Source organism: Mycobacterium sp. NGS22, from assembly GCF_059813095.1.
On the sequence record NZ_JCALDY010000006.1, the window covers coordinates 112,491 to 168,661 of the forward strand.

The following is a 56,171-nucleotide window of genomic DNA, read 5'->3' on the forward strand; positions in this document are numbered from 1 at the left end:
GTTGATGGCGGCGGCCACTTCCCGACCGATGCATTCGGCCATCACGTTGTCCGAAGCGTTCATCATCTGACTGAGCCGCTGGATCAGCGGGGCCGACTGCACCACGGCCAGCTGGCGGGCCGCCGACGGCGCCGAGGCCAGCGACACCGCGGCCGGATCCAGGCCCAGCGCGCTGGCCAGCTCCCGGCCGGCATCCAGGGCCGGAGTCTTGGAGCGCCGCGAGTTGACCGTGGTGGGCTGGATGCGCCCGGCGTCGATCATCGCGGCTTCCATCGGGGCGACATCGCCGTTGTCGACGTCGGCGGGATCCCAGCCCGGCGCCAGGGTGGGACCGCTGAACGCCGAGATGTCCACCTGCACCGCGGTCGGCGTCACCCCGCTTCGGTGGATCTGTTCGACCAGGTCGTTGATCCGCGCCGCGCCGCGATACCAGGTATCGACGCCCGGAGGTGCGGCCGACAACGTCGGATCCCCGGCGCCTACCAACACGACCGGACCCTGCGGGCTTTGCCCGGCCGCCACCACCCGGGTGCTGATCCGGGCCTGCCGGTCCAGGGTGAGCAGGGCCGCCGCGGCGGTCAGGACCTTGTTGACCGACGCCGGGACCATCGGCACGTCGTCGAGTTGCCGCCACAATTCCTTGCTGGTGATCGCGTCGGTGACCCGGCCGCCGAGCCGGCCCAGATTGGGGTCGGCCGCAGCCGGCGCCAGCGCCGCCGCCACGCCCGTCGCGCTGGGCGTCTCGGCGTTGTCAGCCACCGCGCTGACCCCCGGTTTGACCGTCGGCGGCCGCGGCGGCGGAACGGGGGACCGGGCCCCGCTGGTGCCGTGCCCGCCCGTGGTGAACAGCACCGCGGCGGCCACCACGGCGGCGACGAACGCAACGACCGCCAACCCGACGAGCACGTGGGTGGTCTTGCGCCAGCGTCTGGGACCCATGGAAACCTGCGATCTCCTGTCTTCTCGGGTCCCATTCTGCCGAACCGGCCGCACGGCAATGCCGCCGCACCTGCTCGACTACTGTGTAGCCGTGCAATTCGACGTCACCATCGAAATACCGAAGGGCCAGCGCAACAAATACGAGGTCGATCACGAGACCGGCCGCGTGCGTCTGGACCGCTACCTCTATACCCCGATGGCCTACCCCACCGACTACGGATTCATCGAGGACACCCTGGGCGAGGATGGCGACCCGCTGGACGCGCTGGTGCTGCTGCCGCAGCCGCTGTTCCCGGGCGTGCTGGTGGAGGTCCGGCCGGTGGGAATGTTCCGGATGGTCGACGAGGCCGGCGGCGACGACAAGGTGCTGTGCGTGCCGGCCGGCGACAAGCGGTGGGATCACATCCAGGACATCGGCGACGTTCCAGAGCACGAGCTCGAGGCGATCAAGCACTTCTTCGTGCACTACAAGGACCTGGAGCCGGGCAAGTACGTCAATGCCGCCGACTGGGTGGGCCGGGCGGAGGCCGAGGCCGAGGTGCAGCGTTCGGTGGAGCGGTTCAAGACCACCGGGCACTGACGCGATCCGTGGACCGCTAGTGTCGCCACGGTGACGGACGGCGCGGGTCCCCCCGCAGTGTCGGCGGGGCCGGTCACCCGCGGCAGTGTCGCGCGGGTCGGCACCGCCACCGCGGTCACCGCGCTGTGCGGCTACGCCGTGGTGTACCTGGCGGCACGCAACCTGGCGCCGAGCGGTTTCTCGGTATTCGCGGTGTTCTGGGGCGCCTTCGGCCTGGTCACCGGCGCTGCTTCGGGTCTGTTGCAGGAAACCACCCGCGAGGTGCGGGCCATGCAATACGTGGACGTACTGCCCGAGCACCCTCGCACCCATCCGCTGCGCGTCGCCGCCCTGGTCGGCTTGAGCTCGGCAGTGCTGATCGCGGGCAGTTCCCCGTTGTGGAGCGGGCGGGTGTTCGTCGAGGCGCGCTGGTTGTCGGTCGGACTGCTCAGCGTCGGACTGGCCGGGTTCTGCCTGCATTCGACGTTGCAGGGCATGCTGGCCGGCACCAACCGGTGGGGTCACTACGGGACGCTGATGGTCACCGACGCCGTCATCCGGGTGACGGTCGCCGCGGCGACCTTCGTGCTCGGCTGGGGTCTGGTCGGGTTCCTGTGGGCGACCGTCGCCGGCTCGGTGTCCTGGCTCATCATCCTGGTTTCGTCGCCGACGGCGCGCGCGACCGCGCGGCTGCTGACACCCGGCACTATGGCTGCGTTTCTGCGCGGCACCGCGCACTCGATCACGGCCGCGGGGGCCAGCGCCATCCTGGTGATGGGCTTCCCGGTGCTGCTGAAGGTGACGTCCGCCGAACTTGGCGCGCAGGGCGGCGTCGTCATCCTGGCAGTCACGTTGACCCGCGCGCCCTTGCTGGTGCCGCTCACGGCGATGCAGGGGAACCTGATAGCGCACTTCGTCGACGAACGCGGCCACCGGTTGCGCGCGCTGATCTCGCCAGTGCTGCTGGTGGCCGGCGTCGGTGGGCTGGGGGTGCTGCTGGCCGGGTTGGTGGGGCCATGGCTGCTGCGCTCCGCGTTCGGCGCGCAGTATCAGGCCTCCAGTGCGCTGCTGGCCTGGCTGACGGCCGCCGCGGTGGCGATCGCGCTGTTGACACTCACCGGCTCCGCGACCGTGGCGGCAGCCCTGCATCGCGCGTATTCGGTGGGCTGGGTCGGCGCGACGGTGGCCGCGGCGTTGTTGTTGATGCTGCCGATAGCGCTGCAGACCCGCACCGTGGTCGCCCTGCTGTGCGGACCGTTGGTGGGTATCGGCGTCCACCTGTTCGCCCTCGGGCGTGCCGCACGCGCGGGCGACTGATCGCGACCTGCTCGGCGTGTACGTTGTGGCTTGAAATGGGCTCCGAAACACATGACGTCTGGATCGTCGTCCCGGACTTCAACGAAGGCCAGGTCATCGGCGAGGTGATCGCCGACCTGAGATCGGTTTTCGACAACGTCGTCTGCGTGGACGACGGCAGCTCCGACGGCAGCGGCGCGATAGCCCGGCAGGCCGGGGCGCACCTGGTGCGCCATCCCATCAACCTCGGGCAGGGCGCGGCGCTGCAGACCGGTATCGAGTACGCCCGCGCGCAGCCCGGGGCCGCGGTGTTCGCGACCTTCGACGCCGACGGTCAGCACCGGGTGAAGGACGTGGCCAGGATGATCGACCGGCTCCGACGCGGCGACGTCGACGTCGTGATCGGGACCAGGTTCGGCCAAGCCGTCGCCAGCCGGCCTCCGTTGCTGAAGCGGATCGTGCTGCAGACCGCGGCCCGGCTGAGCAGACGCGGCCGGCGGCTTGGTCTGACCGACACCAACAACGGTCTGCGGGTGTTCAACAAGACCGTCGCCGACGGGATGAACATCACCATGAGTGGGATGAGCCACGCCACCGAGATCGTCATGATGATCGCCGAAAACCGTTGGCGGGTGGCCGAAGAGCCCGTCGAGGTGCTCTACACCGACTACTCGAAGTCGAAGGGCCAGCCGCTGCTCAACGGCGTCAACATCATCTTCGACGGGTTTCTGCGGGGAAGGATCAGGCGATGAACTGGATCAAGGTGCTGCTGATCGGTTCGATCATCGCCCTGCTGATCTTTCTGTTGCGGTCGCGCCGCAGCGCTCGGGCACGCGCCTGGGTGAAGGTGGGCTACGTCCTGTTCGTGCTGCTCGGTATCTACGCGGTGTTGCGGCCGGACGACACCACGGTGGTCGCGCACTGGTTCGGCGTGAATCGCGGCACCGACCTGATGCTCTACGGGCTGATCATGGCGTTCAGCTTCACGACGTTGAGCACCTACATGCGGTTCAAGGACCTGGAGTTGCGCTACGCGCGGCTGGCCCGGGCCATCGCCCTGGAAGGCGCGCAACTCCCTCCGCGAGCAGACGCAGAATCGCATAATCGCTAGCGATTTTGTGCGATTCTGCGTCTGCTCGCCATCAAGTAGGTGACCACCTGCTCCCAGAGCGGTACCGATCGCACGTGCAGATCGTCGTCGCACAGGGCGGTCGCGCACAGCGTGCGGGCGAAGCAGATCAGTTGCGCATGCTCGTCGGCAAGGTCTGCGAAGGTCTCGTCGGAGTCGGTCAGTGCGGCCAGGGCGGTTGCGGCGCCCTCGTGGTCGCCCTGCGCCGCAGCCAAACCCGTGCGCAGGAACTGCGCGCGCCGGGAGTAGCGCCGGATCATGTGGGCGATCTCGGTGTGCGACATAGGCACCTGAGCCGCTGCCTCCGGCATGGTGCCGGCCAGGATGCCGCGGTAGATCGCCAACGGTTCTTCGATGCGCCGAATGCATTCGCGCACTCCGTCATTCGCGCCACGGACCAGGTAGATCTCGCCGAGCTCGGCGAACACTTCCAACAGCAGGTCGTCTCGGTCTTCCTGCTCGATCCTGGGCATCAACGACAACAACAAGTCGCGGGCCATGTCCTCCTCGGCCGCGCACGCCAGGTGACGCGCGCGCACCAGGTCGTCGCGGATCGACACGGCTGAATCATAAGTCCAGGCCGAAACGGCGGACATGCGTTGCATGCCCGCCGCCCCGAACCGCTGTTCCTAGCCGCACGTCACCTTGATGCTGAAGTCCTTGGTGATCATCCCGGCCATCGGGTTCTTCAGGTCGGCGCCCTGCGCCTGACCGGTGATGGTGTAGGTCTTGCCGTCCACCGCGACCTTGGCCGAACCGACCTTGGCGCCCATATTGTCGGCGACCGACAGGGCGTTGCCGTCGACGACCATGGCCAGCGAGTCCACCGTCGGCGGGTTGGCGTCGGTCATCACAACCGCCAGCGCCTGCTGCGGGCCGCCGGTCGAGCCGCTGCCGATGTTGATCTTTCCGGCCTGCTTGACACACGTCACCGAAGCCGGATCCAGGCCGGCGAGGTCGGTGCCGCCCACCTTGACCTCGGTCTTGCCGCCGCCGGTCGAGATGCTTGCCGGTGCGTTGGACGCCGGGCTGGCCGTGTGGCCGCCGCTGGAGCACCCCACCAGCACCGATGCGCAGCCAAGGGCGCCAATCGCAGCCGCGATAACACGTTTCATCGGACTTCCTTCCGTCATGCGCCGCCCCGTTGGCGGCGTCATGGGAGAAGTACAGATCGCCCTCGTCGCTACCGATCCCAAGTAATCGAGCGGGTTGTGGTGGAGTAGCCCTGTGATCGAGATCGAAGCTGTGGGATCGGTGCAGGTCGTGACCCTCATGTCGGGACGGGTCAACGCGCTCGACGTCGAATTCCTCGGCGAGCTGACCCAGACGGTGCGGGAGCAGGAACGTTCGGGTGGCGCCGCGTTGGTCATCACCGGCGCCGGACGGGTGTTCTCGGCCGGGGTCGACCTGAACCGGCTCGTCGAGGGCGGGGCCGCCTACACCGACCAATTGGTTCCGGCCTTGTCGGATCTGTTCGAGGCGGTGTTCAGGTATCCCGGGCCGACGGTGGCAGCGATAAACGGTGCCGCAATAGCCGGTGGGTGCGTGCTGGCCTGCGCCTGCGACTGGCGCCTGTCCGACCCTGCCGCTCAGATCGGAGCCGCCGAAGTCCGGGTCGGTGTGCCGTTCCCGGTCGCCGCGCTCGAGGTGATGCGCTATGCGTGTGGCGACCGCGCCGAGGAGGTCCTGCTCAGTGGGCGTAGCTACCGCGGCGAGGACGCCGTCGCACGGGGATTGGCCCACCGCGTGGTAGCCGAAAACCTGCTGGATGCCGCGGTCGCCGAGGCCAAGGACCTCAGCGAGATCCCAGCGGTCGCCTATCGCCACACCAAGGAGCAGCTGCGGGCACCGACTCTGGCGCGCATCGAAGCGGGCGCCGAGATCGACCGGGAGGTGCGCCGGGTGTGGGCCGCCGACCAGACCCAGCAAGGTGTCGCCGACTACGTCGAGCGGCTGCGGCGCCGCTGAGGCCTAAGCACGGGTGACGACCCGCTTCGCCCGGCTACGCCGCGCTCGCGATCGTCACGGGTCTTGCTGGTGACGACCCGCTTCGCCCGGCTACGCCGCGCTTGCGATCGTCGCGGGTCTTGCTGGTGACGACCCGCTTCGCCCGGCTACGCCGCGCTTGCGATCGTCGCGGGTCTTGCTGGTGACGACCCGCTTTGCCCGGCTACGCCGCGCTCGCGATCGTCACTGGTCCTCGACCGCGACCCCACCCCGGGTGCGGCGACGGCGATGCGAGGTCTTGCCCGTCGGGCGGCGGTTGCGCAGTCGCGGCTGTGCGGTTTCGGGGACCGGCGCTTCGATGGTCTCGTCGGCCGCGTCGTCCTCGACCTCAGAGACCTTGGAGAACTTGGAGCCCTCAGAGGCCGCGGGGACCTCAGAGGCCGCGGGGACCTCGTCCTTAACCTCGTCGGCCTCGGTCGCTGCCGGCTCGTCCTTGTCCAGGCTGATTTTGGCGGGTGCCTCGACCGTCGGGGCTTCGGCTGTCGCCGCCTGGACCGTCTCGGCGTCGGCTTCGACGTCCTCGGTCTCGTCGACCTCGTCCTCGTCCTCGTCCTCGGTCTCTTCGTCGATGTCCTCGTCGACGTCGTCCTCGGCGGCCTGCTTCCCGCGGGTGCGACGCTTCTTTTCCTTCTTAGGCTTGATCGGCTTCGGCGGTGGCGGCGGCAGTTCCGCGGCAAACGACAGATAGAACGCGAAGAAGCCCAGCACCCCGATCGCGGCGGCGGCCCCGTAGATCGCGAACAACCACTGGCCCGCTTTGTCGAGGTTGAACCAGATCTCGCTGATCGCGGTGCCGATGATCAGCACCCCGGACAGCACATGAGCCACGATCGACCAGGTCCGGATGGACAGTGCCAGCTGCGGAGTGGCGAGTTCGGGCTTGCGGGTGCGCAACAGGGTGAAGACCACCGGCAGAGCGGCCAGGCCGATCAGCGCACCGGTCACGATCCGAAGCGTCGTCCCCAGCCCGTGTGACGTGTCGCCGACGAGTTCGTGCCACCGGGGCAGTACGAAGTAGAAGAAGAGGACGCCGGCGCCGATCGAGAACGACGCGTGCCAAAGCAAGGCGACTTTGCGCCCCATACCCCTCCTCAAGCAATCAACTCGCGCTGCCGACGGGTGACCAGGATGTTGTCCGCCCTGGTCACTCGGCAGACCATACAGCGGAGGATGCGGGATTTGAACCCGCGAGGGCTGTTAACCCAACCCGCGTTCCAGGCGAGCGCCATAGGCCACTAGGCGAATCCTCCGTGGTCATGGTAGCCGCTGAAACGAGCCCAGTGTCCTGCGACCGCCGCCGAGTCGGCAAAAGCGGGTCCGGGGCCGGGTATTACACTCGCCGGTGGACCCCGCGCGGCGTCTATCCTGTGAACTCCCCCAGGGCCGGAAGGCAGCAAGGGTCAATGGGCTCTGTCGGGTGCGCGGGGTCCCCTCATGTCACGACGGCGAAAGGGCCGCATGGTGTCGCTGGATTCCCTCAGCCCTGAAGACCTGTCCGGCGTGCACGCCCAACACCAGCAGGACTACGCGGCGCTGCAAGCCAAGAAGCTCTCCCTGGACCTCACCCGGGGCAAACCGTCCCCGGAGCAGCTCGACCTGTCCAACCAGCTGTTGAGCTTGCCCGGCGACGTCTTCAAGGACCCAGAGGGCACCGACACCCGTAACTACGGTGGACTGCACGGCCTGCCCGGGCTGCGGGGAATTTTCGCCGAACTGCTCGGCGTGCCGGTGCAGAACCTGATCGCCGGTAACAACGCCAGCCTGGAGTTCATGCACGACGTCGTCGCGTTCTCGATGCTGCACGGCGGCGTGGACTCGCCGCAGCCGTGGATCAAGGAACCGGCCGTCAAGTTCCTGTGCCCGGTGCCCGGTTACGACCGTCACTTCGCGATCACCGAGGCGTTGGGCATCGAGATGATCCCGATCCCGATGCTCGAAGACGGCCCGGATGTCGACCTGATCGAAGAGCTGGTCGCCGTTGACCCGGCGGTCAAGGGGATGTGGACGGTTCCGGTGTTCGGCAATCCCACCGGGATCACCTACTCGTGGGAATCCGTGCGCCGACTGGTGCAGATGCAGACGGCTGCCCCCGACTTCCGGCTGTTCTGGGACAACGCCTACGCGGTGCACATCCTCACCCACGACTTCATCCGTCAAGTCGACGTTCTCGGCCTGGCCACCAAGGCCGGCAACCCCAATCGGCCTTACATCTTCGCCTCCACCTCGAAGATCACCTTCGCCGGAGCCGGGGTCAGCTTCTTCGGCGGGTCGCTGGGCAACATCGCCTGGTACCTGCAGTACGCCGCGAAGAAGTCGATCGGCCCGGACAAGGTGAACCAACTGCGGCATCTGCGCTTCTTCGGCGACGCGGACGGGGTGCGCCTGCACATGCTGCGTCACCAGCAGATCTTGGCGCCGAAATTCGCGCTGGCCGCCGAGATCCTCGAACAACGGCTCGGTGAGTCCAAGATCGCGTCCTGGTCGGATCCCAAGGGCGGCTACTTCATCAGCCTCGACGTCCTGCCCGGCACGGCCCGCCGAACTGTCGCGCTGGCCAAGGACGCCGGCATCGCGGTGACCGAGGCGGGCGCGTCCTTCCCGTACCGCAAGGATCCCGAGGACAAGAACATCCGGATCGCGCCGTCGTTCCCGTCGCTGCCGGACCTGCGGGACGCGGTCGACGGGCTGTCGACCTGCGCGTTGCTGGCGGCCAGCGAATCGCTGCTGGGAGTCAGGGCCGCCGCAGGGTGACGATGGCGACGTCGTCGTCGGTGGCCCCCGACGTCGATGCCATCGCCGACCAGATTCGCGACGCCGGTGCGTCGCCTAACCGGCCGAGGATCGCGACCAACCGATCCAGACCGTCGTCAATGGGCTCGCCCCGCCGTTCCACTAGCCCGTCGGAGTACAAGACCAGGCCCTGGCCGGGCTCGATGGTGAATGTGCTCGGTGCGTACGTCACGCCGCGCACCCCGATCGGCGGCGACAGTCGGATAGGCGCCGCGACGGCACCCGGATGGGTCAGAAAGGGAATCAGGTGACCGGCGCAGGCGGCCTCGACCTGCCCCGAGTCGAGATCGATCCGCGCGACGACGACGGTCGCGAAGGCGTGCGAGAGCATGTGCAGGCAGAAGTCGTTGAGCTGCTCCAACGCCTCCGCTGGTGCGGCGCCGGCGAACAGTTGCGCACGCAGGGCGTTGCGCAGCTGCGCCATCGTGCCGGCCGCGGCGACGCCGTGCCCGGCGACGTCACCAAGCAGCAGGATCAGCCGGCCGTCGCGCAACTCGAACGCGTCGTACCAGTCGCCGCCGACGTTGTCGCCCGCGGCTGGTTCGTAATGTGCCGACAGGTGCCAGTCCTTCAGCTTCGGGATCGACTCAGGCAGCAAACTGCGCTGCAGCGTCTCGGCCGTGCGCAGCGCCCCGCGTGCGCGGCGGTAGAGCGACTCGACCAGGTGGCGGCGCAGTGCCTCGGCGGACTCGGTCTCGCTGAGCGTCCAGGGTTCGCTGCGCTGCCGCACGACCTCGCGCCACCGGTCGAACGACTTGCGCGGGCTGAGCCGCACCCCGTCGTCCTCGGTCACCGCGATCGCCTTGTTGTGCGGGTCGCCGCCCCAGTCCACCGAGCGCAGCACCTCGCGGCGGAACCAGATGGCGTACTGCCCGTCGGGCAGGTTGAGCGCCAGCGCCCCGGCGAGCAGGCGGGGGTCGAGCTCGACCGTGATCAATTCCTGAGACAGGGCTTCGCTGCTCGCGATGTCCTCGCCCGCGCCGCGGGCCCAGGCAGCTACTGCGGACACGATCTCCGGTGGCGGAACCGTCCCGCTTGTCCGGAGGTCGCCTTGCATGTTGACAGCGACGCCGTCGGCCGGAACCAGGTCCAGCAGGTTGGGTGCAGCGAGCAGAGCGGCCGCGAGGGGTTCGCTGTCGTCCAGCGTGGCGGCGATGAGCTTGCTCAGCACCGCATTCGCGGCCAGGCGTTGATGCAGCTGATCGTCTTCGAAACGGTCGACGAGCCGCAGCGACAGAGTCGAACCCAGGAACTCCGCCGCTGCCCGGGTACCGAACGGGGGCAGGTGGGGGCCGGCGTAGTGATGGCAGGCGATAAGTCCCCACAGTCGTCCGTGTCGTAGCAGCGAGATCGACATCGATGCGTGCACGCCCATGTTCTGCAGGTACTCGATGTGGATGGGCGAAACGCTTCGCAGTGTCGCGAAGGTGAGGTCGAGTGGTAGACCGGTCGCGGGGTCGACGGCAGGGACCAGCGGCGCTGGTGTGTAGTTGACGTCCGAGATGAGCCGGATCCAGTTCTTCTCGTACAGTGCCCGCGCCTGCGTGGGGATGTCGGTGGCCGGATAGTGCAGGCCGAGAAAGGAATTGAGGTCTTCGCGCTTGGACTCGGCGACGACCTCACCGTGGTAATCCTCGTCGTAGCGGTACACCATCACCCGGTCGAAGCCGGTCAGCTCCCGGACCGCCCGCGCCGCAGTGTCGTACAACTCGGTCAGTGTGGCGGCCCGGTTCAACTCCTCGATGGAGTTGCGCACCGCCTGATAGGTGTTCGGGAACGAGAACGGCCGCTCGCCGTAGGCGATCTCGAGCTCGACCAGGAGCACCCCGCTGGGCTCGCGCCGCAGGATGGCGTCGAATGCGCGTGACTGGCCGCCGACGTCGATGTTGCATTCGAGCGGATTGCGCTGACGCAGGTCCCCGAACGCCGATGCCGTCTGCTGGACCCGGACGGCCTCGTCGGTGCCCATCAGCACCGACAGGTGCGAGCCCAGCACGTCCTCGACGGAGCGGCCGAGCAATTCGGCGACATTGGCGCTGACCTGGCGGACCTCGAAGTCGGGTTCGTGCACCACCGCCAGTACCCCCCGCGGCTGGATACTGCCCGGGATGTGGATCGGTTCGCGGGCGCAGTTCTCCAGGTCGATGGGCGTGCCGGGAGGGACAAGGTCGTCAAACGGCTCCTCGGGTGCCAACGCGTCTGACCCCCTCTCGCCGCCGCAAGTCGACGGGCATCAATAGGCGCAGGATTGACGTGCCGTCCAATTCTCAACCGTCGGTGCGCATCCTGCTCAGCCGACTCCCGTCGCGCATCGTCACCGGGCGTGGGTTGGATTGCCCGCCTCCTCAGCGCGCCCTCCGGGCGCGCATCGTCACCGGGCGTGGGCTGGATTGCCCGCCTCCTCAGCGCGCCCTCCGGGCGCGCATCGTCACCGGGCGTGAGTAGCCTGCTCCAGTGGCCCTCTACCGCAAATACCGACCGGCAACCTTCGCCGAGGTGGTGGGGCAGGAGCATGTCACCGAACCGCTTTCGGTCGCCCTGGAAGCGGGCCGGATCAACCATGCCTACCTGTTCTCCGGCCCGCGCGGATGCGGGAAGACGTCGTCGGCGCGCATCCTGGCGCGATCACTGAACTGCGCCGACGGACCCACCGCCACGCCCTGCGGTACCTGCGATTCCTGTCAGGCGCTGGCGCCGAACGCGCCGGGCAGCATCGACGTCGTCGAACTCGACGCGGCCAGCCACGGCGGCGTCGACGACACCCGCGAGCTGCGCGACCGTGCGTTCTACGCGCCCGCCCAGTCGCGCTACCGGGTGTTCATCGTCGACGAGGCGCACATGGTCACCACCGCCGGCTTCAACGCGCTGCTCAAGATCGTCGAGGAACCGCCCGAGCACCTCATCTTCATCTTCGCCACCACCGAGCCGGAGAAGGTGCTGCCCACCATCCGGTCACGCACCCATCACTACCCGTTCCGGCTGCTGCCGCCGCGCACCATGCGGGGGCTGATCGCCCGGATCTGCGAGCAGGAGAACGTCGTCGTCGACGACGCGGTATACCCGCTGGTCATCCGGGCCGGTGGGGGCTCACCCCGGGACACGCTGTCGGTGTTGGACCAGTTGGTGGCCGGCTCCGACGGCGGTCACGTCAACTACCAGCGGGCACTGGGTCTGTTGGGGGCCACCGACGTCGCGCTGATCGACGACGCCGTCGACGCCCTCGGCGCCGGGGACGCCGCGGCATTGTTCGGGGCCGTCGAGTCGGTGATCGACGCGGGTCATGACCCCCGGCGCTTCGCCACCGACCTGCTGGAGCGCTTCCGCGACCTGATCTTGCTGCAGGCGGTCCCCGACGCGGTGTCCCGCGGCGTGGTGGACGCCCCCGAGGACGTGCTGGAGCGGATGCGCGAGCAGGCGGCCCGCATCGGCCCGGCGACCCTGACCCGCTACGCCGAAGTGGTGCAAGCCGGGCTCGGCGAAATGCGTGGTGCGACGGCGCCGCGGCTGCTCTTGGAAGTGGTGTGCGCGCGGCTGCTGCTGCCCTCGGCCGCCGACGCCGAATCGGCACTGCTGCAACGTGTCGAACGCATCGAGACACGGTTGGCCATCTCCATCCCGGCCGCTGAGGCGGCACCGCCACCTGCACCCGTGTCAGCGCCGCCGGTGCGCCGTTCGGTCCAGCGCCCCGCGGCTCCGGCACCCGCACGCAAGCCTGAGCCCGCGCCTGAACCCGCCCCCGTCCCGACCCCGGCCCCCTCCGCGCCGGCCGCGGCACCTGGTGAACTCAACGCGGCCGCCGTGCGCAGCATGTGGCCGACGGTGCGCGACAAGGTTCGCGAACGCAGCCGCACCACCGCGGTCATGCTGTCCGGTGCCACGGTCCTTGCAGTGGAGAACGACACGCTGGTGCTGACCCATGAGGCGGCGCCGCTGGCCAAGCGGCTGTGCGAACAACGCAACGCCGACGTGATCGTCGAGGCGCTCAAGGACGCCCTGGGCGTCAACTGGAAGGTGCGATGTGAAACCGGCCCGCCGGCGACGGCCGACATTGCGCCGACGCCCCAGGCGGTAGCGCCCGCCGCCCCAGCCGACACCTCGGCGCGCGACGAGGAGGAAAGCATGCTCGCCGAAGCCGGCCGCAGCGACCCGTCGGAACCGCGCCGCGACCCCGAAGAAGTCGCCTTGGAGCTGCTGCAGAACGAGTTGGGCGCCCGCCGCATCGACGGTTAGGCCTGCCGAGGCCCCCTATATCGTGGTCCCGACAGCACTACGACAGAGGAGTTGCATTCGATGGGACAGGTGCGGGCAGCCAGCACGATCCTGATCAACGCCGAGCCCGAGGCCGTGCTGAATGCGGTGGCCGACTACGAGAATGTCCGCCCGCGGATCCTTCCCGCGCAGTACAGCGAGTACGAGGTGTTGCAGGGCGGTCAGGGTAAAGGCACGGTCGCCAAGTGGAGGCTGCAGGCGACCGAATCGCGGGTGCGCAACGTCCAGGTGGACGTGGACGTCGCAGGCCACACCGTCATCGAGAAGGACGCGAACTCGTCGCTGGTGACCAATTGGACGGTGGCACCGGCCGGGCCGGGATCCAGCGTCACCGTGACCACCACGTGGACCGGAGCCGGTGGCGTCAAGGGTTTCTTCGAGAAGACGTTCGCACCGTTGGGGCTGAAGAAGATCCAGTCCGAGACGCTGGACAACCTCAAGGGCGCGGTGGAAGGTCAGTCCGGCTAGCGGGCCTGACCCTGGGTGGCCAGGAAACCGGCGACGCCGCGGACCAGCGCGTCGGCGTATTTCTGCCGGCCCTCCGCTGACTCCATCAGCGCCGAGTCCGCCGGGTTCTTCATGTTGCCCAGTTCCACCAGGATCGACGGGTACTGCGCCAGGTTCAGCCCGGCCAGATCCGAGCGGCCGTACAGTCCGCCCTGGCCGATGTAGGTGGCCGGCGTCAGGCCCGAGGCTTGCAGCTGGTCGCGCATGACGCGGGCGAACTGCACCGACGGTCCGGACTGGGCGGCATTGAGCGGCGGCGACGAGTAGTTGACGTGGAAGCCGCGGCCGGACGCCGGTCCGCCGTCGGCGTGCAGGCTGACGATGGCGTTGGGGTGCAGCGAGTTGGCCATGTTGGCGCGTTCGTCGACGCAGGGCCCCAGCGCGTTGTCATTGCCGCGGGACATCGCGGTCCGCACGCCCAGGGCGTTCAGCGCGGCACGCAACCGCAGCGCGGTGTCCCAGGTGAACGTGTGCTCGGCGTAACCGCTGTTGGTGGACGTGCCGCTGGCCTGACAGTCTTTGGTGCCGCCCCGGCCGGTAGGCACCTGACGGCCGATGGACGAGTCGTTGGCGCCGTTGTGGCCAGGATCGATGAACACGACCATGCCGGCCAGGCTGCCGGGGGCCGCGGTGGCAGCCGGGATCGAAGGCATCACCGCCGTAACCACCGCTCCTACCACCAGGGCTATACCGACACGCAGGCTCAGTCGTACGTCCACTGCGCCAAGGTAACCGGGCGCGGACTACGCTGAATGTTTCGAATCGCCCGACACCCGCAGGCGAAACCAACTCGAGACCAAGATGCGAGGGGACTGTCATGCAACCCGGAGGCGATATGTCGCAGCTGCTGGCCCAAGCCCAGCAGATGCAGCAGAAACTGCTCGAAGCCCAGCAGCAGCTGGCGAACTCCGAGGTGCATGGTCAGGCTGGCGGGGGACTGGTCGAGGTCGTCGTCAAAGGCAGCGGCGAGGTCATCGGCGTCAAGATCGACCCCAAGGTCGTCGACCCCAACGACATCGAGACCCTGCAGGATCTGATCGTCGGTGCGATGGGGGACGCGTCCAAGCAGGTCACCCAGATGGCCCAGGAACGGCTGGGCGCGCTGGCCGGCGGGATGCGCCCACCCGCACCGCCCGCAGCGCCGGGGGCGCCGCCGCCCGGTGTGCCGGGCGCTCCGGGCCTCTGATTGCAGCATGTTCGAAGGGCCCGTTCAGGATCTGATCGACGAGCTCGGCAAGCTGCCGGGCATCGGACCCAAAAGCGCGCAGCGCATCGCCTTCCACCTGCTATCGGTCGAGCCGCCCGAGATCGATCGGCTGACGGCGGTGTTGGGCAAGGTCCGCGACGGGGTGCGGTTCTGCGCGGTGTGCGGCAACGTCTCCGACGACGAGCGGTGCCGGATCTGCGCCGATCCGCGTCGGGACGGCTCGTTGGTGTGCGTGGTGGAGGAACCCAAGGACATCCAGGCCGTGGAACGCACCCGCGAATTCCGCGGTCGCTACCACGTGCTGGGCGGGGCGCTGGACCCGTTGTCGGGCATCGGTCCCGAGCAGCTGCGCATCCGTGAACTGCTGACGCGCATCGGCGAGCGGGTCGACGACGTCGACATCACCGAGGTCATCATCGCCACCGACCCCAACACCGAGGGTGAGGCCACCGCCACCTACCTGGTGCGGATGCTGCGCGACATCCCCGGTCTGACCGTGACGAGGATCGCGTCCGGGCTGCCGATGGGCGGCGATCTGGAGTTCGCCGACGAGCTGACCTTGGGTCGCGCGCTGACCGGTCGCCGCTCGATGGTGTGAGGCTGTCGGCGGTTTGCGTTCGCCCCGATATCGAGATTGCATTCTGGTAGGGCGGCACTCGAATTTTCGCTGCTGGTTTTCAATTTCGATGTGGCCGCACTCATGGCCGCCGTACTCAAGATTTATCTGTAAAGGCAGACGGAGTGTAAGACTGTTACCGACGAAAAGATCTAGTTCGTGGACGAACACACGTACGATTTGAGGCCTACGGGGCTTGTGTGGCTATTGATTCAGCAGGGGTGTATCGTCGTGGTCCCGACACGCGATTGCAACCTAGACTCCCTAGGAACTTCAAATTCGCCCTCGGCCAGAGTCCGGTCGCCGCTGCCCGGGGGTGATCCAGCTGGCGGGTTGGTTCACTTTGGTCGGCCGATGCTCCATTCCACGTAGGCTTTGCCTGGCTGGCAGTCTGGGGTGACGCTGACCATCCGGAATGCGTGTTTGTTGGTATTGCGGTATTGGATGTCGTCGCCGACCATCTGGCTGCTCAGCTTTGTTCCCGTGCGTAGAACGGCGAAGCATAGGGGTGAGGCGCTCCCGTCATTTTCCCGTGCTGCGTGTTCCCTGAGCGTCTTGCCGGGGTAGTAATGCGCGACGTAGTCGCGCCATTGGTCGTTGGGCATGAGGAAGTGGACACTGTCAATTTCGTTGCCCATTTCCCCGGTGAAGTAAGTGGCAGATTTGGGGATGTCGACTTTGAGGTCGCCGACGATACCCGGGTCTTGGTCGGTCCAGCCCGGTCCGCATCCGCTGGCCACACAGGCCAGCAGGCCCGCGGCGGTGATCAGGGTGATGCGGTGTCGGTGGCGGGTCACGGCCAGGTGCTCGTGTAGGTGCTCGAGGTGCCGGTGGTGGTGAAGTTTTGTGCCCAGGCGGCGCGGTGCAGATCGTTGAGGTCGGAGGCTTGCGGCCAGGGGTGTCGGTCGGTGCTGTCGAAGTTGTAGTAGTCGTAGATGCTGGTGCGGGCGGCGATGCCATAGTGGCCCTCGCCGCTGGGGGTGGCTATTCCGCTGCTCTGGTAGCTGAACGTACCCAGGGTCGCCCACCAATCGGGATTGGAGGAACTGTCGGGGCGCGCTGGGGTGCCGTCTGGCTTGATGTTGAGGTAGCCGGTTTGAAAGGCCACGGGTCCTCTGTACCCGGCGGGCATCGCACCGACAGCGATTCCTACGGCGTCGCGGGTTTGGGCTTGGGCTGCGGCACGGAACCAGGGCATGTCATAGAGCATGTTGTCCACCGGGACCATCATGGGTGTGCCTGACCCTTGCAGGAAATGTTCCAAGGCGTCAGGTGCGAACTTGTTTCCGGCTACTCGGGCGCCTTCCACCAGTCCCTCCGCCCATAATTGGGTGCCTTGAAGCCCCATTTTTCCCAGTGTGCCCGGGTGATAGGTCCCGTATTGGTCGGGGCCGGACCCGTTGGCGTTAGCGCTTGCGATGGGGCCGGTCGGCGGTGCGGCCGCACCCGGGAAGAACCCGCGGGAGTACCACTCGGAGCCGACCAGCGCCGCTGTCGTGGCTTCGTCGTACTGCTGGGCGGATAACGCCGCCGTCGCCAGCAGCGATCGCAGCTCCGTTTCCAGACGGGCGCGAGCTATCGCCGCACGCCGCTGCTCCACCTCATCTTGGAGGGTTGCTGCATAGTCTTTGGTCAATTGCACGCTGCCGTCGTCACCGATGAGGTACATCCGGCTGTTGTCGGGGTCATCGACCCTATCCAGGATGGCGGTGCGCAGCAGTCCGAGCTGTTGGGCGGCTTGGTCGAGGACAGCGGCGGCGTTGTGCCAGCGCTCAGCTTTTCGTTGCAACATGCCGGCGGAGTCTTTGGAGCGCACCACCGCGGCGTCACGTGCTTCGCCTTGCCAGTCGGTGTCGATGCCGGCGAGCTCGTTGATCACGGTCAACCCGCCTTGGCTCATCTGCTCGGCGCCGCTGCGCAACCCGGCCGCGGTGTTGACCAACCCGTCCAATTTCCAGTCCCGAACTTGGGAGATCCGCAGCGTCATCCAGTACGCGGATTTGGTGGTGTCGAAGACAAATTGCCGTCGAGTTGTTCGAAGGCATGCACCGTGTCGCGCACCCAATCGCCGAAACCGTCGAAATGCGCCGCTAACGCCTGCACATGACCGTGTTGCTCCGCGGCATGCAGGGCCAACCCCGACACCAGCGCGCTACCCGCGCACGCCGCTGCACCCTCGCCAAGGATGACGTCCGCTCGAATGTCGCTCAGCCGGTCGGATACCCCGTACACCTCGTGGGCGAACCCGCGCACTACGTGGGGGTTCAACGTGAACCGATTGGCCAAACTTCTCACCCCCAAAGAATGCGGCTTGCCAGGATCAACTTGAGGCTACCGGCCAAGGAAATGCGCCGTACTGCATTCGCCCCTGTCGCAGGACGCACAGATGATCACGCTGCTCTCCTAGAGAAACGAGAATCGGTCGCCGACATCGGCAGAACCAACGTTCAGGTCGTGCGCGCCTGGCAAGCGTCTTTTCACGTCTCACAACCAGTGTCCAGATTGTTCAGCGGTCAGAAGTCAAAACCGCCTACAGCACCGAGGGCTACATGTACACGCAGGAACAAGCCGCGCAATCCCAGATCACACATGTCACCCACGTCTTAGAATGCTCAAACGGTCCGATCAAACCGTTGCGTTACAGAAAAGCGGTCCGTCAACGTCAGACAGAACAGACCGAAATCAGCGCGCAGCCAACCGCTCGCGGCGCAGCAGATCGACCTCGGGAAGCTCCAGCGGCGCCAGCGCACCGACGACTTTGCCCAGCAGCAGATCGGCCAGCTCCGGATTCCGCGCCAGACACGGCCCGTGCATGTAGGTCGCCACCACACTGCCCTGCACCACGCCGTCGCACCCGTCGCCGGCGCGGTTACCCGCACCCTTGACCACCGCACTCAGCGGTGCAGCTTCGGAGCCCAATTCCGTTCCGCCACGGTGGTTTTCGAATCCCGTCAGCTGCTGCGTCAATCCGGGTAGCAGCGGCTTGGCGACCAGCTCGCCGATGGTCCGCTTGTCCTGCGGTGAGGTAGTCGCATCCAGCATCCCGACGCCGTCGACCCGTTCGCCCGACGACGTCTCATACCAGTGCCCCAGCACCTGGACCGCCGCGCAGATCGCCAGCACCGGCGCGCCGCGCTCGGCCGCCCGTTGCAGGCCGGGATAGCGGATCAGGTGCCGGGTGGCCAGCCGCTGCGCGTAGTCCTCCGCGCCACCGAGGGTGTACAGGTCCAGCGAGTCCGGCACCGGGTCGCCGAGCGTGATCTCGACGATCTCGGCCGGTATGCCGCGCAACAGCAACCGTTGCCGCAGCACCACGGCGTTGCCGCCGTCGCCGTAGGTGCCCATCACATCGGGCAGCACCAGCCCGATCCGCACCGTGGACTCAGCCATTGCGGGCCAGCCTCCGGTTCAACTGCAGGAAGGCGGTGTAGTTGGCGACGACCTCGACCCGTCCGGGCGGGCAGGAGGCGATGGCCGCCATTGTGTCGTGCACCAGCGTGTGCTCGACTCCGGCGTACCCCAGTCGCACGGCCAGGTCGGTGCCGCGTTCGCCCGCCGCAACAACGCGGGTTTCTTCGAAGTGCTCGAACCGCACATCCCACAACCAGGACAGGTCCTCGCCGTCGGGCACCTGACCGTTGACCGCGATCACCACGCCGTCGGCGTGTTTGTCCACCATCGACAGCGCCTCCTGCCAGCCGGCGGGGTTCTTGGCCAACAGGATCCGAGCCTCATGCCCGCCGATCCGGACCGTCCGGTAGCGCCCGGCCACTTCGTCGACGCCAGCGACCGCCCCGACGGCCTTGGCGGGGTCGGCGCCCAACGCGACCGCGGCGGCGACGGCCTGGGCCGCGTTGCCCCGGTTCACCGCCCCCGGCAGCGCGAGGTGCATCGGCAGCGTCAGTCCGTCGGGTCCGTACAGGGTTTCGTCGTCGAACCACCACTGCGGACTCGGCCGCTTGAAGTCGGCGCCCGTGGAATACCAATGACCGGACTCCCGCACGATCACCTCGCCGCTGCGAGGGCAGCTGACCGAGTCGTTGGCCCACGAGCCGCCGGCGGCGACCCACACCACGTTCGGGCTGTCGTAGGCGGCCGAGGTCATCAGCACGTCGTCGCAGTTGGCGACGACGACCGCGTCCGGATGCCGGGCCAGCCCGGCACGCAGCGTGCGCTCGATGACGTTGATCTCACCGACCCGGTCCAGCTGATCACGCGACAGGTTCAGCAGTACGACGGCGGCCGGCTCGACGGCGTCCGACACGTGTGGCACGTGCATCTCGTCGACTTCCAGGGCGGCCAGCCCGGCCCGGCGGTCGGCGGCCAACGCGGCCACCAGCCCGGCGTCCATGTTGGCGCCCTCGGCGTTGGTGGCCACCCGCTCATTTGGGTCTAATGTGCCCAAAGCCGCCGCCGTCATCCGGGTGGTGGTGGACTTGCCGTTGGTTCCGGTGATCACGACCGTGCGCCGGCCGGTGCCGAGCTGCCGCAACACCGAGCGGTCCAGCGTCATCGCGACCAGCCCGCCGATCATGGCGCCCGCGCCGCGCCCGGTGACCCGCGACGCCCAGCGCGCGCTGGCGCCGGCGGCGAGAGCGAGGCGTGCGCGGGCGGTGATCACCCGGGAAGTTTAAAGGCGATCGCAAACGCGGCGCTTCGCGCCGGGTGCAGCGGGTCGCCGACCAAAGTTTTTTACAGGCGATCGCAAACGCGGCGCTTCGCGCCGGGTGCAGCGGGTCGCCGACCAAAGTTTCCGGGCCGGCGACACGACGCGTCAGCGACCCGGCGATGTCGGCCCGACGTGCCATCCTCGACCCATGAACCCGATGTCCTGGGGCCGCCCGGCGCGCGAGCCGGACGCGGGATGGGCCGTCATCGACGTCGAGACCTCGGGTTTTCGCCCCGGTCAGGCCCGGATCATCAGCATCGCCGCGCTGGGCCTCGACGGCGCCGGGCGGGTCGAGCAGTCGGTGGTCAGCCTGCTCAATCCCGGAGTGGACCCGGGCCCCACGCACGTGCACGGGCTCACGGCCGCGATGCTGGAGGATCAGCCTCAGTTCGCCGAGATCGTCGACGACGTCGTCGAGGTGCTGCGCGACCGCACACTGGTGGCCCACAACGTCGCGTTCGACTACTCGTTCCTGGCCGCCGAGGCCGAGATGGCCGGCGCCGAGCTGCCGGTCGATTCGGTGATGTGCACCGTGGAGTTGGCCCGGCGGCTGGAGCTCGGCGTGCCGAATCTGCGGCTGGAGACGCTGGCCGCGCACTGGGGTGTCACCCAGGAACGGCCGCATGACGCGTTCGACGACGCGATGGTGCTCACCGGAGTGCTGGCCGCCGCGCTGCAACGCGCGCGGGCCCGCGACGTCTGGCTACCGGTGCACCCGGTGACCCGGCGCAGCTGGCCGAACGGCCGGGTGACCCATGACGAGCTGCGACCGCTCAAGGTGCTGGCCGCCCGGATGCCGTGCCCGTATCTCAACCCGGGCCGTTACGTCTCGGGCCGGCCGCTGGTCCAGGGCATGCGGGTGGCGCTGGCCGCCGAGGTGGGGCGCACCCACGACGAACTAGTCGAGCGGATCCTGAATGCCGGGCTGGCCTACAGCGACGACGTCGACCGTGCCACGTCGTTGGTGGTCTGCAACGACCCCGCACCCGAGCAGGGCAAGGGCTATCACGCCCTGCAATTAGGGGTGCCGGTGGTGTCGGATGCGTTGTTCATGGACTGTGTCGGGTCCGTGGTGGGCGGCAGGAGCATGGAGGAGTTCGTCCCGGCCGCCGCCGACGACGACCAGTTCGTTTTGTTCTGACGTTTCGTCGCGGCGGGTCCGGGCTATTCAACATATGTAAGAGAGAAGCCCGAACCGTCCCGGCGGTAAGCGATTTCGATCGGGGGCTCTCCCGCCAGCTAACAAAACCGCAAACCCGGCCCGACCCGACCCCCCAGGGCCGGGTTTGCCCTCGGAACTAGCGGGACGCCCGGTTGACCGCCGACACGACGGCGCGCAGCGACGCGGTGGTGATCGACGGCGCGATACCCACACCCCACACAGTCTTGCCGGCCACCGGGCCTGATGGGTGCCGACCCGCTTCGCCCGGCGTCACCGCGCTCGCGATCGACACCGAAACCTCCACATACGCCGCGGCCTGAGCATCGTCGCCCGAGCTCATCGCGTGCTCGGAGTAGTCGAGCACCGCCACGTCGAACCCCACCCCGCCCAGCGCGTCGACGAACGCGGCCAGCGGCCCATTTCCGGCCCCGCTGATCTCGGTCTCCACGCCGTCGATCTTCACGGTCGCGGTGATGCTGGTGGTGCCGGTGTCTTCCTCGTCGGCGTCGACGCGCTGCTTGATCCGCTCCAGCGGCAGCACCGGGGCCAGGTATTCCTCGGAGAACGCCTCCCACATCTCCTTCGGCGACACCTCGCCGCCCTCGCCGTCCGCCAGCTTCTGGATGACCTGCGAGAACTCGATCTGCAGCCGTCGCGGCAACGCCAGGCCGTGGTCGGCCTTCATGATGTAGGCCACCCCGCCCTTGCCGGACTGCGAGTTGACCCGGATCACCGCCTCGTAGGTGCGCCCGACGTCCTTGGGGTCGATCGGCAGGTACGGCACCTGCCAGAGCATGTCGTCCATATCGACGTCTGCCGCATCTGCATCCAGCTTCATCGCGTCTAAGCCCTTGTTGATCGCGTCCTGGTGACTGCCCGAGAACGCGGTGTAGACCAGGTCGCCGCCGTACGGGTGGCGTTCGTGCACCGGCAGCTGGTTGCAGTACTCGACCGTGCGGCGGATCTCGTCGATGTTGGAGAAGTCGATCTGCGGGTCCACGCCGCGGGAGAACAGGTTCAGCCCCAGCGTGACCAGGCAGACGTTGCCGGTGCGCTCGCCGTTGCCGAACAGGCAGCCCTCGATCCGGTCGGCCCCGGCTTGGTAACCCAATTCGGCTGCGGCGACGGCGGTTCCGCGGTCGTTGTGCGGGTGCAGGCTCAGGATCACCGAGTCGCGGTTCGCCAAGTTGCGGCTCATCCACTCGATCGAATCGGCGTAGACGTTCGGCGTGGCCATCTCCACGGTGGCCGGCAGGTTGAAGATGATCGGGTTGTCCGGCGTCGGCCCGATGATCTCGCCGACGGCGTTGCACACGTCACGGGCGTATTCCAGCTCGGTCCCGGTGTAGGACTCCGGTGAGTATTCGAAGCGCCACCGGGTGCCGGGGTATTTCGCCGCCTCCTCGACGCACTTGCGTGCCCCGTCGGTGGCGATCGCCTGCACCGCCGCCCGGTCGGCGCGGAAGACCACCCGGCGCTGCAGGATCGACGTCGAGTTGTAGAAATGCACGATCGCCTGCGGCGCGCCGTCGCACGCTTCGAACGTCCGCTCGATCAGCTCGGGCCGGCATTGGGTCAGTACCTGGATGGTGACGTCGTCCGGGATGGCGCCGTCGTCGATGATCTCGCGGACGAAGTCGAAGTCGGTCTGGCTGGCCGACGGGAAGCCGACCTCGATCTCCTTGTAGCCCATCCGGACCAGCAGGTCGAACATGCGACGCTTGCGGGCCGGGCTCATCGGGTCGATCAGCGCCTGGTTGCCGTCGCGCAGGTCCACCGCGCACCACAGCGGCGCGTGTTCGATGACGCGGTCGGGCCAGGTTCGGTCGGCCAGGCGAATGGGCTCGACCTCGTCGGCGAACGGGCGATACCGGTTGACCGGCATCGACGAGCCACGTTGCGGATTCCAGGAAGGCTGGCCGGGCCGGGGCGGGCCGGCGGGTTTGACGACGGTCCGAGCCGATACGTAAGCGTCGGGTGAATCAGGATTGGTCACGGTTGGTGCTCCAGGGTGTGTGAGTGAGGAACCTCAGACCGGCGCATCGCGAATTCCCGCGACGGGAAGCCAGTCTGGATCAGACCCCGTCGCGGCGTCCGAGAAGGAGCACCCGCTGCACGTCCTGCACTCTACCGCTCTGGGCTTGTTCACCAAAACCGCACTTGTAGGCAGACGCACTATCCGCCGAGCCCGATGGGACTCTTCAACCACGCCCAGTCCCAGCCCACCAAACGGGCCATCCAGCCGAACACCCCCATCAGCCACAACGTCGCGACCGTCACCACGGCGGTGAAGACCGTCCCGACCGCTTGCACTGCCCAGTGCTGTCGGCGAAACCACCCCATCGCGGTGTCATAGCGATCGCGGACATAGTCCAGGAGCCGCCGGAAGACGCCGAACTCGCTGGCCAGCACGGCCAACCCCAGGAAGACGATCGCCCAACCCGGACCCGGATACGGGATCGCGACGATACCGCCGACCAGCAGAGCCGACCCGACGATGCCCACCGCAATGCGGTAGGTCACATTCGCCGTGGGCCGTTTCCGCAGTCGATCCCGCACGCGAGCCAGCCGGTGCCCGATACCGCCGGCTTCTTCCTCGGTGTCGTCGGTCACATCTGCACCGTATCGGCCGGTGCGCCGGATGCTACGCAGCTTGTCAGGACCGGTCGCGCTGGCGCATCGAGAAAATTGGAGATGCGCGGCCCCGTATCCTGTTGTGGACTAAATGGGAGAAACCCGTACCCCGAAGCCCCAGACAGGAACATTTCAGTGGCGCTCGTCGTGCAGAAATACGGCGGATCATCGGTGGCCGACGCCGACCGGATCCGCCGCGTAGCCGAGCGGATCGTGGAGACGAAGAAGCAGGGCAATGACGTGGTCGTCGTCGTCTCCGCGATGGGTGACACCACTGATGACCTGCTGGATCTGGCTCAGCAGGTCTGCCCGGTGCCGCCGCCGCGCGAACTCGACATGCTGCTGACCGCCGGTGAGCGCATCTCGAATGCGTTGGTGGCCATGGCGATCGAGTCGCTGGGCGCCCACGCCCGTTCGTTCACCGGTTCGCAGGCCGGCGTGATCACCACCGGCACGCACGGCAACGCCAAGATCATCGACGTCACGCCGGGCCGGTTGCAGGCCGCGCTCGACGAGGGCCGGATCGTCCTGGTCGCCGGGTTCCAGGGCGTCAGTCAGGACACCCGCGACGTCACCACGTTGGGTCGCGGCGGTTCGGACACCACCGCGGTCGCCCTGGCCTCGGCGCTGGGCGCCGACGTCTGCGAGATCTACACCGACGTCGACGGCATCTTCAGCGCCGACCCGCGGATCGTGCCCAATGCCCGCAAGCTCGACACCGTCACCTTCGAGGAGATGCTCGAGATGGCGGCCTGCGGCGCCAAGGTGCTGATGCTGCGCTGCGTCGAATACGCCCGCCGTTACGAACTGCCGGTGCACGTCCGGTCGTCGTACTCGGACAAACCCGGCACCGTCGTCGTCGGATCGATCAAGGACATATCCATGGAAGACCCCATCCTCACCGGTGTCGCGCACGACCGCAGCGAGGCCAAAGTGACCATCGTCGGCATCCCGGACATCCCCGGCTACGCGGCCAAGGTGTTCCGCGCCGTCGCCGACGCCGACGTGAACATCGACATGGTGCTGCAGAACGTCTCCAAGGTCGAGGACGGCAAGACCGACATCACCTTCACCTGCGCGCGCGACAGCGGACCGACCGCGGTGGCCAAGCTCGATTCGCTCAAGGACGAGATCGGCTTCACCCAGCTGCTCTACGACGACCACATCGGCAAGGTTTCGCTGATCGGTGCCGGTATGCGCAGCCATCCCGGTGTCACGGCGACGTTCTGCGAGGCGCTGGCCGCGGTGGGCGTCAACATCGAACTGATCTCCACCTCCGAGATCCGGATCTCGGTGCTCTGCCGCGACACCGAATTGGACAAGGCCGTTGTTGCACTGCACGAGGCGTTCGGGCTCGGCGGCGCGGAGGAGGCGACGGTGTACGCGGGGACGGGGCGGTAAGTGGTTGCCATAGGAGTTGTCGGCGCCACCGGTCAGGTGGGCCAGGTGATGCGCACGTTGCTGGACGAGCGTGACTTCCCGGTGACGTCGGTCCGGTTCTTCGCCTCCGCCCGCTCACAGGGCCGCAAGTTGCCGTTCCGCGGCCAGGAGATCGAGGTCGAGGACGCCGAGACCGCCGACCCGAGCGGCCTGGACATCGCGTTGTTCTCGGCCGGCGGCGCCATGTCGAAGGTGCAGGCGCCGCGATTCGCCGCGGCCGGGGTGACGGTGATCGACAACTCGTCGGCGTGGCGCAAAGACCCCGACGTGCCGCTGGTGGTGTCCGAGGTGAACTTCACCCGCGACGCGGCCAACAGGCCCAAGGGCATTATCGCCAACCCGAACTGCACCACGATGGCCGCGATGCCGGTGCTCAAAGTCCTGCACGACGAAGCCGGGCTGACTCGCTTCATCGCCTCCTCCTACCAGGCCGTCTCCGGCAGCGGGCTGGCCGGAGTGGAGGAGCTGGCGACCCAGGCGCGCGCCGTCGTCGACGGTGCGGAGGCACTGGTGCACGACGGACGTGCGGTGGACTTCCCGGCGCCCCGCAAGTACGTCGCGCCGATCGCATTCAATGTGGTGCCGCTGGCCGGTTCGTTGGTGGACGACGGCTCCGGGGAGACCGACGAGGACCAGAAGTTGCGCTTCGAGAGCCGCAAGATCCTGGGGATTCCGGACCTGCTGGTCAGCGGGACCTGTGTGCGGGTTCCGGTGTTCACCGGGCACTCGCTGTCGATCAACGCCGAGTTCGCCCGGCCCATCTCGCCGGAACGGGCCCGCCAACTGCTGGACGAGGCGCCGGGCGTGAAGCTGGTCGACGTGCCCACCCCGTTGGACGCCGCCGGCGTCGACGAGTCGTTGGTCGGCCGCATCCGGCAGGACCCCGGAGTTGCGGACGGACGCGGTCTGGCGTTGTTCATTTCGGGGGACAACCTGCGAAAAGGCGCGGCGCTGAACACCATTCAGATCGCCGAGCTATTGGCCGCACAGCTCTAGCCACCCTCTGACGCTCACAGCTGTTCCATAACTGGCGCATAGCTGTGACTACTGGTCCGGTGGGCATCATCGGTTCTATGAGCCAAATCGCTGACACCCCACCAACAACGACGACCACCGCGGTCGCGCCCCCACTCGAGCGCCGGACCCCCAAGGTATTCAAGGCGGCGGCATGGGTCGCCATCGTCGCCGGCGTCGTCTTCATCGTCTCGGTCATCTTCTTCACCGGTTTCCGGCTGGGCCTCGCCAGCGGACATGGCGGCGGGCATCACCGGCACCACAAGCACCACCCGGCGATGTATCACCACTGGAACAACAACAACAACGGCGGCGCCCCGGCGGTGAGCCCGGGATCCGGTCCCGGTGGTCCCGGCCAGGTGCCGTCCTCGGTCGCGCCGTCGACCACTGCGTCTCCGACACCCGGCCGCTGACACGACAACCCAGTAGCCCGGTGCTCACCTGAGCACCGGGTTACGTCAATTCATGACAACTTTGCAGCCGCGCCCCTTTACGGTGTCGTAGGCCTGCGCGATATTCGAAGACATGAGTGATCCAGCCGCGCCTCCGCCCCTACCGGCGTCCCCCGACACCCCGCCGCCGCCCCCGCCTCCCCACCACCACGAAAAGCCGCCACGGTTGTATCGCGTGGCGGCATGGGTGGTGATCGTCGCCGGCATCCTGTTCATCGCGTCGACGCTGTTCTTCGCCGGCGCCATGGTGCTGGGTGCCGGCAAGTGCCATCACCATCGTCATCATCACGGCTCGTTCGAGCAGGGCGGTCCCGGCGGCCCGGGTGCGGGCTGGCCCTATCGGTTCCCCGGACCGCCTCCGGGCTTCCCACCACCGGGGGTGGGCGGGCCCGGCGGCCCCGCAGGGCCGGGCCAGGCCCCGACCAGCACCGCTCCCAGCAGTCCACCGGGACGCTAGTCCGCGACTTCGCTGGGTGGATGAGGACGGCCGGATCCTGAAGTCGGCTGCGGGAAGGAAATTGGGTACCTGTCTAACTCGTGCGCTCAAACCGTGCGGGAATATGTCGGCACCATCTGGAAGATGAAGTGATGGTGGTTGCCGTTCCGCTAGCCGCGCGTCCGGCCGGTTCCGGAGGGAGCGTGAGATGACACGCAGCGCCCCGACCGCCTCCGCACCGCAAGTCGACGGAGGCGACGCGGAGCTGGGCAGCTCGGCGGCCGTCGCGCAGCAGATCGCCGACGGTTGTCTGGCGGACGGTCCGCTGCGGCGCATCGGCCTGGAGGTCGAGGCGCACTGTTTCGACCCGGCCGATCCGCTTCGCAGGCCGGCCTGGGACGAGATCCTGCGCGTCATCAAGTGGCTCAGTCCGCTACCCGGCGGCAGTGCCATCACCGTCGAACCCGGTGGCGCCGTCGAGCTTTCGGGCCCGCCGGCCGACGGGGCGCTCGCTGCGATCGATGCGATGAAACGCGACCAGGCCGAGCTCCGGTCCGCCTTTGCCGATGCGGGCCTGGGGTTGGTGTTGCTCGGCACCGATCCGTTGCGGTCACCGGCGCGGATCCACCCCGGCGCGCGCTACCGAGCGATGGAACAGTTCTTTGCCGCCAGCCATAGCGGGGCTGCCGGTGCGGCGATGATGACCTCCACGGCGTCGATCCAAGTCAACCTGGACGCCGGACCGCAGGCCGGCTGGCCCGCGCGGGTCCGGCTGGCGCACGCGCTGGGGCCGACGATGATCGCGATCGCCGCCAACTCACCGATGCTGGGCGGCGAGTTCTCCGGTTGGCAGTCCACCCGACAGCGGGTGTGGGGACAGATGGACTCCGCACGGTGCGGACCGATCCTCGGAGCCAGCGCTGACGATCCCGGCACCGACTGGGCGCGGTACGCGTTGAAGGCTCCGGTGATGTTGCTCCGAAGTGCGGACCCGCAGCAGGCGACCGCGATCACGCACTACGTGCCGTTCACCGACTGGGTGGACGGGCGGGTGCTGCTCGGGGGTCGCCGCCCCACCCAGGCCGATCTGGAATACCACCTGACCACGCTGTTCCCGCCGGTGCGGCCGCGCCAGTGGCTGGAAATCCGCTATCTGGACAGCGTGCCCGAGGCGGTCTGGCCCGCGCTGGTGTTCACGTTGGTGACCCTGCTCGACGATCCCGTCGCGGCCGACCTCGCGGCGGAGGCGGTCGAGTCGGTGGCCACCGCCTGGGACACCGCGGCCCGGCTCGGGCTGCGCGACCGGCGGCTCTACACCGCCGCCAACCGTTGCGTCGGCATTGCCGCCGAACGGGCGCCGGCCGAGCTGGCCGAACCGATGCAGCGGCTGATGCTCGACGTCGAAGTCGGACGCAGCCCGGCCGACGACTTTTCCGAGCGGGTGATCCAACACGGCATCGCCGGTGTGGTCTCCCGGTTGGCGCTGGGCGAGTCGTGATCGCACGACAACGCCTCGCCGACGATCTGGCGCGGGCACGCACACGCACATTGCGGTTGGTCGACTTCGACGACGACGAACTGCGCCGGCAGTACGACCCGCTGATGAGCCCGCTGGTCTGGGATCTGGCCCACATCGGTCAGCAGGAGGAACTCTGGCTGCTGCGGGACGGCGACCCGAACCGCCCCGGAACGCTGTCACCGCAGGTCGAGAGGCTCTACGACGCGTTCGTGCATTCCCGGGCCAGCCGAGTGGACCTGCCTCTGCTGTCGCCGACCCAGGCGCGGACCTACTGCAGCACCGTCCGCTCGGCGGCGCTGGACGTTCTCGACGCCCTTCCCGAGGATGCCGGCGACTTCCAGTTCGGGCTGGTCGTCAGCCACGAGAACCAGCACGGGGAAACCATGCTGCAGGCGCTGAACCTGCGCACCGGAGTGCCGCTATTGCGCGATACCGCCGCGTTGCCGCCCGGCCGGGACGGTGTGCGGGGCACGTCGGTGCTGGTGCCCGGCGGGCCCTTCGTGCTGGGCGTGGACGCTGCGACCGAGCCGTCCTCGCTGGATAACGAACGACCCGCGCACGTCGTGGACGTGCCGGCCTTCCGGATCGGGCGGGTGCCGGTCACCAACGGGGAATGGCAAGAATTCGTCGACGACGGCGGCTACGCCCAGCCCCGGTGGTGGTCGGATCGGGGCTGGCAGCATCGCCGGCAAGCGGGGCTTACTGCGCCGCAGTTCTGGAACGCCGGCACGCGCACCCGGTTCGGCTACGTCGAGCGCATCCCCGCCGATGAGCCGGTACAGCACATCAGCTACTTCGAGGCCGAGGCCTACGCGGCCTGGGCCGGTGCCCGACTGCCCACCGAGGTCGAATGGGAGAAGGCTTGCGCGTGGGATCCGGTGGCCGGGGCGCGCCGTCGGTTCCCCTGGGGAGACGACGAGCCGTCCGGTGAGCAGGCCAACCTAGACGGCAACGCCCTGCGTCCCGCACCCGTCGGCGCATACCCCGCCGGCGCGTCGGCCTACGGGGTCGAGCAGATGCTCGGCGATGTGTGGGAGTGGACCAGCTCTCCACTGCGGCCGTGGCCGGGCTTCGTGCCGATGATCTACCAGCGCTATTCGCAGCCCTTCTTCGACGGCGACTACCGGGTGCTGCGGGGCGGATCGTGGGCCGTGGCGTCGTCGATTCTGCGGCCCAGCTTCCGCAACTGGGACCACCCCTACCGTCGCCAGATCTTCTCCGGTGTGCGCCTGGCTTGGGACGTCGAGGCGCCCGTCTGATGTGCCGTCATCTGGGATGGCTCGGCGCCGCGGTGAGTGTCTCGTCACTGGTGCTCGACCCGCCGCAGGGCCTGCGCGTGCAGTCCTACGCCCCGCGGCGGCAGAAGCACGGTCTGATGAACGCCGACGGTTGGGGCGTCGGTTTCTTCGATGCGACCACCCCGCGACGCTGGCGCAGCGCGGCGCCGCTGTGGGGAGAGGCGTCCTTCGAGTCCATCGCCCCTGCGCTGCACAGCCATTGCGTGGTGGCGGCGGTACGGTCGGCAACCCTCGGCATGCCCATCGAACCCAGCGCGACCGCGCCCTTCACCGACGGCCAGTGGCTGCTGTCGCACAACGGCGTCGTCGACCGCACCGTGCTGCCGCCCTCTTCGTCCGCCGAATCTTCCTGCGACAGCGCGCTTCTCGCGGCAACCATCTTCGACCGTGGCATGGAAGCGTTGGGCGACACCGTCATCGAGATCGGCACCGCCGACCCCTTGGCCAGGCTGAACATTCTGGCGGCCAACGGTTTTCGGCTCGTCGCGACCGCGTGGGGGGACACCCTGTCCATCCTGCGCCGCGACGACGGGATCGTCCTGGCCAGCGAACCCTATGACGACGACCCGAACTGGACAGACGTGCCCGACCGCCACCTGGTGCAAGTCGACGCCGACGGCGTGACCGTGACTCCTCTGAACAGCACTGCACCGCCGAAAGGACTCGAATGACGCTGACGCTGTCGAATCATCTCGCCGAGGACGCCGCTCTGCACGCGTTGCGTCACGACGTGTTCCACGGCTTACAGAAGACACCGAAGTCGTTGCCGCCCAAGTGGTTCTATGACTCCGTCGGCAGCGACCTGTTCGACCAGATCACCCGGCTACCGGAGTACTACCCGACCCGTGCCGAGGCCGCGATCCTGCGTGACCGGTCCGCCGAGATCGCCTCGGCGAGCCAGGCCGACACCCTGGTCGAACTGGGCAGTGGAACGTCGGAAAAGACCCGCATGTTGCTCGACGCCCTGTGCGAGCGCGGTGCCCTGCGCAGCTTCGTGCCGTTCGACGTCGACGCGGGCATGCTGGCGACCGCCGCGGAGGCGATCCAGCGGGAGTACGCCGGAGTCGAGATCCACGCGGTCTGTGGCGATTTCGAAGAGCACCTGTCCGAGATCCCCGAGGGCGGCCGCCGGCTGTTCGTCTTTCTGGGCTCCACTATCGGCAACCTCACCCCGGGGCCGCGCGCCGAGTTCCTGGCGGCTCTGTCCGGGGTGATGTCGCCCGGCGACAGCCTGCTGCTGGGCACCGATCTGGTCAAGGACACCGGTCGCCTGGTCCGGGCCTACGACGACGCCGCCGGGGTGACGGCCCGCTTCAACCGCAACGTCCTGGCGGTGATCAACCGGCAACTCGACGGAGATTTCGACGTCGACGCCTACCAGCACGTCGCGCGGTGGAACGCCGACGAGGAACGCATCGAGATGTGGCTGCGCTCGGACCGTCGGCAGCGGGTCCACGTCGGTGCTCTCGACCTGACCGTCGACTTCGACGCCGGTGAAGAGATGCTCACCGAAGTGTCCTGCAAATTCCGTCCGGATGCGGTCGGGGACGAATTGGCCGAGTCGGGTTTGCGTCGCATCCGGTGGTGGACCGACGCCCCCGGTGACTTCGGTCTGTCGCTGGCCATTAAATGAGCTCGCTGGCACAGCGTTGGCGCGACGCCCGCCCCCCGGTGGCCGGGCTGCACCTGGACAGCGCGGCCTGCTCACGGCAGGGCTTCGCCGCGATGGACGCCGCCGCCCGGCATGCCCGGCACGAGGCCGAGGTCGGAGGCTACGTGGCGGCCGACGCGGCCGAGCCGGTGCTGGATGCCGGACGCGCCGCGGTGGCGACGCTGTGCGGTGCGCCCGACGCCGAAGTCGTCTTCACCACGGGTTCGTTGCATGCCCTGGATCTGTTGTTGGGCAGTTGGCCGCGCGACCGCCGCACGCTGGCCTGCCTACCGGGCGAGTACGGGCCGAACCTGGCCGTGATGGCCGCGCACGGATTCGAGGTACGCCAGCTGCCGACGCTCGACGACGGACGGTTGGCGATCGACGACGCGGCGTTCGTGCTGCAGGAGAATCCGCCGGACCTGGTGCATTTGACGCCGGTGGCCAGTCACCGCGGCACCGTGCAACCGCTGGCGATGACGGCGGAGCTGTGCCGGGAACTGGGTGTGCCGCTGGTGGTGGATGCCGCGCAAGCCCTGGGGCAGATCGATTGCGCGGTGGGCGCCGACGTCACCTATGCCTCGTCGCGCAAGTGGATCGCCGGACCGCGCGGGGTGGGCGTGCTCGCGGTGCGGCCGGAACTGTTGGCGCGGTTGGCGCCGCGGGTACCGGGTTCTCAGCTCGGCTTCGGAGAGGCCAATGTCGCTGCGCGAGTGGGCTTTTCGGTGGCCGTAGGCGAATACCTGGCCTACGGTCCGGAGGAGGTGCGCGCCGGGCTGGCGGAATTGGGGGCGGCGGCGCGTTCGCTGCTGGCCGACGTTGACGGGTGGCTGGTGGTCGAGGAGGTCGAAGAATCCAGTGCCATCACCACGTTGCTGCCGGTGGACGGTGCCGACGTCGAGGCCGTCCGGTCCTGGTTGCTGGCTGAGCGGCGGATCTTGACGACGTACGCGGGTGTGCAACGGGCTCCGCTGGAGCTGACGACGCCAGTGCTGCGCATTTCCCCGCACGTCGACACCACACCGGACGATCTGGAGACATTCGCAGAGACGTTGATCGAGGCGACGGCGGCGACCGCCGCGGTTTGAATACAAAACCAGGACTGCGCCGCGGAGCCCTGGCTCCGTGCAAAAGGTCTGGGAATCGCGGCGAAGCACTGGTCATATTGCGCGTGTGTGGAGTAGCTTGACGCTCGGTACGTGTTGAGGTGCATGAACAGGGTGGGCGCCTGTGCACCCTGCCCGGTGATCCGCTTTGACGTCGGCCCCGTCAGGAAGGTTTCCGATGAGCTTCTTTGTGTTGCCGCCAGAACTCAACTCGTTGCGACTCTTTACCGGTGCCGGACCAAGCCCGATGCTGGAGGCGGCCGGCGCCTGGGATGCTCTGGCCGCCGAATTGAGTTCAGCGGCAGAATCATTCGCCTCTGTCACCTCGGGCCTGACCGGTCAGGCATGGCAGGGCCCGGCGTCCGCGGCGATGTCGGTGGCGGCGGCGCCGTACTCCGCCTGGCTGAGCGCGGCTTCCACTCAGGCGCTCGGCGCGGCCGCGCAGGCCAAAGCGGTCGTCAGCGCATTCGAGTCGGCAGTGGCCGCGACCGTGCATCCGCTCGCGGTGGCCGCCAACCGGTCCAACTTCGTGCAGTTGGTGCTGTCGAACATTTTGGGATTCAATGCGCCGGCGATCGCGGCCGCCGAGGCCGTCTACGAGGAGATGTGGGCGCAGGATGTAGCCGCGATGATCGGCTACTACAGCGGAGCGTCGGCAGCGGTGTCAGCACTCGAGCCGTTTGTCGCGCCGTTGAAGGGCCTGCTCGGCGCGGCCGCGGGCACGCCGTTAGCCGCAGCAGCCACCAGGACACTCGACATCACAATCGGTCTCGCCAACGTCGGCGCTTCCAACATCGGCCTGGGCAACGTCGGCATTGCCAACTTCGGCAACGGCAATCTCGGAAACTTCAACATCGGATCTGGAAACTTCGGCGATTCGAATTTCGGTTGGGGTAACTTGGGCATCTCGAATCTGGGGCTGGGCAACTTCGGCACCGGCAATCAGGGATTCGCGAATGCGGGGAACTTCAATATCGGCTTCGCCAATACCGGGAACAACAATGTCGGCATCGGGCTCACCGGAAACAACCAGACCGGGATCCAACTGAACTCGGGCACCAACAACATCGGTTTGTTCAACTCCGGGAACGGCAACATCGGCTTCTTCAACTCCGGTACCGGAAACTTTGGTCTCTTCAACTCCGGCAGCTACAACACCGGGCTCGGTAATTCAGGTATCGCAAACACGGGATTCTTCAATCCCGGCACCTTCAATACCGGCAATTTCAACGCAGGCACGACCAACTCGGGCAATTACAACGTCGGCAACTACAACACCGGCGACGTCAACCCGGGATCGATCAATACCGGCAGCTTCAATACCGGCAACACCAATACCGGATTCGCCAACTCCGGCAGCATAAATACGGGCGCTTACAACTCTGGCAACCAGAACAACGGGTTCTTCTTCACCGGCAACCAGCAAGGCGGCGCCTACTTCAGGATCGGCACACCCGATATCACGCTGCCCCCCATACATATCCCGCCGATCCCGGTAGGTGCGTTCGACCTGCCCGAGATCTCCATCCCGTCGATCCAGTTCCCGGGCTTCGTCCTGCCGCCGATCGGTCTGGCCGAATTCGAACTGCCGGCCATCACGGTTCCGCCGATCATTATCGAGCCCGGATCGCTGCCCTCCTTCCGCATAGGTGGGTTCGACCTGCCGCAGATCACCACGCCGCCTCTCGAGGTGTCACAGGTAACCCTTCCCCGGATTGAGATTCCACTTTTCAAGACGCCCCTGGTCACGATTGATCCGTGGAGTCTGCCGTCGGTTACCGTGCCGCCGATTACTATTCCGACGCTGTCGATTCCGAGTTTCGTCATCGGTGTGGCCGGCGGTGGCCAGACGCTCATCCGGCTGATCGATACCGGTATCATCTTGCCTGAGCTCGGTGTCACCCTGAGTTCGTTCACCATTCCGATTTCCATCAGTAATGCGGGCGGCTCTATCGGCCAGTTCGGCTTACCCAGCATTCAGATCGGCGCCATGACGCTGCCGACACTCACCATCAGCGGCCCCGGTGGTGATCCCTACAGTATTCCGCCGATTACCCTTTCCGGCTTCAAGATCGACCCCATCACGATCCCGCCAATCCACTTGGAACCGTTCAACCTACCGACGGTCAGCTGGCCACGGTTCAGCCTGCCGGGCATCTCCATCCCGCCTATCAACCTCGGCCAGTTCGACCTTCCGGAGATAACCATCCGGCCGTTCGCCACTCCGCCGTTGACCATTCCGCCGATCGGACTGAGCGACTTCCTGCTGCCGGCCATCGACATCCCGAGCATCACTTTGGATGCGACCACGATCGCCGAAATTCAGCTCCCACCGGTCCCCGGCTTCTTCAACGCGGTGGACAACCCGTCGTCCGGCTTCTTCAACAGTGGCGTCGGCGGAAGCTCGGGCTTCTACAACCGGGGAACCGGTTTGTCGGGCTTCGTCAACCAGAATCCACTGGGATTGTTGTCCAGCTCGGGGTTGAACGTCTTCGGCGACGGCATATCAGGTATCTCGAACTGGGGTCGTGCCATCTCCGGATTCGGCAACGTCGGCACGCTGCCGCTCGCGGTCGACAGCGTGGTCTCGGGTCTGTCCAACGTCGGTCACCACTTGGCGGGCATCTTCCTGCAAGGCACTACCTAAGCCTTGTGCGCGCTCAGTAGGTAGGCGGGCATCATCACGCGGCCCTTGTCGTCGCGCGGATGCGGCCAGGGCGGCATGCCGGGTACCTCGAGCATGTTGCCGTGCACCGCTGCCGGCCGCACGTCGTCGACCTCGAAGTACTTGCCGACGGCCGTGCGCAATTCGTCCTCGTCGACTTCATTGGGCTTGACCGGGGACTCCGCCGGGAACGCGCCCTTGGCAAATGCCAGAACGTAGAAATCGGCCCCCGGCGCCGCAGCGCGATGCACCGCGCTCAGGTAGGCGTCGCGGTCTGCGACCGGCAGCGAATGGAACAACGTGCTGTCGATCACCGTGCCGAAGCGGCCGTCGTACCCGGAGAACTTGGTGATGTCGTCGGCAACGAATGTGGCCGTGGACAACCCCCGCGTCTCGGCGGCCCTGGTGGCCTCGGCAATGGCTGTGGGCGAGCGGTCGATACCGACTACGGTGTAACCCTCGGCGGCCAGTGCGAGCGACAACTCGGCCACCCCACATCCGGCGTCGAGCACCTCACCGTGCACTTTGCCCGCGGCGATCAGCGCGGCCAGATCCGGTTGCGGCTCACCGATGTTCCACGGCGGCGGCGCGTCGAAAACTTTCTCCCGGTACGCGTCGTCCCAGTCCATTACCTCGGGTGTGGTCATGTTCCCAACGTACGCGCGGCTAGACGTCCCAGGTGTGCACCGGTTCATTGGCGTGCATGTGCTCGCAGTACCGGCGCAGCATCTCGGCCAGGGCGCGCGACCGGTCCATGCCGCCTCTTTCCAGCGCGTCAACGGTGGCCACTTGCCACGTCGCGCCGTTGCGCCCGGCCTTGGCCCGGCCCTCGATGACGCCCAGGAAGCGGTCACGCACTTCCACGTCGACACCCCAGCGCTGCAGACCCGCATGCGCCATCGGCAGCAAGGTGTTCAGCACCAACTCTCGCGTGCTGGTCTCGCCGACTCCCGGCCAGTGCAGCCGCGCATCGATGCCCTGGCGCGCGGCCTGCAGGAAATTGCGTTGTGCCACCGGGAAACTCAGGTGTGACCACAGCGGGTCCTCGGCTTCGGACAACGTGCGCAGCATGCCGTAGTAGAAAGCCGAATTCGCCACCATGTCAACGACACTCGGGCCGGCGGGGAGTACCCGATTCTCCAGCCGCAGGTGCGGGCGGCCGTTCACGACGTCGTACACCGGCCGGTTCCAGCGGTAGACGGTGCCGTTGTGCAGCCGCAGTTCGGACAGCTGCGGCGCGCGTCCGGCTTTCAGCTCTGCTTCGGGGTCCTCCTCGGACATCTCGGGCAGCAGCGACGGAAAGTAGCGGATGTTCTCCTTGAACAGGTCGGCGACCGAGCTGATCCACCGTTCGCCGAACCACACCCGGGGCCGCACGCCTTGAGTTTTCAGCTCCTCGGGCCGGGTGTCGGTGGACTGTGCGAACAGCTCGATGCGCGTTTCGGCCCACAGTCGGTGACCGAAGAAGAAGGGTGAATTCGCACCCAGCGCCAGTTGCGGCGCGGCCAGCACCTGCGCCGCGTTCCAGTTGGCGGCGAAGTCGTCCGGGGCCAGCTGCAGGTGCAATTGCATACTGGTGCAAGCTGATTCGGGCGCAATGGAGGCAGCCTGCCAACTCAGCGGCTCCGGGCCGGCGATGTCGATCGGGATGTCTTCACCGCGAGCGGTGAAGATCGACTCGTTGAGTGCGGTGTAGCGCTTGGATTCGCTCATCCAGTTGTCGTCCAGATGCGCGGGCATCAGGGTGGGCAGGATGCCGATCATCACGATGTGCGAACCGCCGGCGTTGGCCTTGGTTTCCGCGTCGTTGAGACTGGCCCGCACCTCGCTTTCCAGGTCCAGTCCGGTGTGTCCGGGTAACGGGCGCGGCGGCACGTTGAATTCGATGTTGTAGGCGCCTAATTCGGTCTGATAGGCCGGGTCGGCGATCGCTGCCAGCACGGACCGATTCGACATCGCGGGTTGGTAGTCGGCGTCGACGAGGTTGCATTCGATTTCCATGCCGGTCAGCGGGCGCTCGAAGTCGAAGCTGGTTCGGGCCAGCATCTTCTCCAAGACGTCCAGACACAGCTGCACCTTGTGCCGGTACTCCCGCCGTTGTTCGGGGTCGTACGTGGTGCATTTGACCTCTTCGCCCACAGATCCCTTTCTAAGCCGAGGTTGAACGATCGCGACGGGTCGCCACCGCGATCTGCGGCAGCGGACGCAACGACCTGTTGAACACGGTGCCGCCGCGCAGCGTGACCTCAATCGTAGGGTCGGCGTGCCGGGCGAGTGCCAGCAGCGCCGAGCGACTGTAGGCCCGCAGCGAGCTGATGACCCCGTCGTGGGGCATCGCGAACATCGTCAACGGCAACATGTGCGCCAGCCGCACGATGTGCAGGAGCGACGGTGGCCGCGGCAGGTCGATGATCACCAACTTGTCCGCGACCCGGGTGCCTTCGGCGAACACCCGGGACGCCAGCGGCGGCGGCAGGTGATGAAACGACAATGCGAACACTGCCAGGTCGTAGCTGCCGTCGGGGGCGTCGATGTCGGTGGCGTCCAGCTGCCGGATCCTCGCGCGCGGGTGCGAGCCCAGCGCGCCGGTGCCGATCGCGGCCACCAGCGAGGGGTCCACGTCGGTGACCGTGAGTTGGGCGCTGGGATGCAGGTTCAGCAGCGTCTGGGAGAGTCCGCCGTGGCCCGATCCGAGTTCGAGGATCTTGGGCTCGGGCGCGGCGCGCACTTCCTCGAGCACGATGCGGGCGACCGTCTTGTGCAACCCGAACAGCCGCCCCGCGCGGTCCAGTGAGCGGATCGCCGCGCGCTTCTTCCTTGCCACGTCGTCGCGGTCGATGTACTCCAGCCGGTCGGTCTCCAACCGCCGGTCCAGCCACGACGCGTCGGGACCGCCGCGCGGCATGCCCTCGATGTCAGCAGCCATATAAGCAATCATGAACGATGAAGCAATCATTGGACGATTACAGCCAGTGCCGGATCCGAGGAGCGCAACGTTGGCCGAATCTCCTGATCTCATTGCCGCCATCGACCAGGGCACGACCAGCACCCGATGCATGATCTTCGACCATGACGGCACCGAAGTCGCCCGGCACCAGCTCGAGCACGAGCAGATCCTGCCGAAGGCGGGCTGGGTCGAGCACAACCCGGTGGAGATCTGGGAGCGCACCGTCTCGGTGCTGCGCACGGCGCTGAACTCTGCCAAGGTCACGACGAAAGACATTGCGGCGCTTGGCATCACCAATCAGCGAGAGACGACGCTGGTCTGGGATCGCAAGACCGGACGGCCGTACTACAACGCGATCGTCTGGCAGGACACCCGCACCGACCGCATCGCCAGCGCGCTGGACCGCGACGGCCGCGGTGACGTGATCCGCCGCAAGGCCGGCCTGCCGCCCGCGACGTATTTCTCGGGCGGGAAATTGCAGTGGATCTTGCAGAATGTCGATGACGTGCGCGAGGCGGCCGGGCGGGGCGATGCGCTGTTCGGCACCGCCGACACGTGGGTGCTGTGGAACCTGACCGGGGGCCCGCACGGTGGCGTGCACGTCACCGATGTCACCAACGCCAGCCGGACCATGTTGATGAACCTGGAAACGCTGGACTGGGACGACGAGTTGTTGTCGTTCTTCGATATCCCGCGGGAGATGCTGCCCAGGATCGAACCGTCGTCCCCGGTGCAGCCGTACGGCGTTACCACCGATTCCGGTCCCTTCGACGGTGAGGTCCCGATCACCGGTGTGCTCGGTGACCAGCACGCCGCAATGGTGGGCCAGGTGTGCCTGGACTCCGGTGAGGCCAAGAACACCTACGGGACGGGCAATTTCCTGTTGCTGAACACCGGTGAGACGATCGTGCGCTCGGAAAACGGTCTGCTGACCACTGTCTGCTATCAGTTCGGTGACGCCAAACCCGTTTACGCGCTTGAGGGTTCGATCGCGGTGACCGGGTCGGCGGTGCAGTGGTTGCGGGATCAGTTGGGCATCATCAGCGGCGCCGCACAGAGCGAGTCCCTGGCCCGGCAGGTCGACGACAACGGCGGGGTCTACTTCGTTCCGGCGTTCTCCGGTCTGTTTGCCCCCTATTGGCGATCCGACGCCCGCGGCGCGATCGTGGGCCTGTCGCGCTACAACACCAACGCGCACGTGGCGCGCGCGACCCTGGAGGCGATCTGCTACCAGAGCCGCGACGTGGTGGAGGCGATGGCGGCCGATTCCGGTGTGCGCCTGGAGATTCTGAAGGTCGACGGCGGCATCACCGCCAACGACCTGTGCATGCAGATCCAGGCCGACGTGCTCGGAGTGGACGTGGTGCGGCCGGTCGTCGCCGAGACCACGGCGCTGGGTGCCGCCTACGCGGCGGGCCTGGCGGTCGGATTCTGGGCGGACCCGTCCGACCTGCGCGCCAACTGGCAGGAAGACCAGCGCTGGACGCCGAACTGGGACGACGACCAGCGCGCCGAGGGTTACGAAGGCTGGCGCAAAGCGGTGCAGCGGACCCTGGACTGGGTCGACGTGTCCTGACGCCGCCCGCGAACGCGCTCATATGTACACCGGCACGCCGGTACAGCCGTACATTTGAGCGCGCTCGCGGCGGGGGAGGCTCAGTCCTCGCCGAGGATGCCGTAGATCTCGCGGCGGGCCGTGTTGAGCACGTCGACAATCCGTTGCTGCTGCTCGGGACTGGCGGCGTGCGCCGACTGTCCGACCGCGCCGAACAGTTGACGCGCCGCGGTCCGCAGGTTGAGGTGCGCGGGGTCCACGCCTTCGGCGATCTCGTCCCACGGCGGCGTCCCGACGTTCTCCGCCGCGGTCCGGCCGTCCTCGGTCAGCGCGAATAGCTTCTTGCTGCCGTCGGTCTCGTCCGCGGTGATCAGCCCCTCGTCGGCGAGGAGCTGCAGGGTCGGGTAGACCGAACCCGGGCTCGGCTTCCAGATCCCGTTGCTGCGCTCGGCGATCTGCTGAATCATCTCGTAGCCGTGCATGGGCCGCTCGGCGAGCAGTACCAGGATCGCCACACGCACGTCGCCGCGACGGCCGCGACCGCCGCGACGCCCGCCGCCGCGGGGTCCACCGAATGCCGGCCGGCCGAATCCGAAGCCTGGCCCGAAGCCGGGGGCGGGCCCGAAGTCCGGGCCGAAACCGAACGGCCCGTCGTGCTCACCGGCGTTGCCGCGGAGAGTCTCGATGAAGTCGCGGCGGGCTTGTCGTCTGGCGCCGTGGAATGCACGGCGTTGTGCGGGACCGAAGCCGAATCCGGTGCCTGGATGGGGGCCGAACGGCCCATTGGGGGGAGTGAAAGGGGTGTTCATAGTCAAGTCCTTTAGGTTGGTGTGTTTTGCTGACTATAACGATATATCGGAAACTATCGTGATGCAACGTAGGTCCATCCGGGGGCTGGAAGTCCCGGTTTGCATCACCCCGGGTCCGGGTAAGTGCCTGACCCATGAATGGCAACCACCGCGACCTGGTGGCACGGACGGGTCCGGGGAGCTTGGCCGATCCGAGCTACCGCCCAGATGACGGCGCCAAAACCCGCGTCCGGGTCAACTGGGTGCTGGCCTTGCTGACGGTGCCCGGAGCCGCCATCGTGATGCTCTTTGCCCTCGGGGCGGTCATGAGCACCGACTCGTGCAGCGAGAACCGGTGCCCGCGACTGGGCAGAGGGATCGACTTCGACGTCCTGTTCTACGGCCCGCCGGTGGTGGCTCTGCTGGTCATCGTCGCCTCGGTCTTCACCGCCAAGCGACGCGGCGGCGTCGCGGTGCCACTGGCGGGATTGGGGCTGCTGGTGACCGACGTCGCCCTCCTTGCCGCCAGCGTCGCGCAGTTCTAGCTCGGCGGCGCGAACCCGCCGGCGTCCGCGCTCACCGGGGGTGATGGCGGTGTCTGCGGGGGTGAGGGCGGTGTCTGCGATGGTTCCTGCGGGGGCGACGGCGGTGCCTGCGATGGTTCCTGCGGCGCTGGCCACGGACCCGCGCCCTGCGGGGGCGACGGCGGTGCCTGCGGCACTGGCCACGGACCCGCGCCCTGCGGCACTGGCCACGGCCCCGCACCCTGCGGCATCCACCCCTGGGGTTGCGGCCAGCCCTGCGGCGGCGTGGCCGGCCGCAGCCGGGCCAGCTCGCGACGATGCCGTTCGGCCAGCACCGCGGCGAGCACCAACTGCGGCGGCGCCCCCGGCGGTGGCGGCGGCGCGATCCGCGATACCACCTCACCGGCTATCCGGTAGGCCATCTGGTCACGCAGCCTCGGGTCGAGCTGCATTGCCCGGGACAGGAATTGACGGGCGATCTCGGCTTGGCCGGCGCTGAGCCCGGACAATTGCAGCGACGCCGCCCAGCCGGCCAGCTGTGGCGGCATCATCGGCGGCGGCGCCAGCCGGGGACCGCGCTCGCTGACCACGATGGTGCCCGCGAACATGTCGCCCACCCGCTTAGCCTTGGGTGAGAACAGGCTGCAGATCACCGCGGGACTGCCGAACAGCATCCAGATCTCGATCACGGCGGCCAGCGCCCGGAACAACGCCTGCCGGAAGCGCTCTGGACCACCGTCGTCGGACACCACTCGCAGGCCCAGTGCCATCTTGCCGAGCGACCGGCCCCGCGTCGCGGTCTCAATGATCACCGGATAACCGACCATCGCCAGCACCGTGAAGATGATCAGGAACGCCACGGTCAGCGCTTGGTCGAATTGCGACAACGTGGCCGCCCACAACACCAGTCCGACGAAGTAGACGACGAATATCACGGTGATATCGATGATCGCGCTCAGCGCCCGCACCGGTAACTGCGCGATCTGGACGTCGAGCACCACGGCGTCCCCGGTCACCACCTCCGACATACCTGGGAACGCTACAGGCTGAGAAGTGGCCGGTAGGCTGCGCAGCGTGGACGTCGACGCGTTCTTGCTGACCCACCGAAGCACGTGGGACCGGCTCGATCAGTTGATCAAGAAGCGTCGCTCGTTGACCGGTGCCGAAATCGACGAACTCGTCGAGCTCTACCAGCGGGTGTCCACCCATCTGTCGATCCTGCGTTCGGTGTCCTCCGATTCCCTGCTGACCGGCCGGCTGTCCAGTCTGGTCGCCCGGGCACGGTCTGCGGTCACCGGCGCGCACGCCCCGATGACCAGTACCTTCGTTCGTTTCTGGACGGTGTCCTTTCCCGTCGTCGCCTACCGGGCGTGGCGCTGGTGGGCGGCGACGGCAGCGGCGTTCTTCGCCGTCGTCGTGATCATGGCGCTCTGGGTCGCCGGCAACCCCGAGGTGCAGTCGCTGGTCGGGACACCCGCCGAGATCAACGAACTGATCAACCACGACGTCGAGTCCTATTACAGTGAGCACCCCGCCGGGGCATTCGCCCTGCAGGTCTGGGTGAACAATTCCTGGGTGGCGGCCAAATGCATCGCGATGTCGGTCGTGCTGGGTCTACCGATACCGTTCGTGCTCTTCGACAATGCCGCGAACGTGGCGGTGATCGCCGGCTTGATGTTCCCGGCCGGCAAGGGCGGGCTGCTGCTGGGCCTGCTGCTGCCGCACGGATTGCTGGAGCTGACGGCGGTGTTTCTGGCCGCCGCGATCGGGATGCGGCTCGGCTGGTCGGTGATATCCCCTGGTGATCGGCCGCGCGGACAGGTGCTGGCCGAGGAAGGCCGTGGAGTCGTGTCGGTCGCCGTCGGACTGGTAGGCGTGCTGCTGGTCTCGGGACTTATCGAAGCGATGGTGACGCCGTCGCCGTTGCCGACCTTTGCCCGGATCAGTATCGGCGTCCTGGCCGAAGTGGCATTCCTGTCTTACGTCGTCTACTTCGGGCGCCGCGGGGTGGCCGCCGGGGAGACCGGGGATATCGAGGACGCGCCCGACGTCGTACCCACCAGCTGAAGCCCCGCGCGAGCGTGAATCTCACGACACGACACGCCGTAGATGCGTCGCAGGATTCACAATGGGCGCGCGGTTACAACTGGCCGGTCGCCTTCATCGCCAGGTAGCGGTCGGCCAGCCCGGGCGCGATCTCGGTGGGCGGCGCGTCGACGACCTCGACCCCACTGCGCCGCAGCCGGGAGGCGATGGCCCGTCGCTCGTTGCGGGAGCGTTCGGCCGCCGCCGCGTCGTACACCGCCGCCGCGTCCGACCGCCCGGCGGCCAGTTGATCGATGCGCGGGTCGGCTACCGCGGCCACCAGGACGTGGTGCTTGGCCGACAGCTGAGGCAGCACCGGCAGCAAGCCCTCGTCCAGCGCGGTCGCGTTCAGGTCGGTCAGCAGCACCACCAGCGACCGCCGTCGGGTGCGCCGTAGAATGGTGGCAACCATTGTCCGCCAATCGGATTCGATGAGCGCCGGTTGCAGCGGAGCCATCGCGTCGACGAGTTGGGCAAGCAGTTCGGTGCGTGAGGCGCCGAACACCGCGGCCCGGCTGACCCGGTCGTGGGCCAGGAAGTCGACATGGTCACCCGCGCGGGATGCCAATGCCGCCAACAACAATGCCGCGTCCATCGCCCAGTCCAGTCGTGGCCATCCCGCGGGATCGGCCGCCGTCGGATCCACACCGACCCGCCCCGCGGCCATGCGTCCGGTGTCCAGCACGATCACCACGCGCCGGTCCCGTTCGGGCCGCCAGGTACGGACCATGACGTCGGTGCGACGTGCGCTGGCCCGCCAGTCGATGGACCGCACGTCGTCGCCGACGACATACTCACGCAGCGAGTCGAATTCGGTGCCCTGCCCGCGGATCAGAGTCGGTAGCAGGCCGTCGATCTCGCGCAGCTTGGCCAGCCGCGACGGCAGGTGCTTGCGGGACAGGAACGGCGGCAGCACCCGGACGTGTCCGGGCACCGACTGCGAACTCTGCCGCCCGGCCAATCCCAGCGGTCCGATCGACCGGCCGGTGACCACCGCCGCACGCTGGTCGCCGCGCCGAACCGGCCGCAGTTGGGTGACAATCTGCTCGCGCTGGCCGGGGGCGATCGCCAGCCGGTGGACGCGCGGCGCCCCGCGCGCACTGGGCGGCCACGCGTCCCGCACCTGTCCCCGGAACCGGCGCACACCGGCATTGTGGATCGTCAGGCCGGCGTCCACCGGTTGGCCGAGCCGGGCCGAGGTGTCCGGCGAACGGGTGTAACTGAGCCGGCGGGGACTGGCCGCCAGCACCACGTCGATCGCCACCAACATCACCAACACCACCAGCAGCATCTCGAAAGCCCTTGCCGGCCAGGGAGATACCGCGATCGGCAGGACGCAGATCAGTGCCAGCAGCCCGGTGCGTCCGGTAAGGATCACTAGCGGGGCACCGGGACCGAGGCCAGGATGCCGTCGAGCACGCCGTCCGGGGTGGCGCCTTCCAATTCGGCTTCCGGCCGCAGCATGACCCGGTGCCGCAACGTCGGGCGGGCCATCGCCTTCACGTCGTCGGGGGTGACGTAGTTGCGTCCCGACAGCCACGCCCAGGACCGGGCAGTGCCCAGCAGTGCGGTCGCGCCCCGCGGCGAGACGCCCAGCTGCAGTGCGGGGGAGGAACGGGTGGCCCCGACGATGTCGACGATGTAGCCGAGCACCTCGTCGGCAATCAGCACCTGCCGCACCGCTTCCCGACCGGCCGCCAGTTCGGCGGGTCCCGCCACCGGTTGGATGGCCGACAGATCGCGCGGGTCGAAACCGTGGGCGTGCCGGCCGAGGATGGCGATCTCGGCGTCCCGCGGTGGCAGCGTCACGTTCAACTTCAGCAGGAACCGGTCCAGCTGGGCTTCGGGCAGTTGATATGTGCCCTCGTACTCGATCGGGTTCTGGGTCGCCGCGACGATGAACGGGTCGGGCAACGGCTTGGGTGCACCGTCGATGGTGACTTGACGCTCCTCCATCGCCTCGAGCAGCGCGGCCTGCGTCTTGGGCGGGGTGCGGTTGATCTCGTCGGCCAACAGCAGGTTGGTGAACACCGGACCGGGCCGGAAGGCGAACTCCGCGGTGTGGGTGTCGTAGACCAGCGAGCCGGTGACGTCGCCGGGCATCAGGTCCGGGGTGAACTGCACCCGTTTGAACTCCAGCTGCAGAGCGGCGGCCAGTGCCCGCACCATCAGCGTCTTCGCCACGCCGGGAACGCCTTCCAGCAGCACGTGGCCGCGGCACAGCAGCGCGATCACCAGGCCGCTGATCACCCCGTCCTGGCCGACGACGGCTTTGGCGATCTCGGTGCGCAACCCCAGCAGTGCTTCACGAGCCTGGTCTGCGACCGGGGATTGTGCGGGAGGGGACTGTGTCACGAGTGGGTGACCTGCCTTTCGATGTCGTCGAGCGCAAGAGCGAGGTTTCGTAGGTCGGTGTCGTTGTCCGGCGGCGGCCCGTACAGGTGGTACTGGACGAAGTCCGGGTCGGTCCCGCTGCGCCGGGCCACCGTCGTCACCACCGCGCCCGGTGCGGCGTCGGGACCCAGACCCAGCCGGGGGGCCAATCGTTGCAGCGTGGCGGTGCGCAGCGCTTCGGCGGCACGATCGCGGGCGCGACGGGAGCGGTACAGCCGGCCCCGGCCTTCTACCGTCTCGGAGGCGCGGACCACCACCGGCATCTCCTCGGCTACCAGCGGACCCACCCGTCGTCCCTTCCACCACGCCACCAGCGCGACGACCAGCCAGAGCTGCCAGACGATCCACGTCACATTGTCCGGGATCAGATCGGAGATCGAGTTGGGCGCGGATTTGTGGCCTTCGACGTGTTGCGGTGCGAACCAGACGAGGCGCTGTCGCATGCCGGCGAGGTTCATCGCCAACGCCGCGTTGCCTTCTTCAAGGAGCCCGTCGTTGGTCATGAAGTCGCTGCTGCCCACCACCGTGACGGTCCGGCCCTCATCCCGGTAGGTGACCAGCGTGCCGCCGTAGCAGCTGACGAGGTCCAGGTCGCCCTTGGCCCGGTATGCCTCACTGGATCCGAAGTTGACCGTTCCGGCCCGATTGGCTTGCGGTAACGAGCAATTGGGCTCGTTGTCGAACTTGCTCGCGGCGCCGACGCGCAGTTGCGGTGTCAACGCCGTGCGCGCCCGGGTGGTGGGGTCCACCAACAGAAGATCGCTGGGCACTTTCCCGATGCGAGCCAGCAGGGAGTTGTCGCTCAGGTACTGCGTCTGTGCCACCAGCAGCAGTGCGTCGGGCCGGGCCGCGCGTTCCACGTCGGCGACGCTGTCCGCGACCACTACCTCGACGCCGCCCTCGCGAAGCAGTGTGACCAGCGCGTGTGCACCCGACGGGCTGGTGGCTTCGGGGTCCATCGTGCCGCCGGGCCGCGGCGCCGTCAGATACGTGGTGATTGCGGCGACGACGGCCAGGGCGGCCAGCGCGAGCAGGACGCCGCGCCAGGGGCGTCGCTGTCGGGCCGCGCCGGGTGCCACATGTGTCGTCGTCACCGGATCTGCGCCCATGCGTTCGGTGTCGGGGGCTGTCCCACCACCGACGAAGCCGTCGAACGCGACCGCAGATGGTCGTCGAGATCGGCGATCATCTGATAGGCGCCTTGGGTGCCCGGCCGCTCGCCGTAAGTCACGTCGTTGAATGCCGTTGCCGCCTGGGACAATTCGCCGGCCAGATGCGGAAGTGCCGAGCCGGCGTCGGAGGCCAGTTCGTTGGCGGTGCGACCGGGGACCTGGGTGAGCACACCGGTCTCCTCCAACTCCCGGGCTACCGCGCGTAGCCGATGGCGAATCGCCGCCGCCCAATTCCCTTCGGCGGCAAGTGCTTCCGCGGTGGCTCGATGCTGGGCCGCGGTCAGCAGGCCGGCGTCGAACAACTCGTAGTCGCCGCCGCGGTTGGTACGTATGGTGCGCCGGGCGATTCGGACGGCGACCGCGATGGCGATCGCCACCAGGATGAGCAGCACGGTGACGGTGAACCAGCCGCCCGGTACCGACGAGGTCTTCTGCAGCACCCGGAACAGGAATTCACTGATCTTGGCGAAGATTTCGTCGGTCAGCGAGTGTTTGGGGTAGATCGGTTTGTTGAGTTCGCGTTGCGCGGCGTCGTGGGCGGCATCGCGATCGATGTCGATGGCAGGCATGTCGGCTGTCCGTCAGAAGGGCCGCGTCAGCCAGAGATTGTCGGTGGACTCGACCGGACCGCCGGCCGTACCGGTCTGCAGTACCAGGTCGAACGCCTCGGCCCGGATCCGCCGGTCGGTGTACAACAGCACGACCACCCCGGCGAGAAACGGCTCGGTCACGATCTGGCTGATGGCCCCTCCGATGGTCGACAGGGTGGTGCCGACGAGCAGTGCGGTGGTGCCCGACGCGCCCATCAACGCTATCTCGCCGACGATTCCGAACGGCATCGCGATCGCGCCGCCGATAATCCCGACAGCCAATGCCGCCAGCAGCCGAATACCGAAGACCCGCCAGAAACCATTGCGTACCAAAGCGAATGACCGCGTGATGGCGTCGAAGACCGGCAGCCGTTCCAGCACGATCAGCACCGGGGCGAACATCAGCACGGTGTACGCATAGGCCATCAGTGCCACCACCGCCAGCAGCAGCGGGAAACCCAGCACTGCCGCCACCGCGCCGTTGGCTGCGGTCGCGATCCCTACCAGGATCACCACGACCAATCCGACGATCACCGCCACACCGGCGGCCTCGAGCAGCGCCAGACCCAGCAGCGCAAGGATCCGACCGCGTACCTTGACCCACGCTTCGCGGATGGTGATCGGTGAACCGAACACCGCACGCCCCACGACGACGGTCAGCATCCCACTGAGCAGAATTCCGCCCAGCCAACCGACCAGCGCGCTGCCACCTATCGATGTCGTCCACGCACCTACCGCCGCAAGGTTCGGTTCGGCACTGTCGGAATCGAAACTGTTGGCGGCGGTCAGCGGGCCGATCGTGAGCAACAGCGAAAGCACCTGCATGACGACCACCACCATGGCCGTCAGGCCCAGTGTCGGTTTCGGGTTGGCGCGGATATAGCCCACAGCGCCGTTGAAGATGTCGCTGAGGGTCAGGGGTCGGAGCGGGATGATGCCGGGTTTCGCGGCGCCCGGGATCAGCGGGGGGCCGTAGCCCTGAGGCGGGGCGCCGTAGCCAGGCGGGGCACCGTAGCCCGGCGGCGGGGCGCCGTAACCCGGCGGCGGGGCGCCGTACGCAGGCGGGGCACCGTAGCCAGGCGGGGGACCGTAGCCCGGCGGCGGGGGGCCGTAGCCCGGAGGCGGGGCGCCGTAGCCCGGCGGGGGACCGTACGCGGGTGGGGGACCGTACGCGGGCGGTGGGGCGTCAGGCGGCAGCGTGCTCACCGTCGGCAGCCGCTGTCGTCATTCGTCATGGGGTCCATCCTGTAGATGGTCGCTGCAATTCTCAACGTCGGTCCTGCACTCACCGCCGTGCGCGTAGCGTCTGAGCAATGGCGGAATTGAAAGCCCGGCTTCGGGCCGACCTGACCGAGGCGATGAAAGCGCAGGAGAAGTTGCGTACCGCGACGTTGCGCATGGTGCTGGCCGCAATCCAGACCGAGGAAGTGTCGGGGAAGGAGGCCAGGGAGCTCCCCGACGACGAGGTACTCAAGGTGCTGGCCAGGGAATCCCGCAAACGCGGCGAGGCGGCAGAGATCTACACCCAGAACGGACGCGGTGAGCTCGCCGCCAACGAGCACGCCGAGGCCCGGATCATCGACGAATATCTGCCGACACCGCTCACCGATGCCGAGGTGGCCGATGTGGTCGACACCGCGATCGCGCAGGTGGCTGAGGACATCGGGCAGCGTCCCTCCATGAAGCAGATGGGCTTGGTGATGAAGGTCGCCACCGGCATCGCCGAGGGGAAGGCCGACGGATCCCGCCTGTCAGCGGCGGTCAAAGAGCGGCTCTGACGGGTTGTCACCGTCCCGTGGCATTATCGAAATTATGTTCGATACAGCTGCGAACGACGAGTACCGGGAGCGCAGGCACCCCTCTACCACCGCGGTGTCGACCGGATTGATCGACGGGATCCGGGCGGACGCGGTGGCCGAGAACCGGGCGGCGGCCGCGCAACTGGTCAAGATCGGGGAGTTGTTCGCGCATCGGTTGTCGCGGTGTTCGGATACCGAGCAGTGGTGTGTCGACACGATGGACGCGGTGGCGGCGGAGGTGGCGGCCGCGTTGCGGATCGGTCATGGCCTGGCGATGAGTCAGTTGCACGTCGCTCGGGCGATGCGCGAGCGGCTGCCCAGGGTTGGCGAGGTGTTCTGCGCTGGCGACATCGACGGCTCGACGTTCCGCACGATCGTGTTCCGCACCGATCTGATCGAAGACCCGGAGGTGTTGGCCCGGGTCGATGAGTTGATCGCAGTCAACGTGACGCGCTGGCCTTCGCTGAGTCGCGGGCGGCTGGCGGGTCAGGTGGATCGGATCGTGGCGCGCGCGGACGCCGACGCGGTGCGCCGACGCAAGGAGCGCCGGCAGGGCCGGGAGGTGACGATCTGGGACGACTCCGAGGGCTTGTCGCACATCGAAGGCACCCTGTCGACTCCTGATGGGCATGCCCTGGACCGGTGTTTGACGGCGCTGGCGGCCACGGTGTGCCCACACGACCCGCGTACCGCGGCTCAGCGCCGTGCCGATGCGCTGGGAGCACTGGCGGCCCGGGCAGAGCGTCTGGGCTGTCGCTGCGAACGCCCGGACTGTACGGCCGGTGCCCGTGCGCCGGTGTCGCCGGTGGTGATTCACGTGATCGCCGAACAGGCCAGCCTGCACGGCAACGGCGGTGCGCCCGGCTCCGAGGTGGCAACCAACGGGTTGATAACTCCCGATCTGATTGCCGAGCTGGCCCGCTCGGCCAAGTTGGTGCCGCTGGCAAACCCCGGCTGGGCCGCACCCGAACCCCACTACACCCCGTCCAAAGCCCTGGCTGACTTCGTCCGCTGCCGGGACCTGACGTGCCGCTGGCCGGGTTGCGATGTGCCCGCGGCGCGCTGCGATTTGGAACACACGGTTCCCTACGCGGCGGGCGGACCCACGCACGCGGCGAATATCAAGTGCTATTGCCGTACGCATCATTTGATGAAGACGTTCTGGGGCTGGACTGAAAAGCAACTGGCCGACGGCACCCTGATCCTGACCTCCCCGGCCGGAGACACCTACGTCACCACCCCTGGCAGCGCGCTGCTGTTTCCGAGTCTGTGTGCCGCGGTCGGCGGCATGCCCGCCCCCGAAACCCCACCACCGGCCGACTACTGCGCCGAGCGCAGCGCGATGATGCCCAAGCGCCGCCGCACCCGCGCTCAGGACCGTGCCCAGCGCGTCAAGGCGGAACGTCGGCACAACCGTGCAGCCCGGATGACGCGGCGAGCCGAGCCCGTCAGCTCCAGCAGCCCCGCACCGCCCAGCCCCGAGGACGAGCCCCCACCGTTCTGACGCCGTCGTTTGCGTTCAGTGGCCAGGGGTATCCGAAAGGTATGGCACGGTTCGGCTATACCTTGATGACAGAGCAATGTGGCCCCAAAGACCTTGTGCGCGACGCGGTTTCGGCCGAGCAGCGAGGCTTCGACTTCGAAGTCTGCAGTGATCACTTCTCCCCGTGGCTGGCCACGCAGGGGCACGCCCCGAATGCGTGGGCGGTGTTGGGCGCGGTCGCGCACGCCACCGAGCGAGTGGACCTCTACTCCTATGTGACGTGCCCGACGATGCGGTATCACCCGGTCATCGTGGCGCAGCAGGCCGCGACCGTGCAGATCCTGGCCGACGGACGTTTCACGCTCGGCCTCGGTAGCGGCGAGAACCTCAACGAACACGTGGTCGGCAAAGGCTGGCCGACCATCGAACGCCGGCAGGACATGCTGCGCGAAGCCATCAAGATCATCCGCGAGTTGTTCGGCGGGCAACTCGTCGACTGGCGTGGCGATTATTTCCAGGTCGACTCCGCGCGCCTGTGGGACGTGCCCGACGTCCTGCCCGGCATCGCGGTCGCGCTCACCGGGGCGCGAGGTGTCGAGAAGCTCGGCAAGCTGGCCGACCACCTGGTAGCGGTGCAACCCGACAACGAGCTGGTCGACGCCTGGCACGTGGCGCGCCAGAGCGGCGGGTGGCCCGGTGCGGGCCGGGTGATCGGCCAGATACCGATCTGCTGGGATCCCGACCGCGACACCGCCGTCGAGCGTGCGCACGATCAGTTCCGCTGGTTCGCCGGCGGCTGGTCGGTCAACGCCGACCTGCCGACACCGGCAGGTTTCGCCGGCGCGACGCAGTTCGTCCGACCCGAAGACGTGGCCGACAGCATTGCGTGTGGTCCCGACCTGGATGCCATTGTCGAAGCCGTCAAGCCCTACTGGGAAGCCGGCTTCAGTGACATCGCGCTCATCCAGATCGGGGGCGAAACTCAGCAGCAATTCCTCGAACAAGCAGCCGAACCGCTCCTCGAGGCGTTGCGCGCGGCTTCCGCCTGAGCCGCGTGCGTGCAGGTTTGGGTGCTAACTGCCGGGGTATGGCTGCGATAGCGGGTCGGATCCGCTACCGGATCTGGACGAGGGGTTGTTGCGATGAGTGAGTCCGAGGCAAACACAACTATGACTCTGGTGAAAGGCCTCGGCGTAGCCAGCCTGGGACTGGGTCTTTCGGAGATTGTGGCGCCCGGCGGGGTCGCCGCGCTGGCCGGTGTCGATGAGACGCAACGCTCCCGCACCGTCATTCGCGCCCTGGGTCTGCGCGAATGCGCCCACGGCGCAGCGCTTTTGCTCGGTTCGGAGAAATTGGTGTGGACCCGGGTGGCCGGTGACGTGCTGGACGTCGCCGCGCTCGCTGTCGGTGTCGCGAAGCGCGGGCCGGGCCGACGCCGGCGTGGGCTCATTTCGGCTGCCGCACTTACGGTTATCGGCGGACTCGACCTCTACGCCGCGCTGCGCACCACCGGCGGCGCAGGACCGCGGCACGCCAGCGCGCAGCGGAACGAAACGTTGCGTGCGGCCGTGACCATTCAGCGGCCGCCGGACGACGTCTACAACTACTGGCGGGATCTGGAGAAGCTACCCAGCTTCATGCATCACCTGCAGTCCGTTGTCGTCGACGGAAACGGCCGGTCGCGCTGGACCGCCAACGCCCCTGTGGGACAACCTATTCGCTGGGACGCGCAGATTGTCGAGGACGAGCCCGGCAGGCGGATCGCGTGGCAGTCGTTGCCGGGCTCGGGAATTGCCAACAGCGGACGCGTCGAGTTCACCCCGGACAACACCGGCAAGGGCACCGAAGTCCGGGTCACCATCGGTTATCAGATCCCGGGCGGGGCCGTGGCGAAAGCGGCGGCGACCCTGCTGGGGGAGTCTCCCGACCAGCAGGTCAACGACGACCTGCGCCGCTTCAAGCAGATCATGGAAACCGGCCAGGTGATGCGTTCGGACGGCTCGCCGGACGGTGTAGTCGCCTTCCGGCAGATGCATCAGCAATCCGCGCAACCGGCAGGCCAAGGAGGCTGAACGATGAAGGCAACTGTCTGGGCCGGCCGCAACAGCGTTGAGGTGCAATCGGTCCCGGATCCGAAGATCCTCAACGACCGTGACGCGATCGTCAAAGTCACCTCGACCGCGATCTGTGGCTCCGACCTGCACCTCTACGACGGATACATTCCCACCGTCAAGCACGGTGACGTGCTGGGCCACGAATTCATGGGCGAGGTCGTCGAAGTCGGCAAAAACGTGCACAACCTGGCCGTGGGTGACCGCGTGGTGGTGCCGTTCCCGATCGCGTGCGGATCCTGCTCGGCCTGTGACCGCGACCTGTACTCGCTGTGCGAGAACTCCAACCCCAACGCCGGCATGGTCGAAAAGCTGATGGGCCATTCTCCCGCCGGGCTGTTCGGCTACTCGCACATGATGGGCGGATTCGCCGGCGGGCAGGCCGAATACGCCCGGGTGCCGTTCGCCGACGTGGGACCGTTGAAGATCGAGGACGACCTGACCGACGACCAGGTGCTGTTCCTTTCCGACATCTTGCCCACGGGCTACATGGGCGCCGAGATGTGCGACATCAAGTCCACCGACGTGGTGGCGGTATGGGGCGCCGGGCCGGTGGGCCTGTTCGCGGTGGTCAGCGCGCTGCTGCTCGGAGCGTCGAAAGTCATTGCCATCGACCAGGTTCCGTACCGGCTCGAGCTGGCCCGGAAGCTGGGCGCCAGCACCCTCAATTTCGCCGAGACATCGGTACTCGACGAGTTGCGCGACATCACGGCCGGCCGCGGACCCGACCACTGCATCGACGCGGTCGGCCTGGAAGCGCGCAACGGCTCCACCCTGGTGGACGCCTACGACCGGGTCAAGCAGGCGGCGCGGCTGGAAACCGAACGGCCGCACGCACTTCGGGAAGCTGCCTTGAGTTGCCGTAACGGCGGAACGATCTCCATCGTCGGGGTGTACGGCGGGTTGATGGACAAGTTCCCGATCGGCGCCATCATGAACCGGTCGCTGACCATCAAGGCCGGGCAATGCCACGTGCACCGGTACATGCGACCGTTGCTGGAGCGGATCCGCAGTGGCGAGATCGACCCGACGATGATCATCAGCCACCACCTTCCGCTCGACCAGTCGTCCCATGGATACGAGATCTTCAAGCACAAGCAGGACGGCTGCACCAAGGTTGTCCTCAATCCGTAGCGGAAAATCCCCGAAGAGGAGTAGTGACGATGTCAAATGAGTTGGACGGCAAGCGGATTGCGTTTCTGGCCGCCGACGGGGTGGAGAAGGTCGAGCTCGAAGAACCCCGCAAGGCTCTGCAGGACGCCGGCGCCCAGACCGACCTGCTGTCGCTGAAGGACGGTGAGATCGAGGCCCGCAATCACGACCTCGAGCCGGCCGGGACTTTCGAAGTGGACCGAAAGGTAGCCGAGGTGTCGGTGGACGAGTATGACGGGCTGATCCTGCCCGGTGGCACGGTCAACCCCGACAAGCTGCGCCTGGACAAGGACGCCGTGGCGTTCGTCCGTGATTTCGTCGATTCCGGGAAACTGGTCGCCGCGATCTGTCACGGTCCCTGGACGCTGGTGGAAGCCGGCGTGGTCGCCGGACGCAAGCTGACGTCGTATCCCAGCATTCGTACCGATCTGCGCAACGCCGGTGCCCGGGTGGTCGACGAAGAAGTGGTGGTGGACGGCAATATCGTCACCAGCCGCTCGCCCAAGGACCTTTCGGCGTTTTGTGAGACGGTCGTCCAGAAGCTGGGTCAAGCAGCGGCGCGCACCTCTTAACCCAGCAGATAGGCCAAGAGGTTTAACATAATCGTCTGCGGGCATTAATCAGGCCATGACAAGCACGTTGCCGGCTTCGGATGCGGATCCGATCGCAGAACGCGTTTACCAGCCACAACACGATTCTCACTTGCTCGTCGACACCATGCGGTGGACAGGTCTGATCCGGCATCGCCGAGTGCTGGACCTGTGCACCGGATCCGGGTTCGTCGCCATATCGGCAGCCGAAATGGGTTGCGCAAGTGTCACAGCATTCGACATCTGCCCGCACGCCGTCAGCTGTTCCCAGGACAACGCCGCCGGCGCCGGGGTCGAGGTGGATGTGCGCCACGGCTCGTGGATCGACGCACTCGAGTGCGGCTCGTTCGACGTCGTGGTCTCCAATCCTCCTTACGTGCCAACGCCGCCCGTCGACGACACCGAACACATCCCGGCCGCGGCCGGCCCGTCCTGGGCGTGGAACGCCGGGATAGACGGTCGGCAGACTCTCGATCCGCTGTGTGAATCGGCGTCAAAGTTGTTGTGCAACGGCGGATCTCTGTTGTTGGTGCACTCGGCGCTGGCTGGAGTGCAGCGGTCGCTGGACCAGCTGCGCGCCAGCGGCATGGACGCCGACGTCGTTGCCAGTCAACTGATCCCGTTCGGGCCGGTGCTCACGGCACGGGCAGAATGGCTCGAGGAGATCGGCCTGATCCCCCCGGGTCGTCGGGAAGAGGAAATCGTCGTGATCCGAGCAGACAAGCCGTGAGTACCACCCGGGTGCAGGTGATTCCCAATGGCCCGGTGCTGGTTTCCGGGCCGGTGCGCATCGAGATGCCCGACGGCGAGGTCGTGGAGTCGGACCGGTTCATGGTGGCGGTCTGCACTTGTCGCCGCAGTCAGGACTATCCGCTGTGCGACACCAGTCACCGCCGGTGCCGGCCGGCCAAAGTCAAGCAGCTAACCGAGCGGCCGGCGTAGCGACGACTCGCCCCGCTGCCACGCCGCCATGATGGCGTCGGCCAGGCGGTCTTCCACAGCGGCGTTGGCGCGCATGCCGAAGACGACGTCGCAGTCCAGATGCGGCTCGCGGGCAACCAGGTCCCCGACGACATCCAAGCGCACCACGTGCTCGTGCACGGCGTCGGCTTCCACATGCTCGCGGTAGAACTCCACGCACGCGGCCGGGGCCTGCATGCGGCGCAGCGCATCGACCATGCGCTTGGAACCCGGCGGTGAGGTGATCTCGGTCGCCGCGAAATGCCCCACCGCCGCGCCCCGCAACCGCCGGTGCAGACCGAACATGGACATCAGGTTCACCACCGCCAGCGATTCGGCGGGTACCGCATCCAGATAGCCCAGATACGTCGAGTCCAGATCGGCGGCATCCAACAGGTCGGCAAACAGTTGCTGGTGCATCGCCGGACCCCGCCCGGCGCCGTACTCGTCGAACTCGACGGCGACGAACGCGGCCTTGGCGGTCCCCGTCAACCGGGGAATCGCGAAGGCGTGCGGGTCGCCCTCCTTGAGGTGGTAGAGCGAGCGGTGCACGAAGTACTCGCGCATCTGCTCCCACGTCCCGCCGTCACGCAGGTGATACGACAACCCGGTGCCGTCCTTGGGTTCGATTGCCAGCGCGTCCATTTCGGCGTCGG

The 56,171-nt window shown here is 67.5% G+C and carries 55 protein-coding genes, 1 tRNA gene, 1 other RNA gene and 1 pseudogene (2 of these 58 cut by a window edge); 33 read left to right on the forward strand and 25 right to left on the reverse strand.

The window, feature by feature from the left end; genetic code table 11:
• A protein-coding gene (gene dacB / locus AC5Y47_RS07490; protein WP_499943280.1) for a D-alanyl-D-alanine carboxypeptidase/D-alanyl-D-alanine endopeptidase crosses the window boundary here: on the reverse strand, positions 1–939 show its 5' portion. It extends 450 nt beyond the left edge of the window; 939 of the gene's 1,389 nt are visible here — the first part of the coding sequence; it begins with the start codon at positions 937–939; the stop codon falls past the left edge of the window.
• A gap of 91 nt (positions 940–1,030) precedes the next feature.
• Between dacB and AC5Y47_RS07495 the strand changes: the two genes are divergently transcribed.
• From AC5Y47_RS07495 to AC5Y47_RS07510, 4 genes are read left to right on the forward strand one after another with little or no spacing between them, the layout of a single operon-like run.
• Positions 1,031–1,519 carry an inorganic diphosphatase gene (locus AC5Y47_RS07495; protein ID WP_499943281.1) on the forward strand — a complete coding sequence of 163 codons (489 nt, stop codon included), beginning with the start codon at positions 1,031–1,033 and terminating at the stop codon, positions 1,517–1,519.
• 30 nt (positions 1,520–1,549) lie between these two features.
• Entirely contained in the window at positions 1,550–2,815 is a 1,266-nt protein-coding gene (locus AC5Y47_RS07500; RefSeq protein WP_499943282.1) for a hypothetical protein, read from the forward strand.
• Between the two features lie 35 nt (positions 2,816–2,850).
• A complete protein-coding gene (ppgS, locus tag AC5Y47_RS07505) occupies positions 2,851–3,546 on the forward strand; it encodes a polyprenyl-phospho-N-acetylgalactosaminyl synthase PpgS (protein WP_499943283.1) in 696 nt (231 codons plus the stop codon).
• Positions 3,543–3,905, forward strand: a complete 363-nt coding sequence (locus AC5Y47_RS07510; protein WP_499943284.1) for a DUF2304 domain-containing protein — start codon at positions 3,543–3,545, stop codon at positions 3,903–3,905. The genes ppgS and AC5Y47_RS07510 overlap by 4 nt, the downstream gene beginning before the upstream one ends.
• Before the next feature lie 32 nt (positions 3,906–3,937).
• Here the strand turns inward: AC5Y47_RS07510 and AC5Y47_RS07515 are convergent.
• Both AC5Y47_RS07515 and AC5Y47_RS07520 read right to left on the reverse strand, forming a co-directional pair.
• A pseudogene (locus tag AC5Y47_RS07515) lies at positions 3,938–4,483 on the reverse strand (hypothetical protein); the annotation flags it as partial.
• 69 nt (positions 4,484–4,552) lie between these two features.
• A complete protein-coding gene (locus AC5Y47_RS07520; protein WP_499943285.1) occupies positions 4,553–5,038 on the reverse strand; it encodes a lipoprotein LpqH in 486 nt (161 codons plus the stop codon).
• A 112-nt stretch (positions 5,039–5,150) separates the two neighbouring features.
• Between AC5Y47_RS07520 and AC5Y47_RS07525 the strand changes: the two genes are divergently transcribed.
• Positions 5,151–5,891 (forward strand): enoyl-CoA hydratase/isomerase family protein, encoded by a 741-nt coding sequence (locus AC5Y47_RS07525; protein WP_499943286.1) that lies wholly within the window; start codon positions 5,151–5,153, stop codon positions 5,889–5,891.
• 222 nt (positions 5,892–6,113) lie between these two features.
• Here AC5Y47_RS07525 and lucA read toward each other — a convergent pair whose 3' ends face one another.
• Together lucA and AC5Y47_RS07535 are read right to left on the reverse strand one after the other, a co-directional pair.
• Positions 6,114–7,013, reverse strand: coding sequence for a lipid uptake coordinator LucA (gene lucA, locus AC5Y47_RS07530; RefSeq protein ID WP_499943287.1), 900 nt, complete (start codon positions 7,011–7,013; stop codon positions 6,114–6,116).
• An 81-nt stretch (positions 7,014–7,094) separates the two neighbouring features.
• Positions 7,095–7,180 (reverse strand) — tRNA-Ser (locus AC5Y47_RS07535).
• Between the two features lie 91 nt (positions 7,181–7,271).
• Here AC5Y47_RS07535 and ffs point away from each other — a divergent pair.
• Together ffs and AC5Y47_RS07545 are read left to right on the forward strand one after the other, a co-directional pair.
• Positions 7,272–7,366, forward strand: an RNA gene (gene ffs / locus AC5Y47_RS07540) — signal recognition particle sRNA small type.
• Positions 7,367–7,391: 25 nt separating this feature from the next.
• Complete coding sequence (locus AC5Y47_RS07545; protein WP_499943420.1) at positions 7,392–8,681, forward strand: aspartate aminotransferase type Ic; 1,290 nt, start codon at positions 7,392–7,394, stop codon at positions 8,679–8,681.
• Here AC5Y47_RS07545 and AC5Y47_RS07550 read toward each other — a convergent pair.
• Positions 8,662–10,914 (reverse strand): SpoIIE family protein phosphatase, encoded by a 2,253-nt coding sequence (locus tag AC5Y47_RS07550; protein ID WP_499943288.1) that lies wholly within the window; start codon positions 10,912–10,914, stop codon positions 8,662–8,664. The two genes, AC5Y47_RS07545 and AC5Y47_RS07550, sit on opposite strands and share 20 nt — an antisense overlap.
• A 260-nt stretch (positions 10,915–11,174) precedes the next feature.
• Here AC5Y47_RS07550 and AC5Y47_RS07555 point away from each other — a divergent pair, with 260 nt between their 5' ends.
• Both AC5Y47_RS07555 and AC5Y47_RS07560 read left to right on the forward strand, forming a co-directional pair.
• Positions 11,175–12,950 carry a DNA polymerase III subunits gamma/tau gene (locus AC5Y47_RS07555; protein ID WP_499943289.1) on the forward strand — a complete coding sequence of 592 codons (1,776 nt, stop codon included), beginning with the start codon at positions 11,175–11,177 and terminating at the stop codon, positions 12,948–12,950.
• Positions 12,951–13,010: 60 nt separating this feature from the next.
• Positions 13,011–13,457, forward strand: a complete 447-nt coding sequence (locus AC5Y47_RS07560; protein ID WP_499943290.1) for an SRPBCC family protein — start codon at positions 13,011–13,013, stop codon at positions 13,455–13,457.
• On the opposite strand, the gene AC5Y47_RS07565 is transcribed toward AC5Y47_RS07560, so the two are convergent.
• A complete protein-coding gene (locus AC5Y47_RS07565; RefSeq protein ID WP_499943291.1) occupies positions 13,454–14,215 on the reverse strand; it encodes an Rv3717 family N-acetylmuramoyl-L-alanine amidase in 762 nt (253 codons plus the stop codon). The two genes, AC5Y47_RS07560 and AC5Y47_RS07565, sit on opposite strands and share 4 nt — an antisense overlap.
• A gap of 98 nt (positions 14,216–14,313) precedes the next feature.
• Here AC5Y47_RS07565 and AC5Y47_RS07570 point away from each other — a divergent pair, with 98 nt between their 5' ends.
• Entirely contained in the window at positions 14,314–14,682 is a 369-nt protein-coding gene (locus AC5Y47_RS07570; RefSeq protein ID WP_499943292.1) for a YbaB/EbfC family nucleoid-associated protein, read from the forward strand.
• A gap of 7 nt (positions 14,683–14,689) precedes the next feature.
• Positions 14,690–15,301 (forward strand): recombination mediator RecR, encoded by a 612-nt coding sequence (gene recR / locus AC5Y47_RS07575; RefSeq protein ID WP_499943293.1) that lies wholly within the window; start codon positions 14,690–14,692, stop codon positions 15,299–15,301.
• Between the two features lie 356 nt (positions 15,302–15,657).
• Here recR and AC5Y47_RS07580 read toward each other — a convergent pair whose 3' ends face one another.
• The 5 genes from AC5Y47_RS07580 to AC5Y47_RS07600 form a co-directional block, all read right to left on the reverse strand.
• The gene (locus tag AC5Y47_RS07580) at positions 15,658–16,116 is read right to left on the reverse strand and encodes a hypothetical protein (RefSeq protein WP_499943294.1); all 459 of its coding nucleotides are present in this window, start codon (positions 16,114–16,116) and stop codon (positions 15,658–15,660) included.
• The gene (locus AC5Y47_RS07585; protein ID WP_499943295.1) at positions 16,113–17,306 is read right to left on the reverse strand and encodes a hypothetical protein; all 1,194 of its coding nucleotides are present in this window, start codon (positions 17,304–17,306) and stop codon (positions 16,113–16,115) included. The genes AC5Y47_RS07580 and AC5Y47_RS07585 overlap by 4 nt, the downstream gene beginning before the upstream one ends.
• Positions 17,303–17,614, reverse strand: coding sequence for a hypothetical protein (locus tag AC5Y47_RS07590; protein ID WP_499943296.1), 312 nt, complete (start codon positions 17,612–17,614; stop codon positions 17,303–17,305). The genes AC5Y47_RS07585 and AC5Y47_RS07590 overlap by 4 nt, the downstream gene beginning before the upstream one ends.
• A gap of 387 nt (positions 17,615–18,001) precedes the next feature.
• Positions 18,002–18,709: a type 1 glutamine amidotransferase gene (locus tag AC5Y47_RS07595; protein WP_499943297.1), complete on the reverse strand. Its 708-nt coding sequence runs from the start codon at positions 18,707–18,709 to the stop codon at positions 18,002–18,004.
• Positions 18,702–19,940 carry a MurT ligase domain-containing protein gene (locus AC5Y47_RS07600; protein ID WP_499943298.1) on the reverse strand — a complete coding sequence of 413 codons (1,239 nt, stop codon included), beginning with the start codon at positions 19,938–19,940 and terminating at the stop codon, positions 18,702–18,704. The genes AC5Y47_RS07595 and AC5Y47_RS07600 overlap by 8 nt, the downstream gene beginning before the upstream one ends.
• A gap of 196 nt (positions 19,941–20,136) precedes the next feature.
• Between AC5Y47_RS07600 and AC5Y47_RS07605 the strand changes: the two genes are divergently transcribed.
• The gene (locus tag AC5Y47_RS07605) at positions 20,137–21,129 is read left to right on the forward strand and encodes a DEDDh family exonuclease (RefSeq protein ID WP_499943299.1); all 993 of its coding nucleotides are present in this window, start codon (positions 20,137–20,139) and stop codon (positions 21,127–21,129) included.
• Positions 21,130–21,286: 157 nt separating this feature from the next.
• Here AC5Y47_RS07605 and leuA read toward each other — a convergent pair whose 3' ends face one another.
• Both leuA and AC5Y47_RS07615 read right to left on the reverse strand, forming a co-directional pair.
• On the reverse strand, positions 21,287–23,146 hold the full coding sequence (gene leuA / locus AC5Y47_RS07610) for a 2-isopropylmalate synthase (protein ID WP_499943300.1): 1,860 nt from the start codon (positions 23,144–23,146) through the stop codon (positions 21,287–21,289).
• Positions 23,147–23,325: 179 nt separating this feature from the next.
• Positions 23,326–23,763 (reverse strand): TIGR02611 family protein, encoded by a 438-nt coding sequence (locus AC5Y47_RS07615; RefSeq protein WP_499943301.1) that lies wholly within the window; start codon positions 23,761–23,763, stop codon positions 23,326–23,328.
• Between the two features lie 156 nt (positions 23,764–23,919).
• Between AC5Y47_RS07615 and AC5Y47_RS07620 the strand changes: the two genes are divergently transcribed.
• From AC5Y47_RS07620 to AC5Y47_RS07665, 10 genes are all read left to right on the forward strand, one after another.
• Positions 23,920–25,185 (forward strand): aspartate kinase, encoded by a 1,266-nt coding sequence (locus tag AC5Y47_RS07620; RefSeq protein ID WP_499943302.1) that lies wholly within the window; start codon positions 23,920–23,922, stop codon positions 25,183–25,185.
• Entirely contained in the window at positions 25,186–26,220 is a 1,035-nt protein-coding gene (locus AC5Y47_RS07625) for an aspartate-semialdehyde dehydrogenase (RefSeq protein WP_499943303.1), read from the forward strand.
• A 77-nt stretch (positions 26,221–26,297) separates the two neighbouring features.
• The gene (locus tag AC5Y47_RS07630; protein ID WP_499943304.1) at positions 26,298–26,651 is read left to right on the forward strand and encodes a hypothetical protein; all 354 of its coding nucleotides are present in this window, start codon (positions 26,298–26,300) and stop codon (positions 26,649–26,651) included.
• 112 nt (positions 26,652–26,763) lie between these two features.
• Positions 26,764–27,147 (forward strand): hypothetical protein, encoded by a 384-nt coding sequence (locus tag AC5Y47_RS07635; protein WP_499943305.1) that lies wholly within the window; start codon positions 26,764–26,766, stop codon positions 27,145–27,147.
• Between the two features lie 187 nt (positions 27,148–27,334).
• Positions 27,335–28,624: an ergothioneine biosynthesis glutamate--cysteine ligase EgtA gene (gene egtA / locus AC5Y47_RS07640; RefSeq protein WP_499943306.1), complete on the forward strand. Its 1,290-nt coding sequence runs from the start codon at positions 27,335–27,337 to the stop codon at positions 28,622–28,624.
• On the forward strand, positions 28,621–29,904 hold the full coding sequence (gene egtB, locus AC5Y47_RS07645) for an ergothioneine biosynthesis protein EgtB (protein ID WP_499943307.1): 1,284 nt from the start codon (positions 28,621–28,623) through the stop codon (positions 29,902–29,904). Before egtA ends, egtB begins: the two co-directional genes overlap by 4 nt.
• On the forward strand, positions 29,904–30,614 hold the full coding sequence (gene egtC / locus AC5Y47_RS07650) for an ergothioneine biosynthesis protein EgtC (RefSeq protein WP_499943308.1): 711 nt from the start codon (positions 29,904–29,906) through the stop codon (positions 30,612–30,614). Before egtB ends, egtC begins: the two co-directional genes overlap by 1 nt.
• Positions 30,611–31,576: an L-histidine N(alpha)-methyltransferase gene (gene egtD / locus AC5Y47_RS07655; protein ID WP_499943309.1), complete on the forward strand. Its 966-nt coding sequence runs from the start codon at positions 30,611–30,613 to the stop codon at positions 31,574–31,576. Before egtC ends, egtD begins: the two co-directional genes overlap by 4 nt.
• The gene (gene egtE, locus AC5Y47_RS07660; RefSeq protein WP_499943310.1) at positions 31,573–32,682 is read left to right on the forward strand and encodes an ergothioneine biosynthesis PLP-dependent enzyme EgtE; all 1,110 of its coding nucleotides are present in this window, start codon (positions 31,573–31,575) and stop codon (positions 32,680–32,682) included. The genes egtD and egtE overlap by 4 nt, the downstream gene beginning before the upstream one ends.
• A gap of 196 nt (positions 32,683–32,878) precedes the next feature.
• Positions 32,879–35,347, forward strand: a complete 2,469-nt coding sequence (locus tag AC5Y47_RS07665; RefSeq protein WP_499943311.1) for a PPE domain-containing protein — start codon at positions 32,879–32,881, stop codon at positions 35,345–35,347.
• On the opposite strand, the gene AC5Y47_RS07670 is transcribed toward AC5Y47_RS07665, so the two are convergent.
• Genes AC5Y47_RS07670 through AC5Y47_RS07680 form a run of 3 tightly spaced genes read right to left on the reverse strand, consistent with a single transcriptional unit; the run spans position 35,344 to position 38,291 of the window.
• Positions 35,344–36,012 (reverse strand): class I SAM-dependent methyltransferase, encoded by a 669-nt coding sequence (locus AC5Y47_RS07670; RefSeq protein WP_499943312.1) that lies wholly within the window; start codon positions 36,010–36,012, stop codon positions 35,344–35,346. The two genes, AC5Y47_RS07665 and AC5Y47_RS07670, sit on opposite strands and share 4 nt — an antisense overlap.
• 19 nt (positions 36,013–36,031) lie before the next feature.
• Positions 36,032–37,504, reverse strand: coding sequence for a glutamate-cysteine ligase family protein (locus AC5Y47_RS07675; RefSeq protein ID WP_499943313.1), 1,473 nt, complete (start codon positions 37,502–37,504; stop codon positions 36,032–36,034).
• Between the two features lie 10 nt (positions 37,505–37,514).
• Positions 37,515–38,291 carry a class I SAM-dependent methyltransferase gene (locus AC5Y47_RS07680; protein WP_499943314.1) on the reverse strand — a complete coding sequence of 259 codons (777 nt, stop codon included), beginning with the start codon at positions 38,289–38,291 and terminating at the stop codon, positions 37,515–37,517.
• Between the two features lie 10 nt (positions 38,292–38,301).
• On the opposite strand from AC5Y47_RS07680, the gene glpK reads away from it, so the two are divergent.
• Positions 38,302–39,888, forward strand: coding sequence for a glycerol kinase GlpK (gene glpK, locus AC5Y47_RS07685; RefSeq protein WP_499943315.1), 1,587 nt, complete (start codon positions 38,302–38,304; stop codon positions 39,886–39,888).
• 80 nt (positions 39,889–39,968) lie between these two features.
• On the opposite strand, the gene AC5Y47_RS07690 is transcribed toward glpK, so the two are convergent.
• Complete coding sequence (locus tag AC5Y47_RS07690) at positions 39,969–40,676, reverse strand: PadR family transcriptional regulator (protein ID WP_499943316.1); 708 nt, start codon at positions 40,674–40,676, stop codon at positions 39,969–39,971.
• 134 nt (positions 40,677–40,810) lie between these two features.
• Between AC5Y47_RS07690 and AC5Y47_RS07695 the strand changes: the two genes are divergently transcribed.
• Entirely contained in the window at positions 40,811–41,200 is a 390-nt protein-coding gene (locus AC5Y47_RS07695) for a hypothetical protein (protein WP_499943317.1), read from the forward strand.
• Here the strand turns inward: AC5Y47_RS07695 and AC5Y47_RS07700 are convergent.
• The gene (locus AC5Y47_RS07700; protein ID WP_499943318.1) at positions 41,197–42,207 is read right to left on the reverse strand and encodes an RDD family protein; all 1,011 of its coding nucleotides are present in this window, start codon (positions 42,205–42,207) and stop codon (positions 41,197–41,199) included. The genes AC5Y47_RS07695 and AC5Y47_RS07700 overlap by 4 nt on opposite strands.
• Before the next feature lie 46 nt (positions 42,208–42,253).
• On the opposite strand from AC5Y47_RS07700, the gene AC5Y47_RS07705 reads away from it, so the two are divergent.
• Entirely contained in the window at positions 42,254–43,246 is a 993-nt protein-coding gene (locus AC5Y47_RS07705) for a stage II sporulation protein M (RefSeq protein WP_499943319.1), read from the forward strand.
• A gap of 73 nt (positions 43,247–43,319) precedes the next feature.
• On the opposite strand, the gene AC5Y47_RS07710 is transcribed toward AC5Y47_RS07705, so the two are convergent.
• Genes AC5Y47_RS07710 through AC5Y47_RS07730 form a run of 5 tightly spaced genes read right to left on the reverse strand, consistent with a single transcriptional unit; the run spans position 43,320 to position 48,635 of the window.
• The gene (locus AC5Y47_RS07710; RefSeq protein WP_499943320.1) at positions 43,320–44,642 is read right to left on the reverse strand and encodes a DUF58 domain-containing protein; all 1,323 of its coding nucleotides are present in this window, start codon (positions 44,640–44,642) and stop codon (positions 43,320–43,322) included.
• Positions 44,642–45,619 (reverse strand): AAA family ATPase, encoded by a 978-nt coding sequence (locus AC5Y47_RS07715; RefSeq protein ID WP_499943321.1) that lies wholly within the window; start codon positions 45,617–45,619, stop codon positions 44,642–44,644. The genes AC5Y47_RS07710 and AC5Y47_RS07715 overlap by 1 nt, the downstream gene beginning before the upstream one ends.
• Positions 45,616–46,767, reverse strand: a complete 1,152-nt coding sequence (locus tag AC5Y47_RS07720) for a DUF4350 domain-containing protein (RefSeq protein WP_499943322.1) — start codon at positions 46,765–46,767, stop codon at positions 45,616–45,618. Before AC5Y47_RS07720 ends, AC5Y47_RS07715 begins: the two co-directional genes overlap by 4 nt.
• Complete coding sequence (locus tag AC5Y47_RS07725) at positions 46,749–47,399, reverse strand: DUF4129 domain-containing protein (RefSeq protein ID WP_499943323.1); 651 nt, start codon at positions 47,397–47,399, stop codon at positions 46,749–46,751. Before AC5Y47_RS07725 ends, AC5Y47_RS07720 begins: the two co-directional genes overlap by 19 nt.
• 12 nt (positions 47,400–47,411) lie before the next feature.
• Positions 47,412–48,635 (reverse strand): hypothetical protein, encoded by a 1,224-nt coding sequence (locus AC5Y47_RS07730; RefSeq protein WP_499943421.1) that lies wholly within the window; start codon positions 48,633–48,635, stop codon positions 47,412–47,414.
• A 98-nt stretch (positions 48,636–48,733) separates the two neighbouring features.
• On the opposite strand from AC5Y47_RS07730, the gene AC5Y47_RS07735 reads away from it, so the two are divergent.
• The 8 genes from AC5Y47_RS07735 (at position 48,734) to AC5Y47_RS07770 (ending at position 55,497) form a co-directional block, all read left to right on the forward strand.
• On the forward strand, positions 48,734–49,198 hold the full coding sequence (locus AC5Y47_RS07735) for a GatB/YqeY domain-containing protein (RefSeq protein ID WP_499943324.1): 465 nt from the start codon (positions 48,734–48,736) through the stop codon (positions 49,196–49,198).
• 34 nt (positions 49,199–49,232) lie between these two features.
• Positions 49,233–50,723: an HNH endonuclease signature motif containing protein gene (locus tag AC5Y47_RS07740; RefSeq protein ID WP_499943325.1), complete on the forward strand. Its 1,491-nt coding sequence runs from the start codon at positions 49,233–49,235 to the stop codon at positions 50,721–50,723.
• A gap of 41 nt (positions 50,724–50,764) precedes the next feature.
• The gene (locus tag AC5Y47_RS07745; RefSeq protein ID WP_499943326.1) at positions 50,765–51,751 is read left to right on the forward strand and encodes an LLM class F420-dependent oxidoreductase; all 987 of its coding nucleotides are present in this window, start codon (positions 50,765–50,767) and stop codon (positions 51,749–51,751) included.
• A 120-nt stretch (positions 51,752–51,871) separates the two neighbouring features.
• Positions 51,872–52,774, forward strand: coding sequence for an SRPBCC family protein (locus tag AC5Y47_RS07750; protein WP_499943327.1), 903 nt, complete (start codon positions 51,872–51,874; stop codon positions 52,772–52,774).
• 3 nt (positions 52,775–52,777) lie between these two features.
• Positions 52,778–53,947: a zinc-dependent alcohol dehydrogenase gene (locus AC5Y47_RS07755; RefSeq protein ID WP_499943328.1), complete on the forward strand. Its 1,170-nt coding sequence runs from the start codon at positions 52,778–52,780 to the stop codon at positions 53,945–53,947.
• A gap of 29 nt (positions 53,948–53,976) precedes the next feature.
• Positions 53,977–54,537 carry a type 1 glutamine amidotransferase domain-containing protein gene (locus AC5Y47_RS07760; protein ID WP_499943329.1) on the forward strand — a complete coding sequence of 187 codons (561 nt, stop codon included), beginning with the start codon at positions 53,977–53,979 and terminating at the stop codon, positions 54,535–54,537.
• 55 nt (positions 54,538–54,592) lie between these two features.
• Positions 54,593–55,285 carry a HemK2/MTQ2 family protein methyltransferase gene (locus tag AC5Y47_RS07765; protein WP_499943330.1) on the forward strand — a complete coding sequence of 231 codons (693 nt, stop codon included), beginning with the start codon at positions 54,593–54,595 and terminating at the stop codon, positions 55,283–55,285.
• On the forward strand, positions 55,282–55,497 hold the full coding sequence (locus AC5Y47_RS07770; protein ID WP_499943331.1) for a CDGSH iron-sulfur domain-containing protein: 216 nt from the start codon (positions 55,282–55,284) through the stop codon (positions 55,495–55,497). Before AC5Y47_RS07765 ends, AC5Y47_RS07770 begins: the two co-directional genes overlap by 4 nt.
• On the opposite strand, the gene AC5Y47_RS07775 is transcribed toward AC5Y47_RS07770, so the two are convergent.
• Positions 55,477–56,171, reverse strand: partial view of an iron-containing redox enzyme family protein gene (locus AC5Y47_RS07775; RefSeq protein ID WP_499943332.1) — the 3' portion only. 316 nt of this gene lie beyond the right edge of the window; 695 of the gene's 1,011 nt are visible here — the last part of the coding sequence; the start codon falls outside the window, past its right edge; the stop codon is at positions 55,477–55,479. The genes AC5Y47_RS07770 and AC5Y47_RS07775 overlap by 21 nt on opposite strands.

Excerpts from the sequence above, each read along its gene's own strand:
- ppgS (WP_499943283.1), top strand. The coding sequence starts at position 2,851 with ATGGGCTCCGAAACACATGACGTCTGGATCGTCGTCCCGGACTTCAAC.
- AC5Y47_RS07510 (WP_499943284.1), top strand. The coding sequence starts at position 3,543 with ATGAACTGGATCAAGGTGCTGCTGATCGGTTCGATCATCGCCCTGCTG.
- AC5Y47_RS07520 (WP_499943285.1), bottom strand. The coding sequence starts at position 5,038 with ATGAAACGTGTTATCGCGGCTGCGATTGGCGCCCTTGGCTGCGCATCG.
- lucA (WP_499943287.1), bottom strand. The coding sequence starts at position 7,013 with ATGGGGCGCAAAGTCGCCTTGCTTTGGCACGCGTCGTTCTCGATCGGC.
- AC5Y47_RS07560 (WP_499943290.1), top strand. The coding sequence starts at position 13,011 with ATGGGACAGGTGCGGGCAGCCAGCACGATCCTGATCAACGCCGAGCCC.
- AC5Y47_RS07570 (WP_499943292.1), top strand. The coding sequence starts at position 14,314 with ATGCAACCCGGAGGCGATATGTCGCAGCTGCTGGCCCAAGCCCAGCAG.
- recR (WP_499943293.1), top strand. The coding sequence starts at position 14,690 with ATGTTCGAAGGGCCCGTTCAGGATCTGATCGACGAGCTCGGCAAGCTG.
- AC5Y47_RS07585 (WP_499943295.1), bottom strand. The coding sequence starts at position 17,306 with ATGACGCTGCGGATCTCCCAAGTTCGGGACTGGAAATTGGACGGGTTG.
- AC5Y47_RS07595 (WP_499943297.1), bottom strand. The coding sequence starts at position 18,709 with ATGGCTGAGTCCACGGTGCGGATCGGGCTGGTGCTGCCCGATGTGATG.
- AC5Y47_RS07605 (WP_499943299.1), top strand. The coding sequence starts at position 20,137 with ATGAACCCGATGTCCTGGGGCCGCCCGGCGCGCGAGCCGGACGCGGGA.
- AC5Y47_RS07630 (WP_499943304.1), top strand. The coding sequence starts at position 26,298 with ATGAGCCAAATCGCTGACACCCCACCAACAACGACGACCACCGCGGTC.
- AC5Y47_RS07635 (WP_499943305.1), top strand. The coding sequence starts at position 26,764 with ATGAGTGATCCAGCCGCGCCTCCGCCCCTACCGGCGTCCCCCGACACC.
- egtA (WP_499943306.1), top strand. The coding sequence starts at position 27,335 with ATGACACGCAGCGCCCCGACCGCCTCCGCACCGCAAGTCGACGGAGGC.
- egtC (WP_499943308.1), top strand. The coding sequence starts at position 29,904 with ATGTGCCGTCATCTGGGATGGCTCGGCGCCGCGGTGAGTGTCTCGTCA.
- egtD (WP_499943309.1), top strand. The coding sequence starts at position 30,611 with ATGACGCTGACGCTGTCGAATCATCTCGCCGAGGACGCCGCTCTGCAC.
- egtE (WP_499943310.1), top strand. The coding sequence starts at position 31,573 with ATGAGCTCGCTGGCACAGCGTTGGCGCGACGCCCGCCCCCCGGTGGCC.
- AC5Y47_RS07665 (WP_499943311.1), top strand. The coding sequence starts at position 32,879 with ATGAGCTTCTTTGTGTTGCCGCCAGAACTCAACTCGTTGCGACTCTTT.
- AC5Y47_RS07670 (WP_499943312.1), bottom strand. The coding sequence starts at position 36,012 with ATGACCACACCCGAGGTAATGGACTGGGACGACGCGTACCGGGAGAAA.
- AC5Y47_RS07680 (WP_499943314.1), bottom strand. The coding sequence starts at position 38,291 with ATGGCTGCTGACATCGAGGGCATGCCGCGCGGCGGTCCCGACGCGTCG.
- glpK (WP_499943315.1), top strand. The coding sequence starts at position 38,302 with ATGAACGATGAAGCAATCATTGGACGATTACAGCCAGTGCCGGATCCG.
- AC5Y47_RS07690 (WP_499943316.1), bottom strand. The coding sequence starts at position 40,676 with ATGAACACCCCTTTCACTCCCCCCAATGGGCCGTTCGGCCCCCATCCA.
- AC5Y47_RS07695 (WP_499943317.1), top strand. The coding sequence starts at position 40,811 with ATGAATGGCAACCACCGCGACCTGGTGGCACGGACGGGTCCGGGGAGC.
- AC5Y47_RS07700 (WP_499943318.1), bottom strand. The coding sequence starts at position 42,207 with ATGTCGGAGGTGGTGACCGGGGACGCCGTGGTGCTCGACGTCCAGATC.
- AC5Y47_RS07720 (WP_499943322.1), bottom strand. The coding sequence starts at position 46,767 with ATGGGCGCAGATCCGGTGACGACGACACATGTGGCACCCGGCGCGGCC.
- AC5Y47_RS07725 (WP_499943323.1), bottom strand. The coding sequence starts at position 47,399 with ATGCCTGCCATCGACATCGATCGCGATGCCGCCCACGACGCCGCGCAA.
- AC5Y47_RS07735 (WP_499943324.1), top strand. The coding sequence starts at position 48,734 with ATGGCGGAATTGAAAGCCCGGCTTCGGGCCGACCTGACCGAGGCGATG.
- AC5Y47_RS07740 (WP_499943325.1), top strand. The coding sequence starts at position 49,233 with ATGTTCGATACAGCTGCGAACGACGAGTACCGGGAGCGCAGGCACCCC.
- AC5Y47_RS07745 (WP_499943326.1), top strand. The coding sequence starts at position 50,765 with ATGGCACGGTTCGGCTATACCTTGATGACAGAGCAATGTGGCCCCAAA.
- AC5Y47_RS07750 (WP_499943327.1), top strand. The coding sequence starts at position 51,872 with ATGACTCTGGTGAAAGGCCTCGGCGTAGCCAGCCTGGGACTGGGTCTT.
- AC5Y47_RS07755 (WP_499943328.1), top strand. The coding sequence starts at position 52,778 with ATGAAGGCAACTGTCTGGGCCGGCCGCAACAGCGTTGAGGTGCAATCG.
- AC5Y47_RS07760 (WP_499943329.1), top strand. The coding sequence starts at position 53,977 with ATGTCAAATGAGTTGGACGGCAAGCGGATTGCGTTTCTGGCCGCCGAC.
- AC5Y47_RS07765 (WP_499943330.1), top strand. The coding sequence starts at position 54,593 with ATGACAAGCACGTTGCCGGCTTCGGATGCGGATCCGATCGCAGAACGC.